Here is a 57671-nt window from a genome sequence, read left to right on the forward strand (position 1 = left end):
AGAAAAAGTCTAAAAAGTGAAGCTTAAAAAATGTTTCTACTTTATTGGAAAGGATTACTCGTCTGCTATTTAGAATTTAAAACCTCATTCATAAAATCATAGAGCTCTCGCATTCCCGGCTTTCCTTTTTTCTTTCCTATACTTCCAGCTAAATAGAGCATGAACCAGATAAATACCAATGCTACCGCTATCCCGATTTGAAGAGCTATAGGGTTTCCTAAATTATGGTTGGAATAAAGCCAGATTAAATCTACCATAAACAATATCCCTACTACCACGTGAAAAAACATAAACATAGTCCATACCGTTGGATTTGGTCCAAAGAAACCGTGAAGGGTACTAGTGTTTTCGGATTCAGAAATTTCTAAATGAAGTTGTGGAGACCAAAAATGCTGCTCGTTTTTTGGAAGTTTTATGAAAATATGATCGTCTATACAAGATATGTGAAACCTTTCTTGTGCGTTTTTTGCTTCTGAGAATTTGCCAAGTATTTGTGAGTGTGGTTGTTCTAACTCGATTTTAAACCGCGGTCTTAAAACTATTTCATTCGGAAGCATAATTCACTCTTGTACTTTTAATAATTTAATAGAAGATTCAGCATTCTATAAACCTTGTCTTAAACCTGAAAGTTTTCTGATTTTTGAGGCGTTTTTTAACTTATAAAACCCTTTTATCCTTCGTCTTAAGTGTTACAGTTTTACGTGATATTAAAATATCAAATAGTAACTATTTTTTTATAAGCGGTTAAAATAGTATTTTTTGTGCGAACTAAAACCTATTTTTGCACCCTAAATTTAAGATTATGAGCATTGTTGCCATAGTGGGGAGACCAAATGTTGGGAAATCCACTTTTTTTAACAGATTAATTCAGCGTAGAGAGGCTATAGTTGATGCTGTGAGCGGTGTTACTCGCGACCGTCATTATGGAAAGAGCGATTGGAATGGAAAAGAGTTTTCGCTAATAGACACTGGTGGTTATGTAAAAGGGAGCGATGATATTTTTGAAGCTGAAATTGATAAACAAGTAGAGTTAGCTATAGATGAAGCCGATGCAATTATCTTTATGGTAGATGTAGAAAGTGGCGTTACAGGTATGGATCAAGAAGTTGCAAAACTGCTTAGACGATCAAAAAAACCTATATTTCTAGCTATTAATAAAGTTGACGGTGCTTCACGTGTGAATGCCGCATTAGAGTTTTATTCCTTAGGATTTGAATATCAATACAACCTATCTAGTATAAATGGAAGTGGTACAGGAGATCTTTTGGATGATCTTGTAAAAGCATTACCTGATACTGATGAACCAGATGATAGTGAGTTACCGCGATTTGCTGTTGTTGGTCGCCCGAATGCCGGGAAATCATCGTTTATTAATGCACTTATTGGGGAAGATAGATATATCGTAACAGATATTGCAGGTACAACTCGTGATAGTATAGATACAAAATACAACCGTTTTGGTTTTGAGTTTAACTTAGTTGATACTGCGGGAATTCGTAAGAAGAGCAAGGTAAAAGAAGACTTAGAGTTTTATTCTGTAATGCGAAGTGTTCGTGCTATCGAGCATTGCGATGTTATTATTCTTGTATTTGATGCCACAAGAGGATTTGACGGCCAAGTTGAAAATATCTTTTGGTTAGCACAGCGAAACAATAAGGGTATTGTGATTCTTGCTAACAAATGGGATTTAGTTGAAGATAAAGACACTAGTAGTGTTAAGGATTACGAAAAGTATATCCGTCAGCAAATAGAACCTTTTGTAGATGTGCCGATTGTGTTTATTTCAGTACTTACAAAACAACGAATTTACAAGGCTATTGAAACAGCTGTTGAGGTTTACAATAACCGAAGCAAAAAAATTAAAACTAGCGAGCTAAACGAGGTTATGCTGCCGATAATTCAGAATTATCCGCCACCAGCATACAAAGCAAAATATGTAAAAATTAAGTTCTGTATGCAATTGCCTACTCCATATCCTAGTTTTGTTTTCTTCTGTAATCTGCCGCAGTATGTAAAAGATCCATACAAGCGCTTTATAGAAAATAAACTTCGAGAAAATTTCGACTTTAATGGAGTGCCAATTACTATTTACTTCAGAAAGAAATAATATTCTTTTTAAAAGAAATCAATTACAAATAAGGGTTTGCTCAAGTAGAGTGAACCTTTATTTTTTTATCTAGTTTTAATCGCAAACGACTGAAGAACTTAAGAGAAAATTGAAAAATAGGGCTTAATAGGAAGGTGTAGATAAAAGTCACCCAAAAAACAGGTCCTCCTAAGAAATACCCTATAACTAGTACAATACTTTCTACCAAGATTCTAGCTTTGCTAATAGACCATCGCAAGCGTTCAGATATTGATAGCATAAAGCCGTCTCGCGGTCCTGCGCCAACTCCGCCAGAAACATATAAACCGCCTCCTATTCCTATAAGTACAATCCCTACTAATAGAATTAAATAATCTGTCCAAGTGTTACTTGCGTTAGGTAAAATATCTAGCCATAAAAAGAAATCCATTATGGGGCCAATTAACAAGGCATTTAAAAATGTACCGATGTTTACGTATTTCTTACTGACTACGAGTGATACCCCAATTAAAGCTAAACCTACAATAATACTCCAAGTTCCAATAGTTAGCCCGAGTTGATCGTAAAGGGCTACGTTTAACACATCCCAGGGGTGTAAACCTAGGTACTGAACTTTAATTGAAAAAGCAGCACCAAGACCAAAGCATACTAAGCCGCTAAAGTAAAATACATAGCGGATGATGTTTTGTAGGGGAGTAGCTTTAGGTTGTTCTTTCATATTGAATTACTAATAGAAAAGTGTAGACTTGTAGTTTAAATTGCTGAAATAAAAAAGGGATGCATCCAAAATGGAGCCTCCCTTTTATAAAATTTCAAATTTTGATTTATAGTAAAGAAACAGTCAAACCTGCGTCTGTTTTTTCAACTTTTGCAATCTTACTTTTTGTAAGACCTTTAATGGTTTTGTCCCATTTCTTATTGCTTAAACCACTTTGTGTTTTAAGTTCTTCTAGGTCAATTGGAGAATTAGCTTTTAAAAGATTGAAAACAGCTTTTTCATCTTCGCTCATTTCAACTTTCTTTTTCTCTGGACGCATTTGCGGGAAGAAAAGAACTTCTTGAATTGAAGCATTATTTGTTAAAAACATAATCAATCGGTCCATACCAATTCCCATTCCACTTGTAGGAGGCATTCCGTATTCAAGAGCTCTTAAGAAGTCGAAGTCTATAAATGCTGTTGCTTCATCGTCACCTCTATCGGCAAGTTTTAATTGTGCTTCAAAACGTTCGCGTTGGTCAATAGGGTCGTTAAGCTCGCTATAAGCATTTGCAATTTCTTTCCCACAAACCATTAATTCAAAACGTTCAGTTAGTTCTGGATTATCGCGGTGTTCTTTACACAACGGGCTCATTTCTTTAGGGTAATCTGTAATGAAAGTTGGCTGTATAAAGTTGCCTTCACATTTTTCACCAAAAATCTCATCGATTAATTTACCTTTCCCCATAGTGTTATCTACTGGTACATCTAGGTCTATTGCAGCCTTACGAATTTCATCTTCAGTTTTTCCAGTAATATCAAACCCTGTGAATTTTTTAATAGCATCTGCCATTGTAACTCTTGGGTAAGGTGCTTTAAAGTCGATTTTATGTTCTCCGAAAGTAGCTTCAGTTGTGCCATTAACTTCCATAGCACAGTGCTCTAGCAATTGCTCACAGAAGTCCATCATCCAGTTGTAGTCTTTGTAGGAAACATAAATTTCCATTGCAGTAAACTCTGGATTATGCGTTCTGTCCATCCCTTCATTTCTGAAGTTTTTTGAGAATTCATACACTCCGTCAAAACCACCTACAATCAATCTTTTTAGGTATAATTCGTTTGCAATTCGCATATATAAAGGAATGTCAAGCGAATTGTGATGCGTTACGAAAGGTCTCGCAGCAGCACCACCTGGAATAGGTTGTAAGATTGGAGTTTCAACTTCAAAATAACCACGCTTATTAAAGAAATCACGCATAGCATTAAAAAGCTTAGTGCGTTTTATAAAAATTTCCTTCACGTGTGGGTTTACAACTAAGTCGGCGTAACGTTGGCGGTAACGTTGCTCTGGATCGGTAAAGGCATCGTGTACTTTACCATCAGCATCAATACGAGGTTGAGGTAGTGGTTTTAAAGCCTTGCTTAAAAGAGTGAAATCTTTTACCATTATGGTTTTTTCACCAACTTGAGTTTTAAAAAGCTCGCCTTCAATTCCGATAAAGTCACCTATATCTAATAATTTTTTATAAACGTCATTGTAAAGCGTTTTGTCTTCGCCTGTACAAATTTCATCTCTGTTAAAATATACTTGAATACGACCTTCGGCGTCTTGAAGCTCAGCGAAGGATGCTTTTCCTTGAATTCGTCTAGACATAAGTCTTCCAGCAACAACTACCTTCTTACCTTCTTCAAAGTTTTCCTTTATCTTTTTAGAGGTTTCGGTAACTGGATATAGTTCTGCAGGGTAAGGGTTGATTCCCATTTCTCGCAGCTGCTTTAATTTGTCTCTACGGATGATTTCTAGTTCAGAAAGTTGCATATATTTTATGTAAAAAATGAATTTGCAAAGATAGGGAAATGAAATGTGAAATAAGAGAAGAGAATTGTCAAATGAAAAGTGATATTTTGAAGGTTTTATTTGTTGTGATTATTTCTAATAAAATGAAATGTATTGGGTGAGATTTCAACGAATTTTAGGACAAACGAATTCGAATTAATGTAAATTTCATTATTAAAAAAAACGTAGATTTGTTTTATGAGTTTTTGGAGAGTCTTACTTGCAATTATTTTTCCACCACTATCAATTATAGACAAAGGATGTGGATCTGTTTTAATAGTTTTGATACTAACCCTTTTGGGTTGGATTCCAGGTGTGATAGCTGCCTTAATTATATTAAACAATCCTAATAAATAAACACTTATGAAAAAATTAATTATTCTAGGACTGTTAGCTATCTCATTTGTGAGTTGTCAATTTTCAGAAACCCTTGTTATGAACGAAGATGGTTCTGGAAATTTAAGCGTTGAAGTTAATCTTAGTGAAATGATGGCTTTTAGTGCTGGAGCAATGGGGGATTCGGTGCCTGTAAAACTTGATACTATAGTATATATAAAACAATTTTTGGAGGAGAAAAAAGATAGTATAGCTACGCTTTCAGCTTCTGAACAAAAAAAATTAAAAGCCTTAGAAAACTATAACATTGGAATTAAAATAGATTCTGATGCATCTGAAATGGTTTATAATATAGCTACTAATTTTAAAGATATAAGTGAGGCAAATAATATTCACGAGGGCTTAGGCCAGGTGGGGAATATGGCGCCAAACTTAAATTCAAATTCTTCGGAAGAAAAGAAAAAAGAATCTTCAGAAGAGAGTATTGGTGTGCTTTACACCTTTAATAATGGTGTGTTTAAGCGCGACGCCTATATTAAAGATGAAGCAAGTCATAAAAAAGAAGTAGATAGTTTAAAAAATACCGAAGCATTTTTAAGTAGTTCTAAGTACACGTTGAACTACACTTTTCCTAGGAAAATTAAAAAAGCTTCAAACCCTAAAGCAACTTTTTCAGCAGATCAAAAAACAGTGATTTTAAAAGAGTCTTTTATAGAATACTTTAAAAATCCAGACTTATTGGATTTGGAAATAGAATTGGAAAAGTAAGCCCTTAGCAATACTTCATGCTGTTTTTTTGGAAGCTGTCATATACAGCCTTAATACTTTTGTCCTTAATATTTGGTTTGGTATTTGTATATTTCAAGTATAGAAATTTTACAATAAATAAATCCATACACTAACCTTAAACTATTTAATATGAAATTACTAATATACATGCTGCCTTTATTAATGGTTGGCGCTTGTAAAACAACACAAAACAATTCGGTTATTACCAACACAAATACAATGGAAGAGACTATAAACAAGAATACTGGTTGTCCTAACGATGGTACTTGTGGTATTGAAGTATATAAGAATAAAAAGTTGACTATTCTGGACGACGGCACTGGTTCCTTATACCCTGAAATGATAGAAGGAGATGCGATGGTGGTTGAATATACGTATTTTAGAAAGGGGCCTGAGGGAACTGTAGATGGAAATTATTCTGAAACTATTCACTTTGAAATTCCGCAAACAGCTGCAAATCTTAAAAAGGAAAATGCGGCTTTAGCTGATGTAAACCTATATTATGGAAAACATTGTTTCTGTAAAGGAGAAGCGGGGTATTACCCAGTAACAGATGGAAAACTATTAGTTGATGTTAGCGAAGAAGGGCTTGTATTTGATTTGGTTTTCAATGTAAATAAAACCTCTCAGGTAGTAAGACATATTTCTGAAATGATAAAGTTCGAATAAATCTTACGTTTACTTTAATATAGAATATCTATAAAATTAAAATGGCCGTCTAAATTTAGACGGCCATTTTTTATGGTGTAAAAAGCTTAATTAAGAATTAATTTTTCATCAATTTCTTAGTAGCAGTTTTGTTTCCGTTTTTAACTACTAGGAAGTACATTCCACTATCAATATAGTTGTAGTCTAATTGCTTGTTAAATACTCCAGAAGTATTAACATCGTCATAGATAAACTGATTGATAATTCTACCTCTTAAGTCGTAAAGCGATACTTCAATGTTTTCACTAGAATCAGGAGTAAAACTTAAGTTGAATACTCCACTAGATGGGTTAGGGTATACAGAGAAGTTCTCGAATGAGAAGTCTTCAGTACCTACAGTACCTTCTACGATAATTTTAGTATCGTTAATAGAGTAGAAGATATTGTCAGAAGCCATTACCATTACTCTACCATTGTTTGTGTTTACGTTAGGTACGTTGATAGTTGCGCTTCCTGTGTTAGGTACATTAAGAGCAATAGTAATTGGGTAAGTAAAGCCACCATCAGTTGAGAATTTAATATCAACATTAGAGCAGTTTACTGGAGCCGCATCACTATTTGCAACATCCCAAGTAATAACTTCAGTACTTTGTGTAGTCCAAGTAATTGGGTTGTTAGGGTCTGACTGAGAAGTTACTTTAAATGGTCCACTATTTTCATCAACAGTAACGAAAGTGTTGTCGCTTGCTGTAGCACCACCACCTGCAGCGTTGTCTCTAACTGTATATCTAAAGTTCATATTTCTACCTACAGCAGGAACTGCTTCCCATCTGTTTGATGTTGGAGGGTTGTTTCCACCAAGGTCACCAACAAGAACAAAATTAATTCTTGGCATATATCTGTTAGGTGAATCTGAAGGCTCTTCCGATCTGAATGCTGGTCCGCCAGTAGAAGTGTTTCTTGGTGGCATAGGAGCAATTTCAGTATTCATTTGTTCCCAAGTATGAGTAAGAGCATCGCCATCAGGATCTGAAGCCGTACCCATTAATATAAATGGAGTAGATTTTGGAATTGTACGTCCAGGACCTGCATCAGCTACAGGAGGTTGGTTTCCTGTTGGTGTTTGAACACCACACTGGCCAATACCTGCAGAAATATTTATCCACATTTCTTGGATACTTCTTGCATGGAAATAATCGTCACTTCTACTTTGTACGTTAGGGTTACAAATACCAGCGTATGCCATAATTGTAGATCCACTACCTGGTTCTACAGCAGTACCGTTGTTACGGTTACCACCACAAGCGTTGTTGAAAGTATGGTTAGCACCATATTGGTGACCCATTTCGTGTGATACATAATCAACATCGTAAGCATCTCCTTTTGGGCTACTTGTACCAGTTACACCACGAGCTTTGTTAGCCGTACAAGGAGATCTTAGCTGAGCTAAACCACCAGCACCTGTACTAAAAGTATGTCCGATATCGTAATTTGCAGGACCAATTTGAGCATCAATTACAGACTGACTTTGGTTGATAAGCGTTCCTGCATTATTATTTGTAAATGGATCGCTTGCAGGATCTAAATAAATAATGTCAGTATTGTTTTGTACTAGAATCATCGTAAGAGATAAATCTCTTTCGTAAATACCATTAACACGTGTCATTGTTACGTTTATAGCAGCAAGTACAGCGGCCTTTTTAACTTCGTCTGTAGCTGAAGCAGGTACCCCTTGATCATTTAAATGAAATTGAGAGTATTCACCTGTTGTAGCAACTGCCAGTCTATAAGTTCTTAACATACCATCATTGGCATTTCTTTCGTTATAATTTGGCTCTGGCCCAACAGCCTCTTCAACTAAACACTCAAAACTTTCTGGATTAGAAGGAAGTTGGTTTAGGTTGTAAGAAATATAAAAATCTTTGTTTTGTGTATATGGGTCGATGTAAACAGTAGAATGATTACCAGAAGAAATCATACCGTGTAACCCTAAGTCTGAAACACTAAAACGTGCTATTGCAGTTGGGTCGTCGATACCTTTTGCAGTGTACGAACGAATGTTTCTGTATCTGTCTTGTAATTCAGGAGACATAACTGAAGCTTCATATACGCGGAAGCTTTGAAGTTCACCATTATTTGAAGGTAGCTTTATAATTACATTTGAATTTCCAGTATTTCTAGCTGGAGCTTGTGCCAATGCAGATCTTAGCGATGGTGTATTTAATTTGTATAAGCTGTATTCTGCAGGCATAGTTCTGCGAAATTCTTTTTGCAGAGATTCTGTGTCTGTGTTGCGAGCTTTCGTCCACAACGAATTGTTCTGGGCACTTAATCCAAAGCTAAATAAAGCAATGATTAAAACCAGTAGTGGTTTAAAAGTACTTTTTTTCATTTTTAGGTATAATTTTTATGAATGTTTAGAATTGTAAATATAAGAAACCTTTAATAGATTTAAGGAAAATTTAAGAGGTTATGTGTTGAGTTTAGTAGATAAATATTGGTATTCAGCTCAAAACGACCTTTTATTCTCTACTTAAGTAATCCGATAATTATATGATTATAGCCTTATAATGCCTTAAGCGTTAAAAATTATCAGAGAAAAAACTGTAGAACTAACGTACTAATTTTTACATCGAATACATTATTACAGAATCTGCATCCCCTTTAACCACTAGGTTTGTAGTTCGTTTTCCTTGACTTAAACTCGCTTCTGAAGTTCCATAAACAGGAAACCCATTTTGAAGTTTTCCATTTTCATCAAAAACATAAACCTTTTTCTCTTGAGTTTCGGTTATGGTGGTGTAGTAACTTCTGTTTATCTTATAAAGCTGAGGTTGTGTGTAGATTCCCAAGGGTAATTCTGCTAGCTTGCCATTTATACGCAGTAAATTATCATCCAGAGTAGCCTTTGTATTTCCAGAAATAGTAAACCAATAATTAGCGCCAACATCTAGTTTTAAAGATGAAACTTTACCGTCTTGTGAGATTCTTTCTTTAGTGTTTTCCTTTGTAATTACCACAAAAGTGTTGTCTTCTTCGGCAATTGGAATATTTGAAAAATTGAATTTTTTAGAAACTGAAACTCTAGATTTCCCAACTCGACTTAAAATATTTAAACTACCGTTTTCTTCTGCAATTACGATATAATCCTTACTTCCCATTCTAATGTGAATTGGCGATTGTACAATCGAGCTTTTCGCCTTCTTAAAACCAAAGCCTGTAACAACTTTCGCATTTTTATCGTACATAAGCACTTCCTTGTCCTGGATAACTACAAAACGATAATTTCCATTGTTGTCGTAGTCAAACACTGAAAGTGGCTGTGTCACATCATCTTTAAACTTTATAGGAAACGATTTAGAATCTTTTCCATTTCTGTCTAATAGGTAGAAAGCATTCTTAGTGGTAAACGCAATGTGTTTGTTTCCTGAAATAGAAACTTCCTCTACTTCGCCGAGAATTGCAGAATCTAGGTTTTTTGTCCAAAGAATTTTCCCGCTTTCAGAAATGAAGTAAAGCTTATTCGTAATATCTTGTACTACAATTTTGCTTTCTCCATTCTTGGTTTTAACAAGTTTAGGTGCGTTTAAAATTGTGTTTTCAAGTTTTACATTGAATTTTTCTGAAACTTTTTCTGTAGACTTTTTTACATTTCCACCTACTTCTTTGCAGCTTAATGTAACGTGAGCGAAATTACGATCGTAGCTAAATTGTAAAGCTGCTAGTGGAAATTTTTCAAATGAAATATTCTTAAAAGTATTGTCATTTTGAAAAAACATAGATAGCGACTCAGATAATTCTCCTTGTAATTTTAAAACTAACAATGAAGAAGCGGTGCTTAAATCTACAATCGTGTTTTCAAAATATGATGTGTTTTTTAATGTGTTGTTGTTTTGATAATCACTGATAATCTGTTGTGCAGAAATTTCACTTTCTGTAAAAACGAAAAAATTATCTAACTGAAAAACATAGTTAGCTTTTTCAGAATTTATAAGCGGTGAAAATGTTTCTCTAAACAACTTTGGTTCGCTAAAACTTTTAATATCAACTTCTCGAAATGAACTTTTTGAAGTAACAAAGCGGGCTAATGCATCGCTAGTTAATAAGGCGTCAATGCTTTTTATGAAAATTGCAGATTCTTGTTTAAGTTCGATTATCCCTGCCTCACTTACCGACCCGAATATACCAGTGGTTTGTATAGGTTTTGTATCACCTTTATAATGGCGAATTTTTTCTTGAATACTTTCTGCGTCGTTAAAGGTAAAGCTTAAAGCACTTTTTGCATCCGAAGGGATTAACAGCGCAACGTCATTTTGTTGTGGTATCTGACCTTCAAAAATATTAAGCAGTTGAGGAATAGTGTCTGTAGCCATGCTTATTCCAGTTGCTGTAAAATTCTCTGAAGAAAAGGTAATGTCTAAAGCACTCCAAGATGTGAAATTTATTTTTGTTGAGTCATTTATAGCCTCTTTTTTGCCGCGAAGTAATGCTGTAAAGTCGTTTGAGGAAGGTAAATTAAACACCTTTTTAAAGGTAGCATCATGCTCGGTCTTCCCATTTAAAATATCCTGAATAATTTGTTGGGACGAAGAAACTACTAATACACTATCAATAATTGTTGAGTAGGCTGTGTTTTCATCAATTGAAACCCTTTGAAATGACTTTTTATCTAACGTTAAAGTTTCAACAGATTTGTTTTTAACAGAATCTAACTGAAATAGTTTATCTGTGTGTTTTGTAATAAAAGTATAAGCAGAAACAGAATCGTTAACTTTATTTATACTTAAAAGACTCTGCGAAGTTGGGTGAAGGTTTTTAAGGATTTTATCCTTTTTAGTGAAATAAGAATAGATCTCGGTGTTTTCAAACTTAGAAAGCAGTGCGCTATTTTCCATATCTGCCTGTAAGTTTTCGAAATTTGAGATCTTAAAAACTACAGCGGCATTTTCTGGAACAAAATCCATTAGTGTTCCTGTTTTTGAAGGTGAGTTATCACAACTTGCAAAAACTCCCAAAAGGATTGGGATGAAAAGTAAAACCGCGAATAAATTTCTATTAATTTTTCCCATAAAACAAAAATAGCAATGTAATGCAATCGTTTAGCATATTGTTTAAATAGTTTATTGACGGGTTGTCAACAGTTCTCCTCCGTAATTGGTCCACCTAATAATTAAGGAGGTAAATTATAAATCTAATAAAGTTGGGTCGGGTAGGAGTTTAAAGCTTTTCCTATGAAAAATTGAACTCCCTATTTCGCGAATAGCTTCCCGGTGTTCCTTGGTTGGATATCCTTTGTTTTTCTTCCAGTTATACTGCGGAAACTTTTCGTGGATTTCAAACATAAACTCATCGCGATAGGTTTTTGCTAAAATTGATGCTGCTGCAATATGCAAATATTTTCCATCTCCTTTTACTACACACTCAAATGGCGTATCGTTAAAAGGTTTAAACTTGTTTCCGTCAACCGCAATGAATTCAGGGGGTGTAGATAGACCTGCTATCGCTCGATGCATACCTAAAATAGAAGCATTTAGGATGTTTATTTTATCAATTTCATCCATCATAATATGTACTACAGAATAGCAAATAGCTTCTTTTTCAATAATAGCTCTTAGTTCTAATCGTTTCTTTTCTGAAAGTTGCTTGCTGTCTGTTAAAAAAGGATGCTGAAAATCGTTGGGAAGAATTACAGCTGCCGCCGTTACAGGTCCAGCCAAGCAGCCGCGGCCTGCCTCATCGGTGCCGCACTCTAGAAGATTGTTGTTTATTTTTAGTTTAAGCATACTAAATACAAATCTCATTAAATTTTAAAGAATCATCAAGTAAAGAAACGCCAATTAATAAAAATAAAACTAGAATTCTAAAAAGATAGTAACACTTGACGCTTGAAGCTGATAATTTAAATCGACAATTTGGGATTACATGTTTGAAATTTAGCCATTCGTATTCAATTAAAAATAAATTACCTTTGCCCAAAAGTTATCTCGAAGATGAAAAAACTCCTATTGCTACTTCTTATATTGTTCGCTTCGGGAACTGTGTATTCGCAAAATAACACTCCCAAAAAGGAGAAACCCCCAATAGATTTTTATAAAATCATTTCGCACGATAGAGATACTACTTATGTAGATACCACACTTAGTATTTATAAGAAATACAAATTCAATTATTTGCGAAGAGATAATTTTGAATTACTACAGTTTTCAAACGTCGGTCAAACATATAATTCACTAGCCTATTCCTTTGATAAATTAAACTTAAAGCCACTCTTTGCGGCGCAAGCGAGACATTTTAACTATAAGGAAATTGAAGAGGTAAACTATTATAATGTACCTACACCGTTTACCGATTTGTATTTTAAAACGGCTTACAATCAAGGGCAGCAATTAGATGCTTTTTTCACGGTAAATACCTCACCGCAGTTTAATTTTTCTATTGGTTATAAAGGAGTGCGATCGCTTGGGAAATATCAAAATATATTAACGAGTACAGGAAACTTTCTTTTTACTTCAAATTATCGAACAAAAAACAATCGATATGTTGTACGGGCTCACGTTGCAGCACAGGATTTAATGAATCAAGAAAATGGTGGTTTAACAGATAATTCACTGCGATTATTTATGAATGGTGATCCTGAGTTTAGCGACCGAGGTAGATTGGATGTAAATTTTGAAGATGCTGAAAACAAACTAGAAGGGCTTCGTTTTTACGCAGATCATTATTATGAACTACTCAGCCAGCGCGATAGTACAAATTATTCTGTTTTAACAATCGGAAATGTGTTAAGCTATGAGGATAAGTTTTTTGAATACAAGCAAGATAAACCTTTTAAGGCTTTTGGTCCGTCGTATGAAAACGCCGATTTGTACACAAAAACAAAGCTAGAAGATTTTAATGTAAAAGCTTACGCCGATTATAACAGTTCATTATTGGGGAAAATTACTGCTTGGGCAGGTTACAACGACTTTAATTATGGGTATAATTCGGTTTTAATTCTCGATGAAAATAGAATTACAAACAGGATTAAAGGAAATATTATAGAAGCTGGAGCAGCATACGAAAAGGAATATCGCGGGTTTAAATTATCCGGAAAAGGAGCAATTAATATGGCTGGAGATTTTGATGCAAATTACCTGCAAGCCGCTGCTTCATACGATTTGAATGAAGAGTACAATGCGAAGGCATCTTTAACAACTCACTCTGTAGCTCCAAATTTCAATTTTCAATTATATCAAAGTGATTACCAAAATTACAACTGGAAAACCAATTTGAATAATGTAAAAACGCAAGAGCTAAAGTTTGAAATAAACACCAAGAGGTTTGGAAATGCCTCTGTGAGCTATACGGGTATTGACGATTACACCTATTTTGGAATTAGAGAAAACGACAGTACTCCATCGCCAATACAAGCTTCTGAGCGTGTAGATTACCTTAAAATAAAAGCGCAAAAAGAATTTACATTTGGGGTTTTTGCTTTGGAAAACACAATAATGTATCAGCAGGTTTTTAATGGAGATAATGTGTTTAACGTGCCTCAATTAATTACTAGAAACTCACTATACTATCAAGACCATTGGTTTAAACGTGCATTGTTTATGCAAACAGGGGTTACGTTCAAGTATTTCACCGAGTATAATATGAATGCTTACGATCCTGTACTTGCTGAGTTTTACGTGCAGAACGATCAGAAACTGGGAGGATATCCATTGGTAGATGTATTCTTTAACGCTAAGATTAGACAAACTCGCATTTACTTCGTTTACGAAAACCTTACTTCATTATTTGGCGGGAATAACGATCACTTTGCCGCACCAAGACAACCTTATCGCGATGCTGTGTTGCGCTTTGGATTGGTTTGGAATTTCTTTTTATAGTTTCAGGACTTCGTTGCTGTTTTTCATTTGTGTTTTTTGAACATATTGAAATCAAGCTACTAGCGAAATATAAACTTCGATTGGCTTTCGATATAATTTGAGTGTTGAGATATTGCTTTGTAAAAATCCAATTTGTCCTTTAGCGGGCAAATCTTAAAAAATTAGGACATAAAAAAACCCTTGAATTTTCAAGGGTTTTATAATATCTAAGAAAGTGTTTTGCTTAAAATAGATGTTTCAATCTAGTCTTGTAGCAATCCTCTAGAAATAACAATTTTCTGTATTTCTGAAGTACCTTCGTATATCTGTGTAATTTTTGCATCACGCATTAAACGCTCTACGTGGTATTCTTTTACGTAACCGTTTCCACCGTGAACTTGAACTGCCTCAACAGTAACGTCCATTGCAACTTGACTAGCGTAAAGTTTAGCCATTGCACCGCTCATATCGTAGCTATTTCCTTGGTCTTTATCCCAAGCAGCTTTCATCACTAAATGGCGAGCAGCTTCAATGCTGGTGTGCATATCTGCTAATTTAAATGCGATAGCTTGGTGGTTACAAATTTCTGTACCAAAAGCTTTACGTACTTTAGAATACTCACGAGCTAAATCGTAAGCACCAGATGCAATTCCTAAGGCTTGAGCAGCGATACCAATACGTCCACCAGAAAGTGTTTTCATGGCAAATTTAAAACCGAAGCCATCTTCGCCAATTCTATTTTCCTTAGGCACTTTTACATCATTAAAAATTAAAGAGTGTGTGTCACTACCTCTAATTCCTAATTTATCTTCTTTAGGACCAACTTCGAAACCTTCCCAGCCTTTTTCAACTATGAAAGCATTGATTCCTTTGTGTTTTTTCTCTTTATCTGTTTGAGCGATTACTAAATAGAAATCTGCTGACCCACCATTGGTAATCCAGTTTTTTGTTCCGTTTAATACGTAGTGGTCACCTTTATCTATTGCTGTAGTGCGCTGAGATGTAGCATCACTACCTGCTTCTGGTTCGCTTAAACAGAAAGCGCCAAGCTTTTCACCAGTAGCTAGCTTAGTTAAGTACTTTTGTTTTTGCTCTTCAGTTCCGAATTTTTCAAGACCATAACAAACTAATGAGTTATTTACTGAAACAATAACAGAGCAAGAAGCGTCAATTTTGCTCAACTCTTCCATAACAAGAACGTATGAAACAGTATCCATTCCGCCTCCACCGTATTTTGGATCTACCATCATTCCTAGGAAACCGAGTTCGCCCATTTTTTTAACTTGCTCGGCAGGGAATTTTTGTTGGTTATCACGTTCTATTACACCTGGTAAAAGTTCGGTGCGTGCAAAATCACGAGCTGCGTCGCGAATCATTAAATGTTCTTCGGATAGACTGAAATCCATAGGGCTTATTATAAGTGAAAATTGTGTTTTTATAAGAAAGGGCAAAGATACTTATAAAATGTAAATACCAAAAAGACAATTCCCAATTTATAAAGAAACATCAAGCGCTACTTTTCAATAGATTAGGACGAAATTCTGTCGGTTTTTATGTTATCTGAAATTTATTTAGAATTTGGTTCCCTTAATATGAAATTTTTAGTATCATCATTGGTATATTTAAATTTAAAATATTCTTCAAATTTTGACAAAAGAAACTTATCGTATTATTGGTGTAATGAGCGGCACATCCTTGGATGGGATAGATTTGGTGGAATTAGAATTAAAAGTCTCAATAAATAAAGATATTCCTACTTCGCTTCAGAATTTAAATCAATCTCAGGGTGATGTTGAAGGCAACTCTTGGAGTTTTCATATTCGTGCAGCTGAAACAGTACCGTATTCTATAGGTTGGAAAAACGATTTACAAGAAGCAATAAATTATTCTGAAGATAAACTTGAAAATTTAAACCTAAAGTACACCGAAAAGCTTGCTGAAGAGATTACAAAATTTATTGAAAAACACAATATTCAAGATATTGATGCGGTGTGTAGTCACGGGCATACTATCCTGCATCAACGCGATAAAGGGATAACATTACAAATCGGAAACCTGCCGCATATTTCAAAATTACTTGGATTGACAGTGGTTTGCGATTTTCGGGTGGAGGATGTAAAACTTGGCGGACAAGGCGCGCCTTTGGTTCCTATAGGCGATAGGTTGTTGTTTTCAGCTTATGACTATTGTTTGAATCTTGGAGGCTTTGCTAACTGTTCTTTTGAAGAAAACAATAAAAGAATTGCTTTTGATATCTGCCCAGCGAATATCGTATTAAATAAATATGCAGAAAAGCTTGGTAAAGCGTATGACGAAGGAGGGAAAATCGCTGAATCAGGTGAGTTAAATCAGACTTTGCTTCAGCAGTTAAATTCACTGTCATTTTATTCTGAAAAGCCTCCAAAATCTTTAGGACTTGAGTGGGTGAAAGAAAATGTCTTCCCTTTAATAGATTCGTTTAACATTTCAACCGAAGATGTTTTACGAACTTTTACCGAACATATAGCTATTCAACTCGAGGCTCAATTCAACGACAATGCTTCCGTTTTAATAACTGGTGGTGGAGCTTACAATTCATTTTTGATTAAAAGATTAAAGCAGATTTCAACTGTTAATGTTATAATTCCCCCTTCGGAAATTGTGGAATATAAAGAAGCGTTGATATTTGGGCTTTTGGGAGTCTTGAAGTTACGTGGCGAAGTTAATTGTTTAGCTAGTGTTACTGGGGCTTCGAAGGACCATTCTTCAGGAAAAATCTATCTTCTATAATTTTTCTTAAAATTCACTTATAAACTCTTACAAGTTTTATATTTGCTTTTGCCGAAATGGTATAAATGAATAAATAGTCAATGCTCTCCTAAGCAATCGCAAAGGAGAATTTTAATGCTAAATATAATAATGAAAGAACTGCTTAAAAAGTACGAAGAAAAAGATCCTGAAATTGTATTCCATTGGAAAGACCCTGAAACAGAAGCCGAAGGCTGGACAGTAATCAACTCATTGCGAGGTGGAGCTGCTGGTGGTGGAACTAGAATGAGAAAAGGACTTGATATGAATGAAGTACTTTCTCTTGCTAAAACTATGGAAGTAAAATTTTCAGTTTCGGGACCTGCAATTGGAGGTGCCAAATCTGGAATTAATTTTGATCCTGCCGATCCTCGTAAAAAAGGAGTTTTAGAAAGATGGTTTAAAGCTGTTTCCCCATTATTGAAAGGATACTATGGTACTGGTGGTGATATGAATGTTGATCAGAAAACTGAAGTAATACCATTTACAGAACAAAACGGTTTATGGCATCCACAGGAAGGGGTGTTTAATGGTCATTTTGCACCTTCAGAAGCCGAAAAAATTAACCGAATTGGTCAATTGAGAAATGGTGTAAGCAAAACATTGGAGAGTGCAGAATACTGCCCAGATGTATCAAGAGATTATAAAGTAGCCGATATGGTTACTGGTTTTGGCGTTGCTGAAGCTGTTAAGCACTACTACGGAATTTATGGTGGTGATGTAAAAGGAAAACGTGCAATAGTTCAAGGTTTTGGAAATGTAGGTTCTGCTGCAGCGTATTACTTAGCGCAAATGGGTGCTAAAATTGTGGGAATTATCGACCGCGATGGTGGAATCATCAATAAAGACGGTTATTCTCTAGAAGAGGTAAGACAGCTTTTCCTTAATAAAGATGGAAACACCTTGGTTGCAGATAATATGCTTTCTTTTGATGAAATAAATGAAAAAATCTGGAATCTCGATGCCGAAATTTTTGCGCCTTGTGCTGCATCAAGGTTGATTACTAAAGAGCAAGTTTCTCAAATGATTGATAGCGGTCTTGAAGTAATTAGCTGTGGAGCAAACGTTCCTTTTGCTGATAAAGAAATTTTCTTTGGTTCAATTATGGAATACACAGATGAGCGTATCAGTTTAATTCCAGATTTCATTAGTAACTGTGGAATGGCACGTGCATTCGCATATTTTATGGAAGGCAAAGTTGAAATGACTGATGAAGCTATATTTAATGATATTTCAAATACTATTAAAAAAGCAATTCAGAATACATTCGACAAAAATAACTCAAAGACGAATATTAGTAAAACAGCTTTCGAAATTGCTTTAAAAGAGTTACTATAATTTAATAAGTAGAGATAGGAAGAAGTTTTCTGTTTAGAAATTAATTGGTGCAATTGGGCTATATTTTTTTCGCATTAAACTTCTTTTTATTTTGAAAAATTATATTTCGTTACTTATAACAATTTCTATAATCAATTTCCGTTATTCACTAAAACAAAACTTTATTTATGTTAAACTTCTTTATTCAAGAGGGTGCTGATATAGCACAAGATACCGATTCTATCGCTGAAGGCTTACCAGTCGAGGCTCAAGAGAAAACTTTATCAATAATGGATCTGTTATTAAACGGAGGCGTTGCAGGGCAAATAATTATAGGTGTACTGTTTATCCTTCTTTTTGTGGCAGTTTATATTTATTTTGAACGTCTTTTTGCGATTAAAGCGGCTTCTAAAATGGATAACAACTTTATGAATCAGATTAAAGATAATGTTAGCTCTGGTAATATTCAAGCTGCAAAAGTATTATGTGCTCAAAATAATACACCGGTTTCACACCTAACTGAAAAAGGAATTTCTAGAATTGGTAGTCCTTTGGAAGACATAAACACGGCAATTGAAAATGCTGGACGTTTAGAAGTTTACAAATTAGAGAAAAACGTAAGTGTTTTAGCAACTATTGCTGGTGCTGCACCTATGATTGGTTTCTTAGGAACTGTAATTGGTATGGTTTTAGCTTTCCACCAACTTGCAACAAGTAGTGGTCAAGCAGAAATGGGAGCTTTGGCTGAAGGTATTTATACAGCGATGACAACTACAGTAGCAGGATTAATAGTTGGTATTATTGCCTATATGGGTTACAACCATTTAGTAGTGCGTACAGATAAAGTGGTTCACCAAATGGAAGCCACTGCAGTAGATTTTCTAGACATGTTAAACGAACCTGCATAATGAATTTAAGAGGAAGAAATAAAGTTAGTGCCGAATTTAGCATGAGCTCAATGACAGATATAGTATTTCTGTTGTTAGTTTTTTTCTTGCTTACTTCGCCTGCTATTACACCAGATGCTTTAGATTTAATTTTACCTAAGGCAAAAGGAAAAACTTCTAATGTGCAAAAAGCTTCTGTAAGTATTACAAAAGATGGAGCTTATTATGTAGATAAGGAGCGTGTAAGCGAGTATAGTATTGAAAAAGAACTTAAAAAAGTTCTTGCAGGTCAAGATGAACCAACAATTATCTTACGAGCCGAAGAAGGTGTGCCTATTGAAGACGCTGTATTTGTAATGGATATTGCAAATAGAAATAAGTTTAAGGTAGTCCTAGCTGTAAGACCTAATTAAAAGTGAACATTGTCCTATTGGAGTAAGCAGTCTGCATACTATTAAAATAATTTTTACTACAAACCCTAATCTCGGTTACTAAGCGAAATCGAAGCATGAAACTTTTAGATACAGAACATAAACGTAAAAGTATGATCATCACGGTAATCGTGCATGTGATTATTTTAATTCTATTGTTTTATGTGGGTATGAAGTATCTCGACCCACCACTAGAGCAAGGAATTGCAATTAATTTTGGAACAACTGAAACTGGAAGTGGGGAAGTACAGCCTGTAGATAGAATTCAATCTGCACCAAAAAATACTACTCCCGAACCCGTTTCTCAGCCTAAAGCTGAAATACGAGAAGAGGTAGTTACGCAAGACACGGAAGACGCTCCAATTATTAAAAAGGAGAAGCCGAAGAAAGAACAAACCCAGACTCCAGTAAAAGAAGAACCTAAAAAAGAAGTAAAAAAACCAGATCCAAAACCAGACAAGTCAACTACTGATGCACTATCAAGCATCTTAAATGGACCTAAAAGTGATGGAACTGCACAAGGTGGCGAAGGGAACGATGGAAAGCCTGGAGATAAAGGTAGCCCAGACGGTGATCCTAATGCAAGTTCTTATTACGGAACAGGTAAAGGTCTAGATGGGGATGGAAATTATATGTTAGGAGGAAGAAAAGCACTTAACAAAGAAAAATTTGTACAGGACTGTAACGAGGCTGGAACGGTAGTAGTTAGCATAGAGGTAGATAGAAGTGGAAAAGTAATAAACGCTACTCCTGGAGTACGTGGAACAACCAACAACTCTCGCTGTCTTATAGAGCCTGCTAGACGTGCTGCACTAGCTACAAAGTTTAATGCAGACGATAAAGCACCTGCAAAACAAGTAGGGAAAATCATTTACAGATTTAGTCTGTCTGAATAGATCATTTAGATTCAAAAAAAACTTCATTTATAGTTATCTTTAAGCCTTTATTAGTGCAATAAAAATGCATTTATAAAGGCTTAATTTTTTTATTCATTTTTAAATCTCTGTCTTATCAATTATTCTGAAACCATAGCATGGCTTTTTAACCAACTGCCAATGTATCAAAGAGTAGGGCAGTCTGCGTATAAAGCAGATTTGTCTGCTACAATTACCCTTGCCAATTATTTAAACAATCCAGAAAAGAGCTTTAAAAGCGTACATGTGGCTGGAACGAATGGAAAAGGCAGTACGAGTCATATGATTGCTTCCGTATTTCAGGAGGCTGGTTATAAAACGGGATTATATACTTCGCCTCACTTAAAGGATTTTAGGGAGCGAATTAAGATTAACGGTAATATGATACCTGAAGAATATGTTTCAGGATTTATAGAAAAGCATAAACCTTTTTTCGAAAGCAATCAACTGTCTTTCTTTGAAATGACGGTAGGTTTGGCTTTTGACTATTTTAGAGAGGAGGAGGTCGATATAGCCATTATTGAAGTGGGAATGGGAGGTAGGCTAGATAGTACAAATATTATTTCTCCAGAGGTTTCTGTGATAACAAATATTGGTTTAGACCACACAAAGTTCTTAGGTGATACTCTAGAAAAAGTCGCTTTTGAAAAGGCAGGAATTATAAAAGAAAATATTCCAGTAGTAATTGGTGAGGCCGTTTCAGAAACTGAAAATGTTTTTAGAAGAATTGCTATAGAGAAAAATTCTGCAATTGAATTTGCCGAAGCAATAGATTCGTCTAACTATTCTTCAGACTTAAAGGGAATTTATCAGCAGAAAAACATTAAAACTGTTTTAGCTGCTTTGAAGGTTCTACAAAACAAAGGTTGGGAGATTTCAGAAGAAAATATTCAAAACGGACTTTTAAATACTGTCAAAAATACTGGCCTAATGGGGCGCTGGCAAATTTTGAATAAAAGCCCAAAAGTAATTTGTGATACAGGTCACAACAAGGAAGGTTTAAAATTAGTTCTTAAACAATTGCAAAACGAAGATTATCAGAATCTTCATATAGTTTTGGGAGTGGTTAACGATAAAGATTTGGCATCTGTGCTTCCACTATTTCCTGTAAATGCTACTTATTATTTCTGCAAACCAAATATTCCACGTGGTTTAGATGCCTCATTACTTTTATCACAAGCAAGAGGTTTTGGACTAAAAGGAGATGACTACTTTTCTGTTAATAGCGCTTATGAAGCAGCGGTAATTGCAGCTTCAAAAGACGATTTGATTTTTATAGGAGGAAGTACTTTTGTAGTTGCGGAAGTAGTATAAAAAAACCCTTTCATCTTAAAGAGAAAGGGTTTTGCAACTATAATTATAATCACTAATTATTTATTTTTATTCCATTTAGCGTATTGCTCCTCGGTTAAGGTTTTCTTCATAATATCATCTAATGAAGAATCAAATTTTTTCTTATTTGCGATTACATTTGCGTCTGTTGCATCTTTACCTTCAATATGCTTTTGGTAATTTATTTCTTTAGCAACAAGAGCTCTGAAAATCGTTCTACTTTGCTCCCCGTTTAGGTTTAAAGTTTCAGTTAATTCAGCAGTTTCTGCTTTTGCAATTACTTCAGGTCTGTTTTTGTCAACAGATAAAGACTGTGCTGATATGTTTTGAATACCAAAAAGCATAGTAGCTGCAAACGCAATTATTGTAAATAAATTTTTCATCTTTTTTATTTTTAATTTTAAAGTTACTAAAATAGTATATTCTATTTATAATAGAACAATTATTACGCCAAAATTAACTAATACTTTTTATTTTTCTTTACTTATAGTGTTTCATGCTAAATAAGCCAACTTATAAAAACTTGGAAATGCAGTGAAATCTCTAAGTTTCTATAAGCTTTAAAAGTGATTTTCTTTAGGGCCTATTCTCGTTGCTTAATGAGCTCAATTATTTACAGATAAGTGTGATAGTGATAGGTACAATATTCTTTATTCCCTTTTCATATATAAATATAAATTACGCTTATCTTTAAGGAAAGCAAGTATTAACTAATAAGAGATTGTTATTATGCCTTATATAAGTAATTCTTCTTATGAAACGGACTTCATTTTCCAAAATGGGCATATATCTACTATTTATTCTGGAATCATTAGAAAATTAGAATCGCCAGAATATCAGCGAAAACGATTATTATTGGCAGATGGTGACTTTCTACTTTTAGATTATGTGATGCAAACTTCTAAAAAAGCAATTATACTGTGTCACGGGTTAGAAGGCGATTCAAAGAAAAACTACAATAACGCCTGTGCTAACTTTTTTATAGAAAAAGGATACTCAGTCTATGCTTGGAATAATCGCAGTTGTGGAGGAGAAATGAATTTACTTCCCAACTTATACCATCATGGGTCTATAGGAGATTTGGAAGCAGTAATAAATTACGTTTTAGCTCAGAATATTGAAGAAGTTTTTCTAGTGGGCTTTTCATTAGGAGGCGATCAGATACTGAATTATCTCGGTAGAAAGGAAGTTTCTGAGAAAATAAAAGCTGCCGTGGCTATTTCTGCACCTTTTCAATTAAAATCTAGCGCTGAGAAAATTCAGGGAGGAATAAGTAAAATTTATTTAGGTCGATTTATTCGAAAGATAAGAGGAAAAATTCAGCAGAAATCAATTCAATTTCCAGGTTTGATTTCAAAAGAAGTGTCTAAAAACATTAAAAGTTTTGAAGATATAATCGATAGGTTTATCGTTCCTGTACACGGTGGATATGCAGATCTTGCCGACTATTATAAAAAAGCCTCTCCTGCATATTCTATCGATGGCATAAATATACCGGTGTTAGTGATAAACGCTTGGGACGATCCTATCTTAGGCAAGGAAGATCATCCTATTGCGATAGCTGAGCAGCATAAATATCTATATCTAGAAACTCCTCATCACGGAGGGCATTGTGCTTTCCCTTTAAAAATTTCCAAACATCCCTATTCTGTAGTTCGCGCCTTTGAGTTCTTTAAGAACAATACATAATACGATCGGTACGATTCGATTTAGATAGAAATTTCTGCTCTTAATTTGGGTGAATGAATTTTTGAGATTACCAACCTCCGCTAGCGCCACCACCGCCAAAGCCACCGCCACCGAAGCCGCCGCCAAAGCCGCCTCCGCCACCGAAACTTCCGCCGCCTCCAAAGCTACCACCGCCACCGCCAAAACCTCCGCGGCCAAGACTACTTAGTACGATAATATCTAATAGGGTTCCACGTCCGCCACCTCGACCCCCACGACCACCTTTGTTCATAAGGGCGATGATAATGATGATAAATAGGAAGATTAGAAAAAACGGAATGGGTGCAGCATCCTTTTTGCCAAAATCACGGCCTTCTTTAAACTCACCTTTTAAAGCTGCAAAAATTGCATCACTACCTTGATCAAGACCAGCGTAGTAATCACCAGCTTTAAAATTTGGGATGATAATTCGATTAATGATTCGCTCAGCCATTAAATCGGTTACACGATATTCTATTCCATAACCGGTGTTAATATCTACTCTTCGATCGTCTTTGGCTAGCGTTATTAAAATTCCATTGTCCTCACCCTTTTGACCGATACCCCATTTTTGTCCCCATTCGGCACCAAGCATAGAAATATCCTCACCATTTGTAGAACCAATAATAATACAAACAATTTGGGTAGAAGTTGAGTCGGCATAACGAATTAATTTATCTTCTAACGCCGATTTTTGGGATGGCGTTAGAAGATTTATATAATCGTAAACCGAGGTTTCAACTGCAGGCTTAGGCGGAATTTCGTATTGCGCCAATACATTTCCAGAGATAAGCCAAGCAATGAAAAATATGAGAATTGTGGAATATTTCTGAATTCTAATCATTAATATTTTTTTTACAAACTATCCTACAGAGATGTCGTCTGGAAGTTCGTTTTTATCATCTTTTTTATAAGGGAAATGTTTTTTCAGCTGTTGTCCAGCTTTTAAAATTCCATCTACTAAACCTTGTTTCATATCACCATTTTTAAAGTGATTAATGATTACGTCTTTAGTGCCTTCCCAAAAGTTTTGACTAACAACGTCATTGATACCTTTGTCGCCAATAATAACTAATGTGCGGTCTTCTACAGCTACGTAAATTAACACTCCATTACTTTCTTTAGTGTTGTGCATGTTAAGCATTTCAAACACTTCAGTAGCTCTATCAAAAGCATCAATGTGTTCATGGGGTTCTTCAGAAGAAATTGATTTTGCTTCAAGGTGAACCCTGATTTCACCTGATGTATTTTTTTCTGCTATGCGAATAGCTTCAACAATTGCAGATTCTTCTTCTGAAGTAAGAAAGTCTTCTACTCTAGACATATATTGTTTAGTTTAAATTATCTGAAAAATTTTCAGCAAATAGTGATTAATAGCAATCTATATTGCTGAACCAAGCTGAAGTACTTTCAGAAAAAAGATTTTTATTTGTCCGATCCGAAGTCAAAATTTACCTCAGGAGCGCTTTCGGTTCCATCGTCTGCTTTAAAGTAGGCTTTTTCATTGAAACCTAAGATGCCAGCAAAGAATTTTGTTGGGAATTGTTTTACCTCTGTATTGAAAACTCTAGCTTCTTCGTTAAATCTATTACGCTCTACGTTAATTCTGTTTTCTGTACGTTCCAATTCGTTGATTAACTCCTTAAAGTTTTCGTTAGCCTTTAAGTCTGGATAGCGTTCAAAAACGGCTAATAAACGTGAAAGTGCAGATGTAAGTCCTTGTTGAGCTTGTTGGAATTGTGCTAATTGCTCAGGTGTAACGTTTGAGGGGTCGATGTTTATAGAAGTTGCCTTACTTCTTGCTTCTGTTACTTTAATTAAAGTTTCCTGTTCAAATTCAGCATATCCTTTAGCCGTGTTTACAATGTTAGGAATAAGGTCTGCTCTTCGTTGGTATGAGCTCTCTACGTTAGACCATTGTGCAGTAGCTTTTTCGTCTAATACTACTAGTTTGTTATTTACTTTCGCTAAGTATAATCCAATCAATAGGATTCCACCAAGGATTATAATTATTGGTAACCATTTTTTCATAATGAGGTTGATTTTTAGAGTTGTTCTTTAATTTTAATTAGTTCTGCTTTTACCGATTCCAATTTGCGAATAATTTCAAATTGATCTAGTGTTTTCTTTTTATTTTCTTTTAAATGAATTTTTGCACCCTCCAAGGTAAATCCACGCTCTTTAACCAAATGATAGATAAGCTCTAGATTCTTGATGTCTTCTTGTGTGAACTTTCTGTTTCCTTTAGCGTTTTTTTTCGGTTTTAAAACGTCAAATTCCTTTTCCCAAAACCGTATTAATGATGTGTTCACATCAAAAGCTTTGGCAACTTCGCCAATGCCGTAATACATTTTTTCTGGGAGGTCTATGTGCATTATTTAATTTAAGAGTTAATAATGTTTTTAAGTTATATAATGGGTTAGATTAATCGAGAGATTGGTTTTCTTCTTGTGATTTTCTCAAGATGTCGGCAAATTCTTCCGCCGTTAAACTTCCATAATAGAAATTTATTGGGTTAATGCGTTCGCCATCTTTAAACACTTCATAATGGCAGTGTGGCGCCTGACTTCTACCAGTACTTCCTACAAATCCTATGATATCACCACGCTGCACTTTTTGCCCAACTTTCACATTGTATTTGTATAAGTGCGCATAAAGGCTTTCATATCCGTAGCCGTGGTCTATTACTATGTGATTTCCGTACCCGCTTGCTGTGTTATCGGCGCGTGCTATTCTTCCATTTCCTGTTGCGTAAATTGGAGTTCCCCTTGGTGCGGTGAAATCCATTCCATAATGAAATTTACGTGCTTTTGTAAATGGGTCTGTTCTATAGCCATATCCAGAAGCCATTCTAGTCAAATCTTTGTTTTTAACCGGCTGAATTGCTGGAATTGCCTCTAATAACTTTTCTTTTTCTTCTGCTAGTTTTACGATTTCATCTAACGATCTAGATTGAATAACAATTTGCTTTGTTAATATATCAAGATTTCTCGACGAATTTGTAATTAGCTTAGAATTATCAAAACCTTCTAAATCTTTATATCGGTTTATCCCTCCAAAACCTGCTTTACGCTGTTCCTCTGGGATAGGGTTTGCTTCAAAATATATACGGTACAAATTGTTGTCTCTTTCTTCAATTTCAGATAAAACAGCTTGTGCTTGCTCCATTTTTCTGTTTAAAAGCTCGAACTGTAATTGCATATTATGAAGCTCGCGCTGTAAGGACAACTCTTTAGGAGTTTGAACCGAGGGAAGGTTTAGGTAAATGATGAGAAGTATAAAACCACTCAAGAACATCCCTAGAATACTTAAAGCGAAGATTTTTATTTTTCTCCCTTTTTTCTTCTCTATTTTTTTATACGAAAGTGTTTCGCTATCGTAATAATATTTAACCTTAGACATGCGTTAAAAAATTGCTATTTTTGCGCGTTGATTGTCAGCGCGAAGTAAAGGTAACGTTTTTACAAATATAGAAATTGTTTGCTAGTGCGCCTAACCAATAATTTTAGCATAATTTTATAATAAATTGAAACATCTTATCTGAAATCTTAAGATAATTAGAAAGTTTAGGCCAAAGATGAGACAAGACCTTCAGAATTAAATAAAAACAAAACATGAAGTCAAAGGAAATACGTTCCAAATTTTTAGAGTTTTTCAAGTCGAAAGAACACCTTGTAGTTCCATCGGCACCAATGGTTGTGAAAAACGATCCAACGTTAATGTTCATTAATAGTGGGATGGCCCCGTTTAAAGAATATTTTTTAGGCAATGGTAAGCCAAAGAGTAACCGTATTTCCGATACACAAAAATGTCTTCGCGTAAGTGGAAAACACAACGATCTTGAAGAGGTGGGGATGGATACTTACCACCATACTATGTTCGAGATGTTAGGGAACTGGAGTTTTGGAGATTACTTTAAAAAAGAAGCAATCGAATGGGCCTGGGAACTTTTAACCGAAGTTTATAAAATAGATAAAGACATTCTTTACGTAACGATTTTTGAAGGTGATGAAAGCGAAGGCTTAGAGCGCGATACTGAAGCTTATAATCTTTGGAAACAATTTGTTCCCGAAGATCGAATTCTAAACGGAAACAAAAAAGATAACTTCTGGGAAATGGGAGATCAAGGACCTTGCGGACCTTGTAGTGAGATTCACGTAGATATTCGATCTGCCGAAGAAAAGGCAAAAATTTCAGGAAAAGACTTAGTAAACCAAGACCATCCACAAGTTGTTGAGGTTTGGAATTTGGTTTTTATGCAATTCAATAGAAAAGCAAACGGAAGTCTTGAAAAATTAGCTGCTCAACACGTTGATACTGGAATGGGCTTCGAGCGTTTATGTACGGTTTTACAAAATAAAACTAGTAATTACGACACAGATGTATTTACTCCGCTAATTCGTGAAATTGAAGCTATAACTGAAACTAAGTACGGAAAAGACGAGAAAAAAGATATCGCAATTCGCGTAATTGCAGACCACGTTCGCGCAGTTGCATTTTCTATTGCAGATGGTCAGTTGCCAAGTAATACTGGAGCTGGTTATGTAATACGAAGAATTTTAAGAAGAGCAATCCGTTATGGTTTTACCTTCCTAGACAAAAAAGAACCGTTTATTTATAAGTTGGTGGCTACACTAACAAACCAAATGGGAGAAGCTTTCCCAGAACTTGTTTCTGAAAAGAACTTAATGACAAATGTTATCCGCGAGGAAGAACAATCGTTTTTAAGAACATTAGACCAAGGACTAGTTTTACTTGAAAATATAATTGAATCGGCAGATTCTAAGGAGATTTCTGGTAAAAAGGCTTTCGAACTTTATGATACTTTCGGATTCCCGATAGATTTAACCGCTCTGATTTTACGTGAAAGAGGATATTCTTTAAATGAAGAAGAATTTAATGCTGAGCTACAACAACAAAAAGATCGTTCTCGTGCTGCAACTAAAGTTGAAACTGGCGATTGGATTGTCTTAGAAGAAGATGAAGTTGAAGAGTTTGTAGGGTACGATACTTTAAAAACTCGAGTTAGAATTACGAAATATCGCAAAGTAGAAAGCAAGAAAGATGGTGAAATGTATCAACTTGTTTTCAACCTAACACCATTTTATCCTGAAGGTGGAGGTCAAGTGGGTGATAAAGGATATTTAGAAGCTGCAGATGGTGGTGTAACTTATATTGTTGATACGAAAAAGGAGAACAATTTAATTATACATTTCTCAAAAACACTTCCGCGTAACATAGAAGATCCATTTATGGCTGTTGTGGATGAGAAACAACGCTTTAGAACTGCTTCAAATCACACGGCAACACACTTACTTCACCAAGGCTTAAGAAATATATTAGGCGACCATATCGCTCAAAAAGGTAGTATGGTTCACAGCCGAAACTTGCGATTTGACTTTTCACATTTTGCAAAAGTGACAGATGAAGAGTTAAAGCAAGTAGAAGACTTTGTGAATGCTAGAATTCGCGAAGGAATTGCTTTAGAAGAAAGAAGAAATATTCCTTACCAACAAGCTATAGACGAAGGTGCAATTGCACTTTTTGGAGAGAAATACGGCGATGCTGTTCGCGCAATTAAGTTTGGAAAATCGATGGAGCTTTGTGGAGGTACTCACGTTAGCAACACCAACGATATTTGGCATTTTATTATTACTTCAGAAGGGGCTGTTGCATCTGGAATTAGAAGGATAGAAGCTATTACTGGCGATGCTGCAAAACAATATTTTATTGATAGAAGTGAATCGTTTGCATCACTTCAAAAAGCGCTGAACAACGCTAAAGATCCGGTGAAGGCGGTAGAGAACTTACAAGAAGAAAACAGCAATCTGCAAAAACAGATTCAGCAGTTGTTAAAGGACAAGGCTAAGAATTTAAAAGGCGATTTAAAATCCGAAATAAAAGAAGTAAACGGCATCAACTTCCTTGCGAAAAAGATAGATTTGGATGCAGGGGGAATGAAAGATTTGGCTTTTGAAATGGGCGGAGAATCTGAAAATTTGTTTTTAGTATTCGGTGCAGAAAATGACGGTAAAGCCTTGCTGGCATGTTATATTTCAAAGGAACTAGCTGCAGAAAAAGATTTGAATGCTGGTAAGATTGTTCGCGAACTAGGAAAATTCATCCAAGGAGGCGGGGGTGGTCAAGCATTCTTTGCTACCGCAGGAGGTAAAAATCCAGCCGGAATTGATGAGGCTTTAGAAAAAGCTAAAGATTTTCTGAAGTAATATAATCACTTTGTGTGCTCTGCGTCTCTGCGGTAAATTTTATACTGCAAAGACGCAATGTATGCGGAGAAGTTTTTAAAATATCATGAAACTTCAAACCGAAATACCCTTAACGCCTGAAGAAAATCAGATAGATTATTCTTCAAAAATTCTTCTGTTAGGAAGCTGTTTTTCGGAAAACATTGGAGCGAAGTTCGACTATTTTAAATTTCAAAATATTCAAAATCCATTTGGAATAATATTCAATGTCGTTTCACTTGAGAAATTGGTGATGCGTGCCATTGAAAACAATCTTTTTTCAGAAGAAGATATTTTTCACCACAATGGAATTTGGAAATGTTTTGAAACACATTCAGAATTGAATTCACTAAGTAAAGATGAGTATTTAAAGAGTCTAAATGCAGCGCTTCAGAACTTAAGAAGTGCGGTTTTAAATTCAACTCATATTATTATTACTTTAGGTACGTCTTGGGTTTATAAGTATGTGGGAGATTCGTCCTCTAATATTAACCCAGATTCAGATGCGGTTGCTACACACCAAATTGTAGCTAACTGTCATAAACTTCCACAGAAAAACTTTAAAAAAGAACTTCTTTCAGTTGAAGAGACTACAGGAAGTATTCAAAATATACTAAATAAGATCTCGGAAGTAAATCCTAAAGCCATTGCGTTGTTTACTGTATCTCCGGTAAGGCATATTAAAGATGGTTTTGTTGAAAATACGATTAGTAAAGCACATTTAATTTCGGCAATTCACCAATCCTTGTCATCTCGAATGGAGTCGAGAAGCTTCTACTTTCCATCTTTTGAAATTATGATGGACGAACTCCGTGACTACAGGTTTTACGCTGAAGATATGCTTCATCCTAATAAAACCGCCATTGAAATTATTTGGCAGAAGTTTTCAAAAGTTTGGATTTCTTCAGAAACACAATCCTTGCAAAAGGAAATAGCAGCGATACAAAGTGGACTACTTCACAAACCTTTCAACGCTGAAAGTGAGGAGCATCTTCAATTTTTGGAAAAGCTAAATAATAAAGTTGCAACCCTTCAAAAAAGGCTTCCACATATTCAATTCTAATTAGGATTGACTTGTTTAATTTCGATTTTAACACTTGCTATTCTTAGATAGACTGTAGTGTTTCTGCGGTTTCGCTTCAAAACTTTTCTTAATCTGAAATAAATTGTAGTTTTAGCATTTACATTTAAAATTTGACACTGAACACAAACCCCTCATTATGAAAAAACTATTGACCCTTGCCTTTTTGATGTCGGCAACCTTTACAATTTCTGCACAAGAAAAAGATCCTGTAATTGATAACATTTTAAAGGAGGCTTACGAAAATTCACAACTAGAAACTCTTGGTCACGAATTAATGGACGACATTGGTCCGCGATTGGTGGGAACCCCACAAATGCAAAAAGCACACGATTGGGCGGTTGCAAAATATAAATCTTGGGGTATTTCTGCTGAGAATCAACAGTATGGTGAATGGAAAGCTTGGGAGCGAGGTATTACTCATATAGATATGGTTCACCCTAGAGTACAATCTTTAAACGGAACTCAACTAGCTTGGAATCCTGGAACATCAAAAAAAGGTGTTACTGCTGAATGTATTATTCTTCCAGAAGTAAAAGATTCTATATCATTTCAAAAATGGCTTCCTAATGTAAAAGGTAAGTTTGTGATGATTGCTATGAAACAGACCACAGGAAGACCTGATTATAACTGGGAAGAATGGGCAACTCCAGAGTCTTTTGAAAAAATGAAAAATGAAAGAGAAGCTCAAACTAAGGCTTGGAATGAAAATATTAGTAGAACAGGTTACAACCGAAGAAGTATTATTTCTGCATTAGAAGATGCAGGTGCAGCTGGAATTATTGATAGCTATTGGTCTAAAGGTTTTGGTGCTAATAAAATTTTTGGAGCGCGTACTAAGAAAATACCAACTGTAGATATTCAATTGGAGGATTACACTATGTTATATAGAATGGTTGAGCATGGTGATAAACCTAGAATAAATATAATAGCACAATCTAAAGACTTAGGTGTAGCTCCTGCTTTCAACACTATTGCTGAAATTAAAGGAACTGAAAAACCAGACGAATATGTAATTCTTTCTGCTCATTTTGATTCATGGGACGGAGGAACAGGTGCTACAGACAACGGTACAGGAACTCTTGTGATGATGGAAGCAATGCGTATTTTGAAAAAAGTGTACCCAAATCCTAAACGTACAATTCTAGCTGGGCATTGGGGAAGTGAAGAGCAAGGACTAAACGGATCTTCTGCCTTTGTTGCCGACAATCCAGAAATCGTAAAAAATATGCAAGCAGCTTTTAACCAAGATAATGGTACAGGAAGAGCTGTTAAAATTAACGGGGCAGGATTCTTACACTCTTACGATTATATTTCTCGTTGGTTAGCTGCAGTGCCAGATACTATTAGCAAACATATTGAAACAACTTTTCCAGGATGGCCGTCAAGTGGAGGTTCAGACAATGCTAGTTTTGTAGCTGCGGGTGCACCTGCTTTTAATTTGAGCTCTTTAAGCTGGAGTTATTGGAACTATACTTGGCACACCAACTTAGATACCTATGATAAAATTGTTTTTGACGATGTGCAACACAATGCTATTCTAGCTGCAATCATGGCTTATAAAGCTTCGGAAGATCCAGAGTTTACCTCTAGAGAGCAAATAAATCTTCCAATTAATAAAAGAACTGGCGAGCAACAAAAGTGGCCTACGCCAAGAACTCCAGAGAGAAAAGGAGGAATGTAAACATTAAATGCACCAAATAAAAAATCCCAAATTCCAAAAGATGAACCTTTAGAATTTGGGATTTATAATTTTTGTCAGTTCAAGCGCAGTCGAGAACTACGAATTGTGTATGATTCCGACCTGACGGGTGTTAGATCCGTTTGTCCTGACATTGTAATTTAAATTCCAAAAGCTTCCTTCACTTCATCAACATACTCCAAATTCTCCCAAGTGAAAAGCTCAACTTCTTTTTCTACTTTCCCATTGTATGGGCTTTCGAAAGTTTTAGTGATTTTCTGTGGAGTTCTTCCCATATGTCCATAAGCAGCCGTTTCAGAATAAATAGGTTCTCTAAGTTTTAATCTTTTTTCAATTGCAGCTGGACGCATGTCGAAAATCTTTGCAACTTTTTCAGCAATCTCACCATCAGTAAGATCTACGTTTTTAGAGTTGTAAGTGTTTACTAAAATTGAAGTAGGTTCTACTACACCAATAGCATAACTTACCTGTACCAAAATCTCATCAGCTACACCTGCAGCAACAAGGTTTTTAGCAATATGTCTAGCCGCATAGGCTGCACTTCTATCAACTTTACTCGGGTCTTTTCCGCTGAAAGCACCACCACCGTGAGCACCTTTTCCACCGTAGGTATCAACGATTATTTTTCTTCCTGTTAAGCCTGTATCTCCGTGTGGTCCACCAATAACAAATTTTCCAGTTGGATTAATATGATAAGTAATATCATCATTAAATAATTTTTGAACGTGCTCAGGGAATTGCTTTTTAACGCGAGGAATAAGAATTTTCTTTACGTCATTTTCAATTTTTTTGAGCATAACCTTGTCGTCCTCATCAAAGTCGTCGTGCTGTGTAGAAACAACAATTGTAACAATTTTTTGAGGAATATTGTCATCGCTATATTCAATTGTAACCTGGCTTTTTGAATCGGGACGCAAATATTTTATTTCGTCCTCTTCTCTCCTAAGCGCTGCCAATTCATACATTATTTTGTGTGAGATATCTAATGCCAATGGCATATAATTTTCTGTTTCTTTAGTAGCATAGCCAAACATCATTCCTTGGTCTCCTGCACCTTGTTCCTCTTTATTTTCGCGATCTACACCTTGGTTAATATCTTGGGATTGTTCGTGAATTAAAGAAATAACCCCACAAGAATCTCCACTGAATTTATAAGCGCCTTTTGTGTAACCAATCTTATTAATTACATCACGAGCAATAGTTTGTACATCTAGGTAAGTATTGCTTTTTACTTCACCAGCAAGAACAACCTGTCCGGTGGTAACTAAGGTTTCACAAGCAACTTTACTTTCGGGGTCGAAAGCTAAAAAATTATCTAAAAGCGCATCACTAATTTGATCTGCAACTTTGTCTGGATGTCCTTCAGAAACACTTTCTGATGTAAATAAATAAGCCATAATCTATATTTGAATTTTTAAAAAAATATTAAAAACGACCTGGAATAAAATATTTTAAGACTTGCCTGATGGCGTACGACTAATAATTATGTGAATAGCCTAAAGTCCTATATTTTATAGTCTTAAGTCATTTTTATTTAAAAAGAAGATTTGACGGGTCGCGACCTTGGGAAGTTCTCACTGCCTTTAGCATTTTTTAGGGAGGTTGCAATCAGTCAAATCTTTCCTCTTAAATTATCTGCTGCAAAAGTATAGAATTAAAATGAACTGAAGATTTGTTTTAAAAATTTTTGACAAAAAATTAGGTTATTAATTTTTTCCGCCCCTATATTTGCACACACAAAGTTCAAACTTTTATTGAAATGTTATCAAGAAAGGCCGAGGGAATAGACCCTATGACGCCTTAGCAACCCTTTCTCCGGAATGAAGGTGCTACATTCTACAACGATCCCGAATTATTAGGATTGAAGATAGATAACGACAAGTCAGTTTCTTTTCTGAAGCTGCTTTTCATTTATTCTTTTTAACATTTTTCTATTGTCCCGAATTTATTTCGGGATTGGTTTAATCTATTTATTAACTCAAAAAATTAGAAAAATGAGTGCAAAACACAATTTCGCAACAAACTTGTTGCACGCAGGACATGATGTAATTGCAAACGGTGGAACTAGAGCAGTCCCAATTTACCAAACTACCAGCTACGTTTTTAGAGATACAGACCATGCGGCAAATCTTTTTAATCTCTCTGAGACAGGATATATTTATTCTCGTCTAAACAACCCAACTTGCGATGTCTTGGAAAAACGATTAGCAGCTTTGGAAGGCGGTATTGGTGCAGTTACAACAGCTTCTGGTGCAGCTGCTGTTTCTACAGCATTGTTGACGCTGCTTCGTGCTGGCGATCATATAGTGGCTTCCAGTAGTTTGTATGGTGGAACCTTTAATTTGCTGAATGTAACCTTACCGCGGTTAGGAATTACAACAACTTTTGTAGATGCATCAAATCCTGAGAATTTTGGAAATGCCGTTAAGGAAAATACGAGAGTAATATTTATCGAATCTGTAGGAAATCCAAAGTTGGATGTATTAGATATCGAAGTTATTGCTGCTGAAGCTAGAGAGCATAAAATCCCGCTGATTGTTGATAATACCGTTGCTTCCCCAGCCTTATTGCGACCGATTGAATACGGAGCAAACATTGTAATCCATTCACTTACGAAATACATAAACGGAAACGGGACAACTCTTGGAGGGGTTATAATCGACGCTGGTAACTTTGATTGGACCAATGGTAAATTTCCAGAATTTACTGAGCCATCTGCAGGATACCACGGATTGATTTACGCTGATGTTTTAAAAGAAGCTGCTTTTATTGCTAAAGTTAGACTAGAAGGTCTTCGCGATTTTGGTGCAGCGTTGAGTCCGTTTAGTGCTTTTCAAATTTTACAAGGGTTAGAAACCTTAGAAATCAGAATAAAAAAGCACAGTGAAAATGCACTGAATTTTGCTAAATGGTTACAAAATAGAAAGGAAGTAGCTTGGGTAAATTACCCAGGTTTGGAAGATAACAAGTATTATAATTTAGCTCAAAAGTATCTTCCAGTAGGGCAAAGCGGACTTGTAACTTTTGGTGTAAAAGGCGGATATGAAAGTGCTAAAAAAGTAGTTGATAGCGTAAAAGTTTTTTCACTTTTAGCAAATATTGGCGATACAAAATCTTTAATTATACATCCTGCAAGTACCACTCACCAACAATTAAATGAAGTAGATCAAGCCTCATCTGGCGTGTCTCAAGATTTAATTAGACTTTCCGTGGGATTGGAAAATATAGAAGATCTAAAAGCTGATTTAGAACAAGCGTTTCAGGAAGTTTTTAAAGAGCAATTGGTTTAAATAATCTTCTTATAGCTAAGATAATGTCTCAACTCACACAGCTAAAAATAAAAGAATACACTACACAAAGTGGTTTGTGCTTAAAAAACCTTCCCTTAACCTATCAGGTTTTTGGGAAGGAATTAGGCTCAGCTCCAATTGTTTTGGTAACTCACGCGCTAACTGGAAACAGCAATGTATGTGGTGAAAACGGTTGGTGGAAAGCTTTAATTGGTCCTGAAAAATGTATAAATACTAATAAATACACCATTCTTTCATTCAATATTCCAGGGAATGGATACGATGGTTTTCTCATTAAAAATTATGAAGACATCACAACCTACGATGTTGCTAATTGGTTTATAAACGGATTAGAACAACTTAAAATTTCATCAGTATTTGCTGGAATCGGGGGTTCATTAGGAGGAAGTATTTTATGGCAAATGGCAGTTTTAAAACCTGCATTATTTCAGAAGTTAATTCCTATTGCTACCGATTGGAAAGCTACCGATTGGGTAATTGCACAATGCAGAGTGCAAAAGCAACTATTAAATAATTCAGAAAATCCTGTTCACGATGCACGCATTCACGCGATGACATTTTACAGAACACCACAGTCTCTTAAACAAAAATTTAATAGAAGTTTAAATGAAATTGCTCCACTTTATAATGTAGAAAGTTGGTTGCTTCATCACGGTAATACGTTGCAAAACCGCTTTCATTTACAAGCCTATAAGTTGATGAATCATTTATTGATGACTGCCGGTTTAGAATCTGAAGATGAGTTTTTACAATTAGCTTCAACAATTGAAGGAGATATTCATTTGGTCGGAATAGATAGCGACGGATTTTATTTAAATGAAGAAATAAAACAGACGTATTCTTTATTAAAAACTAAAAAAAGTAAAGTGCATTTTTCTGAAATAAATTCTATTCACGGACACGATGCATTTTTAATAGAATACGAACAATTGGCGGAAATTCTGAACCCCATTTTTAATTCAGAAGACTTGCTGTAAAACAGGCAAGAAATTAATAAAACAATAAAATATGAGCACTCAAGTATTAGATAATGAGGTGTCGAACCTTATAGATTTAAATAATATAAAAAAGAAGAAAATAAATATTGCCATTTTCGGTCATGGGAATGTTGGTCGCCATTTAATAGACCAAATTATATCCTCTAAGGAAGAAATATCTAGAAGGCGCGATTTAGATTTGAATATTTTCGCAGTTGCAAATTCAAAAACGGTTTTGATTAAACAAAAGGGTTTAAAGGAAAACTGGTTGGATGAAAAACAGGAATTTGGACAAAAATTTAGCGTAGAGGATGTTATTTCCTTTGCTAAAAATAACAATCTTCAAAATCTGATTTTAGTGGATAACACGGCTGATGCTGAATTTGTACATAATTATGAAACCTTTGTTGAAAATGGTTTTCAATTGGTATCTTCAAATAAGATTGCCAATACTTTAAACTTGAAATTTTACCAAGACCTTCGAAAAAAGTTAGCTGCTAAAAAGCGTCATTATTTATATGAAACAAATGTTGGAGCTGGACTTCCATTGATAGATACCATCAAACTATTGCATCTTTCAGGAGAAAATATCACTCGTATTCGAGGTGTGTTTTCTGGTTCCCTAAGTTATATATTCAACACATTTTCAGAGTCTGATAGAACTTTTAGTTCAGTATTAAGATCGGCAATTGATAAAGGATATACAGAGCCAGACCCGAGGGAAGACCTTTGTGGTAACGACGTTGGAAGGAAATTGCTTATCTTGGCGCGTGAATTGGATTTGCACAATGAATTGAAAGATATTACAATTCAAAATTTAATTCCTAAGGACTTACGAAACGTTTCAAAAGAAGAGTTTTTGGAGCGACTGAGAGAGTTGGATGTTCCTTTTCAAATTAAAAAGAAAAATCAGCCAAAGGACTTTGTTTTTCGATATGTAGCAGATTTGCACGGCGATTTGTCTAAGGAAACGGGAGCTCTTTTAAATGTAAGTTTAGTAAGTGTTTCTAAAAATAGCATGTTAGGCGCTTTAAAAGGAAGTGATTCAATTTTTGAAATATATACAGAGAGTTACGGTGATAATCCAATTGTAATTCAAGGCGCCGGAGCTGGTGCAGCTGTTACTGCTCGTGGTGTTTTTGGAGATATTTTGAGAATAAGTGATAAAGATTAAAAAAAATATTTAAGACGGCTGCGTTGTAAGAAGTTAGACCTAAAACTAAAAATACGAAAATAGTACTAGGCGTTATTTCTTGCCGTTTTAAGCATTAGTAATAAAAGAAAACTTATAAATATGAAAGTAAATTTAGAGCGTAAAAACGATAAGTTTTTATTTGAAGCAAAAGGAAATTCTGGAGTTCCGGTTTATATAGATAACAAATCAGATGAAGCTTCCAAAGGAGCTAGTCCTATGGAACTTTTGTTAATGGGTGTTGGGGGATGTAGTGCCATTGATGTTATTTCAATATTAAAAAAACAAAGGCAAGAAATTACTTCTTATAAAATGGAAGTAGAAGGTCAACGCGAAGAAGTTCGTGAGGCAAAACCATTTAAAGCTATTCACGTAACACTTTATTTGGAAGGTGATATTGATGAAGCTAAAGCGGTTCGCGCAGCAAAATTAAGCTTCGAGAAATATTGTTCAGTTTCAATAACTATGGAAGCTTCTGTAAAAGTGACATATAGCATTGAGTTAAATGGAAAGAATTTAAATATTCTAGAGGCTTAAGCTAATCTTGTATTAGCTTATATCTAATTTCGATTTAAATGATTCCATCCCAGCGTGAAGTAGAAGAGGCTTATGAACGTGTGAAGCCATACGTTCACAATACACCTGTGCTAAAATCTTCTTTTTTAAATGAACTTTCAGGTGCTGAAATATATTTCAAATGTGAAAATTTTCAGCGAATGGGAGCATTTAAAATGCGTGGTGCCGTAAACGCTATACTTCAACTTTCTGAAGCTCAGAAAAGGGCAGGAGTTGTAACGCATTCTTCAGGGAATTTTGCACAAGCTTTGTCCTTAGCTGCGAAAAACTTAGGGGTTAAAGCATATATTGTAATGCCTAAAAACGCACCCCAAGTAAAAAAGGAGGCCGTTAAAGGTTATGGCGGAATCATCACAGAATCTGAATCAACACCAATTGCAAGAGAGCAGGAAGCGGAGAGGATTCAAAATGAAACTGCGGCAACTTTTATCCACCCTTCAAACGATAAAAATGTAATCCTCGGTAATGCGATATCAGCTTTAGAATTGTTAAAAACGCATCAGAATTTAGATTATCTGTTTGCGCCAGTTGGGGGTGGAGGATTAATTGCAGGTACTTCTGTTGCAGTAAAATATTTCGGAAAGAATTGTAACACAATTGGTGGAGAACCTTTTGAAGTAGATGATGCTTTCCGAAGTCTTCAAACAGGAAAAATAGAGTTTAACGAAACCACAAACACCATTGCCGACGGACTTAAAACATCTCTTGGGGATGTTAATTTTCCTATTATTAAAAATTTAGTTTCAGAAATAATCAGAGTTGAAGAAACCGAAATAATTTCAGCAATGAAACTCATTTGGGAGCGTTTAAAAATTGTTGTAGAACCTTCTAGTGCTGTGGCTTTAGCTGCTCTGCTTCGCGAGAGAGAAAGATTTCAGAAAAAGAAAATTGGAATTATCATTTCAGGAGGAAATGTGGATTTAAAAAACTTGCCATTCTAAATTTTATTTCAAATTAAAATTCTGTAAAAACCTGGGTGTTAACGATAAAGGTAGAAGCGAGAAAAAGAAAAGAAATGCTCTAATTCAATGTTTATAGTTTAGTTTATCTTTATCGCCGATAAAAAAAATATGAAGCATTTTCTTTTAAAATTTACTGTTCTCTTAATAAGTCTTCCGTTTTTTTCTCAAGAAAAAGAGTTGAAGCCTGTTTCCTTAGAAGCGGATTTTTTCTACGGAACTATTTTAGAACACAATTCCGATATTCAGCATGTAATTACGGGTCATCCCACGGGCTTTATACTTTCGTTTAATCGAAAAACTTATGGTTTTAATGAATGGGAGCGTAGATATAACTATCCAGACTGGGGATTTACGTTAGCGCATCAAAATCTTCACAACGAATTTTTAGGCAAAGCTGTAGGTGTTTACGGCCATTTTAATTGGTATTTTTTAAACAGACATTTAATGTTACGTGTTGGACAAGGAGTTGCTTATGCCTCAGATCCTTTTAACCCCGATACAAACTATAACAACAGTGCCTACGGAAGCCATTTGCTAAGTTCAACTTTTTTGAAAGGAAATTTTGTGCGTGAAAATATTTGGAAAGGCTTAGGTTTCCACGCTGGATTCACTCTTATTCACTACAGTAATGCAAATTTAAAAGCACCTAATAATAGCACCAACACCTTTGCTTTAAACGCAGGTTTGAGCTATCAATTAGATTACAAAGAATTTCCTGAGTATATCAAAAAAGAAGATTCCCTTAGTAGAACTTACGCCGAAAAATTCAAATATAACCTTGCTTTTAGAACAGGTATAAACGAAAGTGATGTAATAGGTTTAGGTCAGGAGCCTTTCTATGTAATTTCAGCGTTCGTAGATAAAAGGATTAATTACAAAAGCACCTTTACAGCAGGTGTTGATATTTACTTTTCAATGTTTTTAAAAGAATTGATTAAATATCGTTCAATAGCCTATCCTGAAGACGGCCTGTCTGGGGATGAAGATTATAAGCGTGTTGGGGCTTTTATAGGTCACGAATGGCGTTTTAATAAAGTTGCTTTTGTGAGTCAGTTAGGGTATTATGTTTACTGGCCTTATGAGTTTGAGAATAGAGTTTATAATCGATTAGGGTTGAAACGATATTTCTTTGACGATAAGGTGTTTGCGGCAATAACATTGCACGCACATTGGGCAAAGGCCGAAGCTGTTGAATTTGGAATTGGGTATAGGCTTTAAGTACGAAAAAAATGAAGAAAATAGCATATCTATTAATAGTGTTACTAACGGTTAGCTGCAATTCAGATTCTGGTTGGGACTGTATGCAAACCGCTGGAGATATTATCCAAACTGAAGTTGATGTTCCCGAGTTTACCAAAGTTCTAGTTGCTCAGCGAGCAAAACTTATCGTTCAGCAAGGGGAAGAGCAAAAAGTTGTGGTGGAAACAGGTGAAAACTTGTTAAGCGATGTTGAGGTTTCAGTTGTGGATGGTGTGCTCAAAATTTATAATCACAATTCCTGTAATCTAGTTCGAGATTACGGACTGACAAAAATATTTGTAACCTCTCCAAATCTTACTGAAATTCGTAGTAGTACAGGATATTTAACTGAAAGTATTGGTGTTTTGAGATATCCCAAATTGAGTTTGCTTTCGGAAGATTTTGGGATGGAAGATGAGTATCATACAAATGGCGATTTTAAAATTAATCTGGAGGTAGAAAACCTAACAGTTTCGGCAAATGGACTTTCTAAGTTTTACTTAAGTGGAAAAGCTGCAAATGCTAGTTTTGGATTGTTTGCTAGCGATTGTAGAATTTATTCAGAAGACTTAGTAGTTCAAAATTTAAATGTATATCACCGAAGTACGGGACCAATGGTGGTAAACCCTCAACAATCAATTAAAGGAAAAATTGTCGGTTTAGGCGATATTATTTCAAAAAACAGACCTCCTGTAGTGGAAGTTGAAGAGTTATATCGTGGTAGACTTATTTTTGAGTAGTAAGTTCGGTAAACAGCTTTTCTAAGGTTGTGTTTTTCTGATGCAGTTGAAGGATTTTTAAGCCATTGTCGTGCGCAAAATCAAAAACTTTCCCTCGCATATCTTGTTCAGTATTGAAGTATAGCTGATATACAAAACCTATAGAGTTCTCAACCTTATCAATTTTTGGAAGTTGTTGTAAGGCAACATCTTCAACACGATAGTCGAATTCTACTTCAATAATTTGTTGCTTGTTCTTTTTAAGGTCGGCGAGTTTTTTGTCTAAAACGATTTCTCCTTTATTTATAATAATCACACGGTCACAAATAGCTTCCACTTCCTGCATAATATGAGTAGAAAGCAGCACTGTTTTATGTTCTCCAACGTTCTTAATTAGCTGACGTATTTCAATCAACTGGTTAGGGTCTAAACCGGTTGTAGGTTCGTCAAGTATTAAAACGTCTGGATCGTGAAGAAGTGCATTTGCTAATCCAACACGTTGTCTGTATCCTTTTGAAAGCTGTCCGATTTTTTTATTTGCTTCAGGAGTAAGTCCCGTTTTTTCAATAACACTTTCAACCTCAGATTTTGGAATATTATATATACCTGCATTAAAAAGAAGGTATTCTCGAACGTACATATCTAAATAAAGAGGGTTGTGCTCAGGCAAGTATCCTACACTTCTTTTAACCGAAATATCGTCTTTAGATACTTCAAAATCATTTACAATTGCAACACCTTCCGAAGCAGGAATATAGGTTGTTAAAATCTTCATCATTGTAGATTTTCCAGCACCATTGGGGCCAAGAAAACCAACAATTTCACCTTTTTCTACTGAAAATGAAACATTGTTCAGCGCTTTTTGTTCGCCGTAGGTTTTGGTTATATTTTCTACTTTAATAGACATATTGAAATAAGTTGAGCAAAGTTACACAATGAACGCATTTAAACTTTTTAGATTGTAGAAATTTTCAAAGAGTTTAATAAAATGGCAAATTAAGTCTTTTTAACAATACATAAATGTTTACCTTAGCACTATATTATCACAATATGAACACGATTTTTAACTTCAATAACCTTTGGCACTTCTATTTAATAAAATAGGAGCGGGATGGTTGTGTAGTTAATTGTATTATAAAACATTTAAAGTCCCGGAAAATTTCTGGGACTTTTTTTGTTTAAAATTAATAATAACAGTTTAAAAATCAAGATAACTAATATTATAGTTGGCTAATTATCTTTAAAACATTGTAATGTGTTTACTTTGCAAATGTTTTGTTTGAAGGTACAAAACCCTATTAGAATTTAAAGTTTAGTAAATGGAAAACACTAAATCATTGCGCAATTGGTTGAGCGCTATGGAGCTCTCTCATCCTTTGGTGATTGCAGGACCTTGTAGTGCAGAAACAGAAGAACAAGTTTTGAAAATAGCGCATCAGTTAAAACAAACTGACGCCACAGTATTACGTGCAGGAATTTGGAAGCCTCGTACGAGACCTGGAAACTTTGAAGGTGTTGGCGCTTTAGGATTAAAGTGGCTTCAAAAAGCAAAACAAGAAACAGGTTTAATGATTGCCACTGAAGTAGCAAACGCCAATCACGTAGATTTAGCGTTAAAGCACGATGTAGATATACTTTGGGTAGGAGCAAGAACAACTGTTTCACCTTTTATTGTTCAGGAAATTGCTGATGCTCTAAAAGGAACCGATAAAATTGTTTTGGTAAAGAATCCCGTTAACCCAGACTTAGCCTTATGGTTAGGCGCTGTTGAGCGATTTTACGCATCAGACGTAAAGAAACTTGGAGTAATTCATCGTGGGTTTTCAACTTATGAGAAAACTCGCTATAGAAACAATCCCGAATGGCAAATTCCAATCGACCTTCAAAATAAATTTCCAGATTTACCCTTAATATTAGATCCTTCGCATATTGCAGGACGAAGAGATATCATTTTTGAACTTTGCCAAACAGCTTTAGATTTAAACTACGATGGCTTAATGGTTGAAACGCATTACGACCCTGATAATGCTTGGAGTGATGCTGCACAACAGATTACGCCAACAACCTTAGATAAGATGACGGTCGATCTTAGAATTCGAAAACAAGAAGGTGATGCCGTTGAGTTTAACAACAAGCTAGCGACACTGCGTACACAAATAGATGTAATAGACCGTCAATTAATCGACTCTCTAGGGAATCGTATGAGAATTGCCGATAAAATAGGCTTGTTGAAAAAGAAAAACAATGTAGCTATTCTGCAAACAAAGCGATGGAATGAGATTTTAGGAAAAATGATTTTAGAAGGAGAAGAAAACAACCTAAGTGAAGAATTTATTTTAAAAATATATAAAGCTATTCATCAAGAATCTATTAACCATCAGAAAAAGGTGATTAATGAATAGAGTCGTAAAAATTATTGAGTATTTTCGTAAATCTTGAATAGTAAACGTTGAATCAATGAATTATAATGAAAGGCATAGTTTATAAATCTACCGGAAGTTGGTATTCTGTTAAGGCAGAAGACGGAACTTTTTATGATTGTCGTATTAAAGGGAAATTTCGCATTGGCGGAATAAAAAGCACAAACCCTGTAGCGGTAGGCGATCACGTATTGTTTGATGTGGATAAAAAAGGAGATGAAACGGTAGGAGTGATTAAGCATATTGAAGAGCGTGAAAACTATATCATTCGTAAATCGGTTAACCTTTCAAAGCAAACACACATTATTGCATCAAATATCGATGTTGCTTTTTTATTAATTACCCTTAACAATCCTCCAACGTTTACCACTTTTATAGATCGATTTTTAGTTACGGCAGAAGCTTATCATATTAACGCTGTACTTCTTTTTAATAAAGTTGATACGTACAATGAAGACGAATTGTTAGAAATAAAATACCTAGCAGCAGTATATCGAAATATTGGTTACGAATGTATTGGTATTTCAGCCACTACAGGCAAGAATATCGATAAGGTAAAAGCCATAATGAAGGACAAGGTAACAATGTTTTCAGGGCATAGTGGCGTAGGGAAGTCTACTTTGGTAAATGCAATTGAGCCTGGATTAGATTTAAAAACTTCAAAAATTTCTGAACAGCATTTACAAGGGCAGCATACTACAACTTTTGCTGAAATGTTCGACCTTTCTTTTGGCGGACAGATTATTGATACCCCTGGAATTAAAGGGTTTGGTGTGGTAGAAATTGATAAAGAAGAATTAGGAGACTACTTCCCCGAGTTTTTCGAATTAAAAGAGCATTGCAAGTTTAACAACTGTCTTCACGTAGAAGAACCGCATTGTGCTGTAAAAGAAGCATTAGAAACAGAAGAAATAGCCTGGTCTCGATATAAAAGTTATCTGCAAATTTTAGAAGGCGAAGAAGAACACTTCAGAAAAGATATTTATAACAACGAAAAGTAAATATTCAATTACAAAAATTATTAAATCATAATGCGTGCATTAATTCAAAGGGTTAAAAAAGCATCAGTTACTATTGAAGGAAAAATTTACTCTGAAATCAATCAAGGCTTGCTTATTTTACTTGGAATAGAAGCTGAAGATACTCAAGAAGACATAGATTGGTTGGCAGGTAAAATAGCTAAAATGAGAATTTTTTCGGATGAAAACGACGCTATGAATCTCTCTGTGCAAGATGTTGATGGTGAGTGTTTAGTAGTAAGCCAATTTACACTTCACGCAAGTACAAAAAAAGGAAACCGCCCATCGTTTATAAAAGCTGCTAGGCCCGAAATTGCAATTCCGCTTTATGAAGAATTTATTCTACAGTTAGAAAACATCACCAATAAGAAAGTTAAAACAGGAAGTTTCGGTGCGATGATGGATGTTGGTTTAATAAACGACGGACCTGTTACAATTTGGATTGATTCAAAAAACAGAGAATAATTCCTTTAACCTTTTTTTAACTTTTATAAGTTTCATATATTGGTCAGCTGTAAAGCCGATTATGAAAAAAATTACCTGCCTTGTATTACTTCTATGCACGGTTATAACCTTCTCCCAAAACGATTTTTCAATAGCGTCTATTAATAAAGAGTTGTTGGAATACACTAATAGTGTATTAATAGACGAGAGTGTTGCCTTAGATGTTACCGATTTTAATACTGTAAAAACAAGTAAGCGCCGTGTTATTGCCGTTTTAAATAAAATGGGCAATGGCGATACCAACCTTTATGAATACTACGACGACAATTCTAAGGTAAAAAACATTAGAGTTTGGATTTACAATGCTTTTGGAAAAGAAATTGCCAGTTTTAAAAAGAAAGATTTTAACGATGTAAGTCGAACTGGGATAAGTATTTATAGTGACGACCGTTTGCTTTATTTAAATTACACGCCTACTACCTATCCTTATATCGTAGTTTATGAAAGTGAAACTGAAAGTGGAGACTCTGCTTTTATACAGCCTTGGCAACCCTTAGGTGGATATGCTGAAAGCACTCAAAAGAGTGTGTTTAAGATAAAATACAATCCATTAAATAAACCAAACTATAGCGCAAGAAATATTGAAGATTTTGATATTTCAATTTCAGATACCGACAACGAACTAACTTTTACAGCTCTAAACCTAAAGGCAGTTCGCCTGGAAGAGCACAGTCCGTCGAGTAGAAGCATATTGCCTCACGTTATGGTGGCGTTGGAAAATTTCAAATTAAAAGGTACATCCGGAACAAGTGAGAACTGGCAAAAATTTGGTAGTTGGTTGGATAATAAGCTCCTTGCCGATGTAAGTGATCTTCCCGAAGGAACAAAAGCAAAGGTTCGAAGTTTAGTAGCAAACGAAACTACAAACGAAGGAAAAGCAAGAAAAATATACCAATTTGTTCAAGATAAAGTTCGTTATGTAAGCATTCAAATAGGTATTGGTGGATGGAAGCCTATGCCTGCCTCGGATGTAGATAAGTTAAGTTATGGCGATTGTAAGGCGTTGACGATGTATACGAAATCCCTTCTTGAAGTGGTAGGTGTACCTTCATATTATACCTTGGTAAATGCAGGGGAGAACATAATGGAGATTGAAGAAAACTTTGCCACGCCTTGGTTTAATCATGCTATACTCGCCATTCCTGAAGATGATGGTTATACTTGGTTGGAATGTACAAGTCAAGATACACCTTATGGTTATTTAGGAGATTTTACAGATAATCGAGACGTATTAATAATGACTCCTGAAGGAGGAAAAGTTACCCGTACCAAAACGTATACAACTCAAGAAAACTTACAGACCAACTTCACTAATCTTACAGTAGATGCTCAAGGAAATGTTACTGCGCATTTTAAAGGTGTTTCTGAAGGGATTCAATACGACAGCAAGTATCTTCTTCCAAAGCAAAAACAAGAAGATATAGATAGGTTTTATAAAAAGAGATGGAGTTATGTAAATGGCTTTACTGTAGATGACATTAAATTTATAAATGATAGAGAAGAAGTGATTTTTACTGAAAATATTGAAGTTTCAGTTCCAAATTATGCCAACCCAGTTGGAGAAGACTTTCTTTTTTGTCCAAATATTTTCAATCAAAATAAATACATACCTCCACGAATTGATGATAGGAAACAAAACCTATTTATCCGTCACGGATTTGTTGATGTAGATACTGTTGAAGTTGCTCTTCCAGAAAATTTCGGCATTGACGGCCTGCCAGAAGATTTGGTTTTGGAAACAAAATTTGGGAAATACGAAGTTAGCTTTAATGAAACCGATGAAAATAAATTAATATACAGTCGAAAGCTTCGTATTGAAGAAGGAGAGTATCCTCCAAATGAATATGAAGAATATCGTGATTTTTTAAGATCTATTGCGAGGCTTGATAAAACCAAAATTCTTTTAAAACAAAACGTTCAATAACTAACTACCACTTATGAAAACCAATCTACTTTCAGTAATAATTACTATGTGCTTTTTGAATATTTCAGTAGCGCAAGACTATAGATTTGGAAAGGTTTCTAAAGAAGAATTACTTCAAAAAGAACACCCGACAGATCCTTCTGCAAACGCTGCAGTGTTGTATCGAGAAGTAAAAACCGAATTTCAATACAATCAAGATTCAGGGTGGTATATGGTTACCGATTACTTCGAAAGAGTAAAGATTTACAACAAAGAAGGTTTTGATTGGGCAAACGCCGAAATTAATTTGTACAAAGGTGAAGGGGAAGACAAGCTCCTAGGACTGAGAGGAAACACTTATTACTTGGACGAAAATGGAAAGGTACAAGACGAAAAGCTTCGAAAAGATGGAATTTTTGAAGAAGAAACTTCTAAGTATCTCACACAGACAAAAATTACAATGCCAGCTGTTCGCGAAGGTGCTGTAATAGAGTATAAATACACAATTAATTCACCTTTTATCTTTAATATAGATGAGTTTAAATTTCAGGAAACAATTCCGATAGACAAGGTGAATATGGTTTTCAAAACTCCAGAATATTTCATTTATAAAACACACCAAAGAGGGTGGGTGCCATATAAAGTAGATAAAGTTACTAGAGAAAGATCTATCACATTCCGTCAAACAACTAGAGATTTAAGACCATTAAGTGGTAGTGGAATTCCTGAGACTACCACTCGTGAGGTAAAGTTTAAAGAAGATACATACAGTGTAGATATCGATAATGTACCTGCTTTAAAAGAAGAAGCATTTGTAGGTAATTTAAACAATTACACCACAGCCCTACAATTTGAGATGAGTTACATAGACTTTCCTGGTTCGCCGTTAAAAACCTATGCTACTAATTGGGAAGATGTTTCAAAAAGTATATATAGAGTAGATTTATTTGGAGCTGAATTAGAACGTAAAAACTATTTTGAAAAAGATTTAAATAACATTCTTCAAGGGGTTAGTTCTTCTGAAGAAAAAATTGGGCGTATTTTTTCTTTCGTTTTAAATAAAATGACTTGGAACGGCTACAATGGTTATTATACTAATGAAGGCGTTAGAAATGCGTATAAAAAAGGTTCAGGAAATGTAGCCGATATTAATCTAATGTTGGTGGCTATGCTTCGCCACGCGAATTTAGAAGCCAATCCAGTATTGGTTAGTACAAAATCTCATGGAATTCCACTTTTCCCTACGCGTAATGGTTTTAACTATGTAATTGCGGGAATAGAACTTCCTCAAGGAACATTGCTTTTAGATGCGACAAATAAAGATGCTGAAATAGGTGTTTTAAAGTCTAGTGTTCAAAATTGGAAAGGTCGTGTAATAAAGAAAGATGGAACTTCGAGTTGGGTGTCGTTAAGCTCGATGATTCCTGCTGTAAAAAGCACTATGATAGCTGCTGAAATTACTCCAGATTTAATGCTTACTGGAAAGAATCAAAGTAGGTTTACTGGAAATTATGCATTTAAATACCGCTCAGATTTTAAAAGTTTAAATGAAGATGCACAGCGAAAAAAAATAGAAAAAGATTTAACTCCAGCAGAATTAGCTAACTTAGAGTTCGAAAACTTAGCTTCCCCTGGGGCTCCGGTATCTTTGAAATACGATTTTGAAGCTATGGATTTAATAGAAGATGTTGCAGGAAAACTTTACTTTTCGCCTATGGTATTTTTAGCTACAGAAGAAACTCCTTTTAAAACTGAAACTCGTTTGTATCCAATAGATTTTGGATATCCGATGAAGGATAGATATATTGTTACTATATCGCTGCCAGAAGGTTATAATGTTGAGTCGCTACCTGAAAATGTGGTTTATAATTTAGGTGAAAATCAAGGAAGTTATCGTTATTTAATTTCACAGGCAGGAAACAAACTTCAGCTATCGGTTGAATTTGCAATAAACCAATCGTATATCGCTGCGGAAGAATATGGGAACTTAAAAAAATTCTTTGAACTTTTAATAGCAAAAGAAAACGAAAAAGTAGTACTTTCAAAAGCATAATGGATATAAAAAACGCACAAAAAGCAGTAGATGCTTGGATAAAAGAACATGGTGTTCGTTATTTTAACGAACTTACTAATATGGCTCAGCTTACTGAAGAAGTAGGGGAAGTAGCTAGAATTATTGCCCGTCGATACGGGGAGCAAAGCGAAAAAGAAAGCGATAAAAATAAAGATTTGGGCGAAGAGCTAGCAGATGTTATTTTTGTAGTGCTTTGTCTTGCAAATCAAACAGGCGTAGATCTTGAAGAAGCTTTTAATAAAAAACTAGATATTAAGACAAAGCGTGATCACGATAGGCACCACAACAACGAAAAATTAAAGTAAATGTTTAAGAAAGTAATAAACACCAAAGGTTTTTGGAAATCGGTAATATCATTAGCAGTGTCCTTTGCTATTTTGTTTGCTTTAATTAAGTGGGCAATAGAAGGTTTTGACATGGCTTATTTTACCGAAAGAAATCCATTGGTGTTTATGCTTACACTTCTCGGTGCGGGCTTTGTTTATGGTTTCTTTGTAACCTTTGGAAAATTTAGAGCTAAGATTAAAGAGAAAGAACAAAGATAATGAAGGCTGTCCTAGAATCAGGAAGTTTTCACACTCGAGCCTTACAACCGAGTAATAATTCTGTTGAAATTAATATTAGTGGCTCTAAAAGCGAATCGAATAGATTGTTGATTCTTCAAGCGCAGTTTCCTAATATTTCAATTGAAAATCTCTCAGATAGTGACGATACTGAGGTACTTAAAAAAGGACTTCAAGTTGCTAATGGAGAAGTAGATGTACATCATGCAGGTACGGCAATGAGATTTCTTACAGCTTATTTTGCAGTAAAAGAAGGTTCAGAAATCACACTCAACGGAAGTAAGCGAATGCAAGAACGCCCTATAGCAATTCTTGTAGATGCGCTTAGAAGCTTAGGAGCTGAGATAGAATATCTTAAAAATGATGGTTATCCACCTTTAAAGATTAAAGGAAGAAATCTTCAGAAAACAAATGTATCAATTCAGTCTAACGTTAGTAGTCAGTATATATCGGCATTAATGCTGGTGGCGCCAATGCTTCAAAATGGATTGAATGTTACATTAGAAGGAAAAACCACTTCACTTCCTTATATCGAAATGACACTTTCATTGTTAACAAGAATAGGTGTAAAGGCCCAATTCAACAAAAATGAAATAACTATTTCTTCAACAAAAAACATTCAAGATATATCTCTAGTTGTAGAATCTGATTGGAGTTCTGCTTCATATTTTTATAGCTTAATTGCGCTTTCGGGTGAAAATGCCACAAAAAAGGTAGTTTTAAAGAGTTATATAAAAGATAGTTTACAAGGCGATGCAGCTTTGGATGAAATTTATAGGGCATTGGGCGTAAAAACTGTATTTAATGATGCAGAGAAATCTATTACAATTTCGAAAATTGAAACCCGATTACCAGTTTCTTTAAGCCTCGATTTATCAAACACCCCAGATCTAGCTCAAACGATTTCGGTAACCTGTTTTGGATTGGGAATTGCTTGTAAACTAAAAGGACTACACACCCTAAAAATCAAAGAAACAGATAGACTTTTAGCCTTAAAAACTGAGCTAGAAAAGTTAGGTGCTACAGTAGAAGTAGATGAAAACTCATTAACTCTAAAGCGTGCTACTTCAATAAAAACGAATGCTGTAATAGAAACCTATCAAGACCACAGAATGGCGATGGCGTTTGCACCATTATTTTTAAAGACTAATCTCACAATTAATAATGCAGAGGTTGTATCAAAATCTTACCCAAATTTTTGGAATGACTTACAAAAATTCGGAATTGATTTAGCTTTAATTCCATAAATGGCATTTGAAGTATTCTTGCTAAATAAAAATTTTAGATTTTTTAGCACCCATAATATTGGCAATCATTTAACAAATAAACGTTTTTACGACTCTCTGCAAGCCCAGCAAACATAGGGTGTAATCAAAATAAAGTGCTAATTACTTGACAACGCCTATCTTGAGGTTGTATATTTGCAACCTTTTAAAAACCTTAAGACAAGATGCATTATGGGAATGAAACTATCACATTACAATTTTGAACTTCCACCAGAATTATTAGCAGAATATCCTGCAGAAAACCGTGACGAATCTAGATTGATGGTACTCGACAGAAAAACGAGAACTATTGAGCATAAATTATTTAAAGATTTAATCGATTATTTTGAGGAAGACGATGTGTTGGTAACAAATAACACTAAAGTATTCCCAGCAAGATTATTCGGAAATAAAGAAAAAACAGGAGCGCGTATTGAAGTTTTTCTTCTTAGAGAATTAAATTCAGAAACGCGTCTTTGGGATGTTTTAGTAGATCCAGCTAGAAAGATTAGAATTGGAAATAAACTTTATTTCGGTGATGATGAAACTCTTGTAGCTGAAGTTATTGATAATACTACAAGTCGCGGAAGAACACTTCGTTTCCTTTTTGACGGATCTTATGAAGAATTCAGAAATAAATTAACTGAATTAGGAGAAACGCCACTTCCAAAATACATAAAGAGAGACGTTGAGCCAGAAGATGCTGAGCGTTACCAAACGATATTCGCAAAAGTTGAAGGTGCTGTTGCTGCTCCAACTGCAGGATTACACTTTTCAAAACACCTTTTAAAGCGTTTAGAAATTAAAGGTGTGAATATGGCTGAGGTTACTTTACACGTTGGTTTAGGTACATTTAGTTCTGTTGAGGTTGAAGACCTTTCTAAGCACAAAATGGACTCAGAAGAAATGAGTATTAGTCAAGAAACTGCAGATATAGTTAATGCTGGTCTAGAGCGTAAAAAGCGTGTTTGTGCTGTAGGTACTACTGCTATGCGAGCTTTAGAAAGTTCTGTTTCATCAAACTTCCGCTTAAATCCATATACTGGATGGACAAATAAGTTTATTTTTCCTCCTTATGATTTCAGTATAGCAAATGCGATGATTACGAATTTCCACACTCCGAAATCTACTTTAATGATGATGGCTGCAGCTTTTGCTGGTCACGATTTCCTTAAAGAAGCTTATGCGGAAGCAATTAAAGAAAAATATAACTTCTACTCTTATGGTGATGCAATGTTAATCATCTAATAACTGTTTAAGATATCAGAAAAATCCCGACCTAAAATCGGGATTTTTTTATTCCTAATTTTTAAATAATATCCTAATCCTATCATCATTATAGCGGGGTATTTTGAATATTTCACAAATAATTAAAGTTAGTACAGTGTATTTGTAAGTCTTTGGTTTTCAAATGTGGAAATAAAAAATTACCTTAGTCTCTTCTATTTAAGACTAACCGGATATTTGAATGAAAAAAACTACTCTTTTCTTCATTTTATGCTTCACCTTTCTTTACGCCTTTTCACAAGGGGATGGAGAACCGCTACCTGTTAGTTGGGGATTGAATATGGAGTCCACACCCAGTATAGTCGAGTTACCTACTATAGATTTAGAAACTATAAATAGAGAAGACAAGGTAAACGATCAAGATAAAAGCATGCCTTGGCGGTATGGTATTGAAATTCCTGTTAGATTAGATATGCAACATAATGGTCTTTGGACTGTATTACCTAATGGAGGTAAAATATGGCAGGCAACGATTCAGTCTTCAGAAGCGGTAAATTTGAGCGTGAATTTCGATAAGTTTTATTTGCCTGCAGGTTCTAGATTGCAACTTTTTAATAATGAACATACCGATATAACTTCAACGTTTACTAGTCATCAAAATCGAGATGATGGCCGGATAGGTACTTGGTTTGTTGAAGGAGATATTCTTTGGATAGAATATTACCAACCCCCAAACGTAGAAGGAGAACCAGAACTTCAATTAAGGAGTGTGATTCACGGATACAGAATGACTGCAATAAATACTATGCTCAATAATTCTAGAGGAATAAATGAGTCTGGCGATTGTAATTACGATGTTAATTGTTCAGTTGGTAATGACTTCGATCAGAAAAAAGATTTATTGAAAAAATCTGTTGCTTTACTAAACCTCGGGAATGGATTGTTATGTTCTTCTGCATTAATCAATAACACCCGAAACGATAAAACACCTTATTTGCTTACTGCTAACCATTGTCTTGATAATAGCGACCCTTCCTTTTGGACTGTGCGTTTTAATTGGGTAAGTCCAAACCCTGTTTGTGGAACAGGAGAAGACAGTAGTGATATACAAACAAACTTTACCATAAGTGGTGCAGAATTAAAAGCCAACAATAGCTTAAGCGATTTTGCTCTTGTGAAATTATACGATGACATTCCAAATTCTTGGGACGTTGCTTTTGCAGGTTGGGATAATTTAGATACCGACCCATTGTTTGAAGTAGGGATACACCATCCTCAAGGAGATATTATGAAAGTGTGTAGAGACGATTCTGGGGCTCAAAAAATTGATGCCAACGGAACTAAAGCATGGATAATTGGAGGCGGGTCTCAAGGATCTGGAAATGGTTGGGAAATAGGAACTACGGAAAGCGGCTCTTCAGGTTCACCATTATTTAATGAGAACGGTAAAATTATAGGTCAGCTATACGCTGGGGAATCGGCTTGTTTAGGATTAGAAACAAATAACGGCTACGATTTATATGGTAGATTTGGTGTGTCTTGGAATTCCGGTACAACTCCTGAAACTAGATTGGTTGATTGGTTAGACCCAATTGAATCTGGACAAACAAGTATAGAAACTCTGCAAAACAATCTTAATGTGCCTGATTTTGAAGATTTGGGGAAATTATTAATCTACCCAAATCCTGCCAGTACTACGTTAACAGTTTTAAACAATCGCTATCCTAATTTAAGGTATCAGTTGTTTAATGTGATAGGGCAAGAAATAAACTCAGGATCATTATCAAATACGATGAATACAATAATAGTAGATAATATATCGGAAGGTATTTATTTTCTTTACCTTGTAAACCAGGACAACAACGATTCAATGACAAAAAAAATTATAATAAAACACTAACCCCCTCTAATTTCTATATTGTTTAAAAGTCTCTATTCCAAATTGGAAAAGAGGCTTTTTTGTTTGTAGGTTGGTTTCTCTGATAGAGAATTTAAAAGGATGTTGAAAAACTTAAATACTAATACTTAGGTCTATTGCTCTTTAATACAACGAACTGATGCTCCAAATGCACGATAGTCACCAGCGTCTGTAAATACAGAGGTATTGGATAAATACACTTTACTAGATAATTTAGGAAACCCGGTTATTATGGTGCTTGACCAATAATTACCTCTTTCTCCAACTCCAAGTAACGATCCAGATGAAGTATAGCGTTCTCCACCTATTGTAAGTTTAAGTGGGAAATTAAATGCGCCATTGGCATTTGACGAACTCCAACTTGCTACTTCAGTTTGCCATTCATCAACTGTAGGTAGTCGAAATCCATTTGGACACGGATTATTAATACCGTTAAGCCCTTGCCAAAGTGCATCATTTTGAGGATTTCTCCAGTCGTTAAATGACTGACTTGCTATAAATTTATTGTGACCAGGAATATCATTATTACTTCTTACACTTGTAACACTAGAAGTTCTAGTTTGATGCCCATCATCCAATCGCCCCCATTGAAATAAATCACCATAGGAGTTTGAATCTGTTTTGCTATTAGCCACTCTCGAAGCACCAAGATTACGGTCCAACCAACATCTCCCATTAGCACCTTCTACTGTGCCGTAGGTTACTGATGTTCCTTTATAAGTAAAAGTCACAGGGTCGCCACATTGGAAAGTGGTAGCGGAATCACCACAGAGGCTTATCCATTCACTAGCATTCCAAAAGTTTATGCAGTTTTCCTCTAAGTTATAAATCATTAACCCGGCAACAGGATTAGTTATAGCATTTCTCTGAGAGGTTGTCATTCGTGGGGGTAAAAAACCGCTATTGTTAGATGATACATCAAGGGCGGCAGATGAATGAGGATTTGTGGTTCCAATCCCTACTTGTGCATTTGCATTTAGGAATATTAGATTTGAAAAAAGTAATAAAACTATGAGGTTTTTTAATTTCATCACACTTTTTTAAGAATTAATAAAGCTTACTTAATATGTTAAATTGAAGAGTAAATCTATAGATTAAAAACAAAAAAATCTACTTAAAAATCGACTTCTTGAAACCAAAAATTAAAATTAAATTAATTTTAATTTACTTCTTTATTTAACAGTCTCTATTCCAAATTGGAAAAGAGGCTTTTTTGTTTTAAAAAACCTAATTTTGCAACATGATAGAACAGAAGAAAGATATACGAGCCTTATCTAAAGAAGAACTTAGAGATTTCTTTGTTAGCATTGGCGACAAGGCCTTCCGTGGGACGCAGGTTTATGAATGGTTATGGAGTAAAGGGAGTCATAGTTTTGACGATATGACTAATCTTTCAAAAGAATTGCGAGCGCATCTTAACGAGAACTTCGTTATTAATCACATTAAAGTTGATCACTTTCAAAAAAGTAGTGATGGAACTATAAAAAATGCCGTAAAGTTGTTTGATGACTTTGTGGTCGAATCGGTGTTGATTCCAACTAAAAACAGAACTACTGCGTGTGTTTCTTCGCAAGTTGGGTGTAGTTTAGATTGTTCATTTTGTGCAACCGCTAGGTTAAAGCGAATGCGAAATCTAAACCCAGATGAAATTTATGATCAAGTGGTTACTATAGATAGAGAAAGTAGGTTGTATCATAACAAACCGCTTTCCAACATTGTTTTTATGGGAATGGGTGAACCGTTGATGAACTATAAAAACGTACTAGAGTCTATTGAAAAGATCACTAGTGACGAAGGTTTGGGAATGTCGCCTAAACGGATCACCGTTTCAACTTCTGGGGTTCCAAAAATGATTAAGAAACTTGCTGATGATGAAGTGAAATTCAACCTTGCTGTTTCTTTGCATTCTGCAGTTCAAGAAACTAGAGAGCAAATCATGCCATTTGCTAAAAGCTTCACCTTAGAAGACCTTAGAGAATCACTGGAGTATTGGTACAGTAAAACCAATCGTAAAATTACATACGAATACATTGTTTGGAAGGATATAAATGATAAATGGGAAGATATACAGGCGCTTGTGGCTTTCTGCAAATATGTGCCGTGTAAAGTAAATATTATTGAATACAACCCGATTGACGATGGAAATTTCCAACAGGCTTCATCAACCGTTATCGACGGTTATATTGAGGCTTTAGAGCACAACCATATCCCTGTTACGGTAAGACGAAGTAGAGGAAAAGATATTGATGCTGCCTGCGGACAGTTGGCGAACAAACAGTAAATAAAAAGAGCGGCTATAGGCCGCTCTTTTCAATTTATGCTAAAATGTAAATTAGTTCTTTACAATTTTAAATGACTTGCTAGCTCCATCGATAGAAACAGTAGCGATGTAAACACCTGATTGTAATTCAGAAATATTTACAGACTCATTAGTGTTGTTTAATTTTTGAGAAACAACTTGCTGTCCTAACATATTGTATAGAGCAACATTTTCCATAGCGAAGTTTGATGAAAGGTTTAATTGACTGTTTGTAACAAAATAGTTGAAATCATTAAACTCATTGCTTCCTACAGCTAAAACATCTGTAAGGCTTACATCATCAAAATTAATGATAAATTGATCCGTAGAATCGTGATGTCTGAATGCAATATACAGAGTGGTAGCTCCAGCTAGAGATGAAAGATCAAGGCTTCTTGGTACAAACGTTCCTCTTGCCCAAGGATCTTCACCAATGTTTTCAGAAAAACTAACCGTAACTGAAGGGTCAGTATTCATAAAATCTGCCACGGTGTTTCCAGTTGAAACATATACGGTGTAAGTTTCATTATAATAGGAAGTATCTTGCGTACCAACTAAATATCCTAGTATGGGTGATACATTTCCTGTTACATCAATTGCTGGGGAAATCGCATAATTGTCAGGTGTTAACGGAGTGCCATCAAAAGATTGTGATGATAAATAAATTTCATCACCATTTTGATTAACAGTCGGATCAAAAGGAATAAAATAATATCCGTCACCGTCCTCATCTAATAGGGTCCAATCAGAAATATCTTTATCCTGGAAATCATCAAAGAAATAATTAGATTGTGCTGTCATAGCAAAGCAAGAAACTATTGCTGCTAATAAAGTAATTTTTTTCATGTTGTAAA

51 protein-coding genes and 1 riboswitch (1 of these 52 cut by a window edge) are annotated in these 57671 nt (G+C 35.1%); of the genes, 34 read left to right on the plus strand and 17 right to left on the minus strand.

Annotated elements, in window-relative coordinates; all coding sequences use genetic code 11:
• Positions 1 to 20, plus strand: partial view of a M90 family metallopeptidase gene (locus tag G3A46_RS09570; protein ID WP_165149272.1) — the 3' portion only. The gene continues 769 nt to the left of window position 1, outside the view; the window shows 20 of its 789 coding nt (coding positions 770-789); its start codon lies beyond the left edge, outside the window; its stop codon occupies positions 18 to 20.
• Between the two features lie 45 nt (positions 21 to 65).
• On the opposite strand, the gene G3A46_RS09575 is transcribed toward G3A46_RS09570, so the two are convergent.
• On the minus strand, positions 66 to 557 hold the full coding sequence (locus G3A46_RS09575) for a GTP-binding protein (RefSeq protein WP_165149274.1): 492 nt from the start codon (positions 555 to 557) through the stop codon (positions 66 to 68).
• Between the two features lie 242 nt (positions 558 to 799).
• On the opposite strand from G3A46_RS09575, the gene der reads away from it, so the two are divergent.
• Positions 800 to 2107, plus strand: a complete 1308-nt coding sequence (gene der, locus G3A46_RS09580) for a ribosome biogenesis GTPase Der (RefSeq protein ID WP_139856008.1) — start codon at positions 800 to 802, stop codon at positions 2105 to 2107.
• Between the two features lie 40 nt (positions 2108 to 2147).
• On the opposite strand, the gene G3A46_RS09585 is transcribed toward der, so the two are convergent.
• Positions 2148 to 2804, minus strand: a complete 657-nt coding sequence (locus G3A46_RS09585) for a hypothetical protein (RefSeq protein ID WP_165149276.1) — start codon at positions 2802 to 2804, stop codon at positions 2148 to 2150.
• 106 nt (positions 2805 to 2910) lie between these two features.
• Positions 2911 to 4602, minus strand: coding sequence for a lysine--tRNA ligase (lysS, locus tag G3A46_RS09590; RefSeq protein ID WP_165149277.1), 1692 nt, complete (start codon positions 4600 to 4602; stop codon positions 2911 to 2913).
• Positions 4603 to 4818: 216 nt separating this feature from the next.
• On the opposite strand from lysS, the gene G3A46_RS09595 reads away from it, so the two are divergent.
• From G3A46_RS09595 to G3A46_RS09605, 3 genes are all read left to right on the plus strand, one after another.
• Positions 4819 to 4977 carry a YqaE/Pmp3 family membrane protein gene (locus G3A46_RS09595; protein WP_165149278.1) on the plus strand — a complete coding sequence of 53 codons (159 nt, stop codon included), beginning with the start codon at positions 4819 to 4821 and terminating at the stop codon, positions 4975 to 4977.
• A 6-nt stretch (positions 4978 to 4983) separates the two neighbouring features.
• The gene (locus G3A46_RS09600) at positions 4984 to 5724 is read left to right on the plus strand and encodes a hypothetical protein (protein WP_165149279.1); all 741 of its coding nucleotides are present in this window, start codon (positions 4984 to 4986) and stop codon (positions 5722 to 5724) included.
• 150 nt (positions 5725 to 5874) lie between these two features.
• Positions 5875 to 6414, plus strand: a complete 540-nt coding sequence (locus G3A46_RS09605) for a hypothetical protein (RefSeq protein ID WP_165149281.1) — start codon at positions 5875 to 5877, stop codon at positions 6412 to 6414.
• Positions 6415 to 6511: 97 nt separating this feature from the next.
• Here G3A46_RS09605 and G3A46_RS09610 read toward each other — a convergent pair whose 3' ends face one another.
• The 3 genes from G3A46_RS09610 to G3A46_RS09620 form a co-directional block, all read right to left on the minus strand.
• Entirely contained in the window at positions 6512 to 8785 is a 2274-nt protein-coding gene (locus tag G3A46_RS09610) for a reprolysin-like metallopeptidase (protein WP_165149283.1), read from the minus strand.
• Positions 8786 to 9020: 235 nt separating this feature from the next.
• A complete protein-coding gene (locus G3A46_RS09615; RefSeq protein WP_165149285.1) occupies positions 9021 to 11462 on the minus strand; it encodes a hypothetical protein in 2442 nt (813 codons plus the stop codon).
• 114 nt (positions 11463 to 11576) lie between these two features.
• A complete protein-coding gene (locus G3A46_RS09620) occupies positions 11577 to 12176 on the minus strand; it encodes a ribonuclease HII (protein WP_165149505.1) in 600 nt (199 codons plus the stop codon).
• Positions 12177 to 12383: 207 nt separating this feature from the next.
• On the opposite strand from G3A46_RS09620, the gene G3A46_RS09625 reads away from it, so the two are divergent.
• Positions 12384 to 14267, plus strand: a complete 1884-nt coding sequence (locus G3A46_RS09625) for a putative porin (RefSeq protein WP_165149287.1) — start codon at positions 12384 to 12386, stop codon at positions 14265 to 14267.
• A 242-nt stretch (positions 14268 to 14509) separates the two neighbouring features.
• Here the strand turns inward: G3A46_RS09625 and G3A46_RS09630 are convergent, their stop codons facing one another.
• A complete protein-coding gene (locus G3A46_RS09630; protein WP_165149289.1) occupies positions 14510 to 15652 on the minus strand; it encodes an acyl-CoA dehydrogenase in 1143 nt (380 codons plus the stop codon).
• Positions 15653 to 15893: 241 nt separating this feature from the next.
• Between G3A46_RS09630 and G3A46_RS09635 the strand changes: the two genes are divergently transcribed.
• The 6 genes from G3A46_RS09635 to G3A46_RS09660 all read left to right on the plus strand — a co-directional run bounded on the left by G3A46_RS09635 (position 15894) and on the right by G3A46_RS09660 (position 21896).
• Positions 15894 to 17015 (plus strand): anhydro-N-acetylmuramic acid kinase, encoded by a 1122-nt coding sequence (locus G3A46_RS09635; RefSeq protein WP_165149291.1) that lies wholly within the window; start codon positions 15894 to 15896, stop codon positions 17013 to 17015.
• A 129-nt stretch (positions 17016 to 17144) separates the two neighbouring features.
• Positions 17145 to 18371: a Glu/Leu/Phe/Val dehydrogenase gene (locus G3A46_RS09640; RefSeq protein WP_165149293.1), complete on the plus strand. Its 1227-nt coding sequence runs from the start codon at positions 17145 to 17147 to the stop codon at positions 18369 to 18371.
• 167 nt (positions 18372 to 18538) lie between these two features.
• Positions 18539 to 19258 (plus strand): MotA/TolQ/ExbB proton channel family protein, encoded by a 720-nt coding sequence (locus G3A46_RS09645; RefSeq protein ID WP_165149295.1) that lies wholly within the window; start codon positions 18539 to 18541, stop codon positions 19256 to 19258.
• A complete protein-coding gene (locus tag G3A46_RS09650) occupies positions 19258 to 19650 on the plus strand; it encodes a biopolymer transporter ExbD (RefSeq protein WP_165149297.1) in 393 nt (130 codons plus the stop codon). Before G3A46_RS09645 ends, G3A46_RS09650 begins: the two co-directional genes overlap by 1 nt.
• Positions 19651 to 19745: 95 nt before the next feature.
• The gene (locus G3A46_RS09655) at positions 19746 to 20564 is read left to right on the plus strand and encodes an energy transducer TonB (protein ID WP_165149299.1); all 819 of its coding nucleotides are present in this window, start codon (positions 19746 to 19748) and stop codon (positions 20562 to 20564) included.
• Positions 20565 to 20678: 114 nt separating this feature from the next.
• Positions 20679 to 21896, plus strand: a complete 1218-nt coding sequence (locus G3A46_RS09660) for a folylpolyglutamate synthase/dihydrofolate synthase family protein (RefSeq protein WP_165149507.1) — start codon at positions 20679 to 20681, stop codon at positions 21894 to 21896.
• Positions 21897 to 21952: 56 nt separating this feature from the next.
• Here the strand turns inward: G3A46_RS09660 and G3A46_RS09665 are convergent, their stop codons facing one another.
• Complete coding sequence (locus G3A46_RS09665; RefSeq protein ID WP_139855943.1) at positions 21953 to 22297, minus strand: hypothetical protein; 345 nt, start codon at positions 22295 to 22297, stop codon at positions 21953 to 21955.
• A 346-nt stretch (positions 22298 to 22643) separates the two neighbouring features.
• On the opposite strand from G3A46_RS09665, the gene G3A46_RS09670 reads away from it, so the two are divergent.
• Entirely contained in the window at positions 22644 to 23603 is a 960-nt protein-coding gene (locus tag G3A46_RS09670) for an alpha/beta fold hydrolase (RefSeq protein ID WP_165149301.1), read from the plus strand.
• Between the two features lie 67 nt (positions 23604 to 23670).
• Here the strand turns inward: G3A46_RS09670 and G3A46_RS09675 are convergent, their stop codons facing one another.
• From G3A46_RS09675 to G3A46_RS09695, 5 genes are all read right to left on the minus strand, one after another.
• On the minus strand, positions 23671 to 24465 hold the full coding sequence (locus G3A46_RS09675) for a TPM domain-containing protein (protein WP_165149303.1): 795 nt from the start codon (positions 24463 to 24465) through the stop codon (positions 23671 to 23673).
• Positions 24466 to 24483: 18 nt separating this feature from the next.
• On the minus strand, positions 24484 to 24945 hold the full coding sequence (locus tag G3A46_RS09680) for a TPM domain-containing protein (protein WP_165149305.1): 462 nt from the start codon (positions 24943 to 24945) through the stop codon (positions 24484 to 24486).
• Positions 24946 to 25046: 101 nt separating this feature from the next.
• Positions 25047 to 25652, minus strand: coding sequence for a LemA family protein (locus G3A46_RS09685; RefSeq protein WP_165149307.1), 606 nt, complete (start codon positions 25650 to 25652; stop codon positions 25047 to 25049).
• 14 nt (positions 25653 to 25666) lie between these two features.
• Positions 25667 to 25996 (minus strand): MerR family transcriptional regulator, encoded by a 330-nt coding sequence (locus G3A46_RS09690; RefSeq protein ID WP_139855948.1) that lies wholly within the window; start codon positions 25994 to 25996, stop codon positions 25667 to 25669.
• Between the two features lie 49 nt (positions 25997 to 26045).
• Complete coding sequence (locus G3A46_RS09695) at positions 26046 to 27023, minus strand: M23 family metallopeptidase (RefSeq protein ID WP_165149309.1); 978 nt, start codon at positions 27021 to 27023, stop codon at positions 26046 to 26048.
• A 212-nt stretch (positions 27024 to 27235) separates the two neighbouring features.
• On the opposite strand from G3A46_RS09695, the gene alaS reads away from it, so the two are divergent.
• The 3 genes from alaS (at position 27236) to G3A46_RS09710 (ending at position 32631) form a co-directional block, all read left to right on the plus strand.
• Entirely contained in the window at positions 27236 to 29848 is a 2613-nt protein-coding gene (gene alaS, locus G3A46_RS09700) for an alanine--tRNA ligase (protein WP_165149311.1), read from the plus strand.
• Positions 29849 to 29933: 85 nt separating this feature from the next.
• Positions 29934 to 30929, plus strand: a complete 996-nt coding sequence (locus G3A46_RS09705) for a GSCFA domain-containing protein (protein ID WP_165149313.1) — start codon at positions 29934 to 29936, stop codon at positions 30927 to 30929.
• Positions 30930 to 31086: 157 nt separating this feature from the next.
• Entirely contained in the window at positions 31087 to 32631 is a 1545-nt protein-coding gene (locus G3A46_RS09710; protein WP_165149315.1) for a M20/M25/M40 family metallo-hydrolase, read from the plus strand.
• A gap of 158 nt (positions 32632 to 32789) precedes the next feature.
• Here G3A46_RS09710 and metK read toward each other — a convergent pair whose 3' ends face one another.
• Positions 32790 to 34046 (minus strand): methionine adenosyltransferase, encoded by a 1257-nt coding sequence (gene metK / locus G3A46_RS09715; RefSeq protein WP_165149317.1) that lies wholly within the window; start codon positions 34044 to 34046, stop codon positions 32790 to 32792.
• 362 nt (positions 34047 to 34408) lie between these two features.
• Positions 34409 to 34527: riboswitch (SAM riboswitch) on the plus strand.
• Positions 34528 to 34643: 116 nt separating this feature from the next.
• On the opposite strand from metK, the gene G3A46_RS09720 reads away from it, so the two are divergent.
• From G3A46_RS09720 to G3A46_RS09750, 7 genes are all read left to right on the plus strand, one after another.
• Positions 34644 to 35939 carry an O-acetylhomoserine aminocarboxypropyltransferase/cysteine synthase family protein gene (locus G3A46_RS09720; protein ID WP_165149319.1) on the plus strand — a complete coding sequence of 432 codons (1296 nt, stop codon included), beginning with the start codon at positions 34644 to 34646 and terminating at the stop codon, positions 35937 to 35939.
• Between the two features lie 23 nt (positions 35940 to 35962).
• Positions 35963 to 36937, plus strand: a complete 975-nt coding sequence (locus G3A46_RS09725) for an alpha/beta fold hydrolase (protein WP_165149321.1) — start codon at positions 35963 to 35965, stop codon at positions 36935 to 36937.
• A 31-nt stretch (positions 36938 to 36968) separates the two neighbouring features.
• The gene (locus G3A46_RS09730) at positions 36969 to 38111 is read left to right on the plus strand and encodes an aspartate kinase (protein WP_165149323.1); all 1143 of its coding nucleotides are present in this window, start codon (positions 36969 to 36971) and stop codon (positions 38109 to 38111) included.
• Positions 38112 to 38231: 120 nt separating this feature from the next.
• Entirely contained in the window at positions 38232 to 38666 is a 435-nt protein-coding gene (locus tag G3A46_RS09735) for an OsmC family protein (protein WP_165149325.1), read from the plus strand.
• A gap of 38 nt (positions 38667 to 38704) precedes the next feature.
• Positions 38705 to 39646, plus strand: a complete 942-nt coding sequence (locus G3A46_RS09740; RefSeq protein ID WP_165149327.1) for a pyridoxal-phosphate dependent enzyme — start codon at positions 38705 to 38707, stop codon at positions 39644 to 39646.
• Between the two features lie 129 nt (positions 39647 to 39775).
• Entirely contained in the window at positions 39776 to 40885 is a 1110-nt protein-coding gene (locus G3A46_RS09745; RefSeq protein WP_165149329.1) for an acyloxyacyl hydrolase, read from the plus strand.
• Between the two features lie 11 nt (positions 40886 to 40896).
• Positions 40897 to 41646 (plus strand): head GIN domain-containing protein, encoded by a 750-nt coding sequence (locus G3A46_RS09750; RefSeq protein WP_165149331.1) that lies wholly within the window; start codon positions 40897 to 40899, stop codon positions 41644 to 41646.
• On the opposite strand, the gene gldA is transcribed toward G3A46_RS09750, so the two are convergent.
• On the minus strand, positions 41633 to 42532 hold the full coding sequence (gene gldA / locus G3A46_RS09755; RefSeq protein WP_165149333.1) for a gliding motility-associated ABC transporter ATP-binding subunit GldA: 900 nt from the start codon (positions 42530 to 42532) through the stop codon (positions 41633 to 41635). The genes G3A46_RS09750 and gldA overlap by 14 nt on opposite strands.
• Before the next feature lie 412 nt (positions 42533 to 42944).
• On the opposite strand from gldA, the gene G3A46_RS09760 reads away from it, so the two are divergent.
• The 10 genes from G3A46_RS09760 to G3A46_RS09805 all read left to right on the plus strand — a co-directional run bounded on the left by G3A46_RS09760 (position 42945) and on the right by G3A46_RS09805 (position 54500).
• On the plus strand, positions 42945 to 44027 hold the full coding sequence (locus G3A46_RS09760; protein WP_165149335.1) for a bifunctional 3-deoxy-7-phosphoheptulonate synthase/chorismate mutase type II: 1083 nt from the start codon (positions 42945 to 42947) through the stop codon (positions 44025 to 44027).
• Between the two features lie 65 nt (positions 44028 to 44092).
• On the plus strand, positions 44093 to 45046 hold the full coding sequence (rsgA, locus tag G3A46_RS09765; protein WP_165149337.1) for a ribosome small subunit-dependent GTPase A: 954 nt from the start codon (positions 44093 to 44095) through the stop codon (positions 45044 to 45046).
• A gap of 30 nt (positions 45047 to 45076) precedes the next feature.
• Positions 45077 to 45529, plus strand: coding sequence for a D-aminoacyl-tRNA deacylase (gene dtd, locus G3A46_RS09770; protein WP_165149339.1), 453 nt, complete (start codon positions 45077 to 45079; stop codon positions 45527 to 45529).
• Positions 45530 to 45590: 61 nt separating this feature from the next.
• On the plus strand, positions 45591 to 47492 hold the full coding sequence (locus G3A46_RS09775) for a DUF3857 domain-containing protein (RefSeq protein WP_165149341.1): 1902 nt from the start codon (positions 45591 to 45593) through the stop codon (positions 47490 to 47492).
• Between the two features lie 13 nt (positions 47493 to 47505).
• On the plus strand, positions 47506 to 49524 hold the full coding sequence (locus tag G3A46_RS09780) for a transglutaminase domain-containing protein (RefSeq protein ID WP_165149343.1): 2019 nt from the start codon (positions 47506 to 47508) through the stop codon (positions 49522 to 49524).
• Positions 49524 to 49850 carry a nucleotide pyrophosphohydrolase gene (locus G3A46_RS09785; protein WP_165149345.1) on the plus strand — a complete coding sequence of 109 codons (327 nt, stop codon included), beginning with the start codon at positions 49524 to 49526 and terminating at the stop codon, positions 49848 to 49850. Before G3A46_RS09780 ends, G3A46_RS09785 begins: the two co-directional genes overlap by 1 nt.
• A complete protein-coding gene (locus G3A46_RS09790) occupies positions 49851 to 50090 on the plus strand; it encodes a hypothetical protein (RefSeq protein ID WP_139855973.1) in 240 nt (79 codons plus the stop codon).
• The gene (locus G3A46_RS09795) at positions 50090 to 51355 is read left to right on the plus strand and encodes a 3-phosphoshikimate 1-carboxyvinyltransferase (RefSeq protein ID WP_165149347.1); all 1266 of its coding nucleotides are present in this window, start codon (positions 50090 to 50092) and stop codon (positions 51353 to 51355) included. Before G3A46_RS09790 ends, G3A46_RS09795 begins: the two co-directional genes overlap by 1 nt.
• A 216-nt stretch (positions 51356 to 51571) precedes the next feature.
• A complete protein-coding gene (queA, locus tag G3A46_RS09800) occupies positions 51572 to 52621 on the plus strand; it encodes a tRNA preQ1(34) S-adenosylmethionine ribosyltransferase-isomerase QueA (RefSeq protein WP_165149349.1) in 1050 nt (349 codons plus the stop codon).
• A 220-nt stretch (positions 52622 to 52841) separates the two neighbouring features.
• A complete protein-coding gene (locus tag G3A46_RS09805; protein WP_165149351.1) occupies positions 52842 to 54500 on the plus strand; it encodes a T9SS type A sorting domain-containing protein in 1659 nt (552 codons plus the stop codon).
• Positions 54501 to 54631: 131 nt separating this feature from the next.
• Here G3A46_RS09805 and G3A46_RS09810 read toward each other — a convergent pair whose 3' ends face one another.
• Complete coding sequence (locus tag G3A46_RS09810; protein WP_165149353.1) at positions 54632 to 55549, minus strand: FISUMP domain-containing protein; 918 nt, start codon at positions 55547 to 55549, stop codon at positions 54632 to 54634.
• Between the two features lie 209 nt (positions 55550 to 55758).
• Between G3A46_RS09810 and rlmN the strand changes: the two genes are divergently transcribed.
• Complete coding sequence (rlmN, locus tag G3A46_RS09815) at positions 55759 to 56799, plus strand: 23S rRNA (adenine(2503)-C(2))-methyltransferase RlmN (RefSeq protein WP_165149355.1); 1041 nt, start codon at positions 55759 to 55761, stop codon at positions 56797 to 56799.
• Positions 56800 to 56850: 51 nt separating this feature from the next.
• Here rlmN and G3A46_RS09820 read toward each other — a convergent pair whose 3' ends face one another.
• Positions 56851 to 57663 carry a choice-of-anchor J domain-containing protein gene (locus tag G3A46_RS09820; protein WP_165149357.1) on the minus strand — a complete coding sequence of 271 codons (813 nt, stop codon included), beginning with the start codon at positions 57661 to 57663 and terminating at the stop codon, positions 56851 to 56853.
• Positions 57664 to 57671: the final 8 nt, after the last annotated feature.

This window comes from Aequorivita sp. KMM 9714, from assembly GCF_011065475.1.
GTDB classification, from domain to species: Bacteria; Bacteroidota; Bacteroidia; order Flavobacteriales; family Flavobacteriaceae; genus Aequorivita; species Aequorivita sinensis.

Coding starts and splice junctions, on each gene's coding strand:
- G3A46_RS09575 (WP_165149274.1), bottom strand. CDS start 557: ATGCTTCCGAATGAAATAGTTTTAAGACCGCGGTTTAAAATCGAGTTA.
- G3A46_RS09585 (WP_165149276.1), bottom strand. CDS start 2,804: ATGAAAGAACAACCTAAAGCTACTCCCCTACAAAACATCATCCGCTAT.
- lysS (WP_165149277.1), bottom strand. CDS start 4,602: ATGCAACTTTCTGAACTAGAAATCATCCGTAGAGACAAATTAAAGCAG.
- G3A46_RS09595 (WP_165149278.1), top strand. CDS start 4,819: ATGAGTTTTTGGAGAGTCTTACTTGCAATTATTTTTCCACCACTATCA.
- G3A46_RS09600 (WP_165149279.1), top strand. CDS start 4,984: ATGAAAAAATTAATTATTCTAGGACTGTTAGCTATCTCATTTGTGAGT.
- G3A46_RS09605 (WP_165149281.1), top strand. CDS start 5,875: ATGAAATTACTAATATACATGCTGCCTTTATTAATGGTTGGCGCTTGT.
- G3A46_RS09610 (WP_165149283.1), bottom strand. CDS start 8,785: ATGAAAAAAAGTACTTTTAAACCACTACTGGTTTTAATCATTGCTTTA.
- G3A46_RS09615 (WP_165149285.1), bottom strand. CDS start 11,462: ATGGGAAAAATTAATAGAAATTTATTCGCGGTTTTACTTTTCATCCCA.
- G3A46_RS09620 (WP_165149505.1), bottom strand. CDS start 12,176: ATGCTTAAACTAAAAATAAACAACAATCTTCTAGAGTGCGGCACCGAT.
- G3A46_RS09625 (WP_165149287.1), top strand. CDS start 12,384: ATGAAAAAACTCCTATTGCTACTTCTTATATTGTTCGCTTCGGGAACT.
- G3A46_RS09630 (WP_165149289.1), bottom strand. CDS start 15,652: ATGGATTTCAGTCTATCCGAAGAACATTTAATGATTCGCGACGCAGCT.
- G3A46_RS09640 (WP_165149293.1), top strand. CDS start 17,145: ATGAAAGAACTGCTTAAAAAGTACGAAGAAAAAGATCCTGAAATTGTA.
- G3A46_RS09645 (WP_165149295.1), top strand. CDS start 18,539: ATGTTAAACTTCTTTATTCAAGAGGGTGCTGATATAGCACAAGATACC.
- G3A46_RS09650 (WP_165149297.1), top strand. CDS start 19,258: ATGAATTTAAGAGGAAGAAATAAAGTTAGTGCCGAATTTAGCATGAGC.
- G3A46_RS09655 (WP_165149299.1), top strand. CDS start 19,746: ATGAAACTTTTAGATACAGAACATAAACGTAAAAGTATGATCATCACG.
- G3A46_RS09665 (WP_139855943.1), bottom strand. CDS start 22,297: ATGAAAAATTTATTTACAATAATTGCGTTTGCAGCTACTATGCTTTTT.
- G3A46_RS09670 (WP_165149301.1), top strand. CDS start 22,644: ATGCCTTATATAAGTAATTCTTCTTATGAAACGGACTTCATTTTCCAA.
- G3A46_RS09675 (WP_165149303.1), bottom strand. CDS start 24,465: ATGATTAGAATTCAGAAATATTCCACAATTCTCATATTTTTCATTGCT.
- G3A46_RS09680 (WP_165149305.1), bottom strand. CDS start 24,945: ATGTCTAGAGTAGAAGACTTTCTTACTTCAGAAGAAGAATCTGCAATT.
- G3A46_RS09685 (WP_165149307.1), bottom strand. CDS start 25,652: ATGAAAAAATGGTTACCAATAATTATAATCCTTGGTGGAATCCTATTG.
- G3A46_RS09690 (WP_139855948.1), bottom strand. CDS start 25,996: ATGCACATAGACCTCCCAGAAAAAATGTATTACGGCATTGGCGAAGTT.
- G3A46_RS09695 (WP_165149309.1), bottom strand. CDS start 27,023: ATGTCTAAGGTTAAATATTATTACGATAGCGAAACACTTTCGTATAAA.
- alaS (WP_165149311.1), top strand. CDS start 27,236: ATGAAGTCAAAGGAAATACGTTCCAAATTTTTAGAGTTTTTCAAGTCG.
- G3A46_RS09705 (WP_165149313.1), top strand. CDS start 29,934: ATGAAACTTCAAACCGAAATACCCTTAACGCCTGAAGAAAATCAGATA.
- G3A46_RS09710 (WP_165149315.1), top strand. CDS start 31,087: ATGAAAAAACTATTGACCCTTGCCTTTTTGATGTCGGCAACCTTTACA.
- metK (WP_165149317.1), bottom strand. CDS start 34,046: ATGGCTTATTTATTTACATCAGAAAGTGTTTCTGAAGGACATCCAGAC.
- G3A46_RS09720 (WP_165149319.1), top strand. CDS start 34,644: ATGAGTGCAAAACACAATTTCGCAACAAACTTGTTGCACGCAGGACAT.
- G3A46_RS09725 (WP_165149321.1), top strand. CDS start 35,963: ATGTCTCAACTCACACAGCTAAAAATAAAAGAATACACTACACAAAGT.
- G3A46_RS09730 (WP_165149323.1), top strand. CDS start 36,969: ATGAGCACTCAAGTATTAGATAATGAGGTGTCGAACCTTATAGATTTA.
- G3A46_RS09735 (WP_165149325.1), top strand. CDS start 38,232: ATGAAAGTAAATTTAGAGCGTAAAAACGATAAGTTTTTATTTGAAGCA.
- G3A46_RS09740 (WP_165149327.1), top strand. CDS start 38,705: ATGATTCCATCCCAGCGTGAAGTAGAAGAGGCTTATGAACGTGTGAAG.
- G3A46_RS09745 (WP_165149329.1), top strand. CDS start 39,776: ATGAAGCATTTTCTTTTAAAATTTACTGTTCTCTTAATAAGTCTTCCG.
- G3A46_RS09750 (WP_165149331.1), top strand. CDS start 40,897: ATGAAGAAAATAGCATATCTATTAATAGTGTTACTAACGGTTAGCTGC.
- gldA (WP_165149333.1), bottom strand. CDS start 42,532: ATGTCTATTAAAGTAGAAAATATAACCAAAACCTACGGCGAACAAAAA.
- G3A46_RS09760 (WP_165149335.1), top strand. CDS start 42,945: ATGGAAAACACTAAATCATTGCGCAATTGGTTGAGCGCTATGGAGCTC.
- rsgA (WP_165149337.1), top strand. CDS start 44,093: ATGAAAGGCATAGTTTATAAATCTACCGGAAGTTGGTATTCTGTTAAG.
- dtd (WP_165149339.1), top strand. CDS start 45,077: ATGCGTGCATTAATTCAAAGGGTTAAAAAAGCATCAGTTACTATTGAA.
- G3A46_RS09775 (WP_165149341.1), top strand. CDS start 45,591: ATGAAAAAAATTACCTGCCTTGTATTACTTCTATGCACGGTTATAACC.
- G3A46_RS09780 (WP_165149343.1), top strand. CDS start 47,506: ATGAAAACCAATCTACTTTCAGTAATAATTACTATGTGCTTTTTGAAT.
- G3A46_RS09785 (WP_165149345.1), top strand. CDS start 49,524: ATGGATATAAAAAACGCACAAAAAGCAGTAGATGCTTGGATAAAAGAA.
- G3A46_RS09790 (WP_139855973.1), top strand. CDS start 49,851: ATGTTTAAGAAAGTAATAAACACCAAAGGTTTTTGGAAATCGGTAATA.
- G3A46_RS09795 (WP_165149347.1), top strand. CDS start 50,090: ATGAAGGCTGTCCTAGAATCAGGAAGTTTTCACACTCGAGCCTTACAA.
- queA (WP_165149349.1), top strand. CDS start 51,572: ATGAAACTATCACATTACAATTTTGAACTTCCACCAGAATTATTAGCA.
- G3A46_RS09805 (WP_165149351.1), top strand. CDS start 52,842: ATGAAAAAAACTACTCTTTTCTTCATTTTATGCTTCACCTTTCTTTAC.
- G3A46_RS09810 (WP_165149353.1), bottom strand. CDS start 55,549: ATGAAATTAAAAAACCTCATAGTTTTATTACTTTTTTCAAATCTAATA.
- rlmN (WP_165149355.1), top strand. CDS start 55,759: ATGATAGAACAGAAGAAAGATATACGAGCCTTATCTAAAGAAGAACTT.
- G3A46_RS09820 (WP_165149357.1), bottom strand. CDS start 57,663: ATGAAAAAAATTACTTTATTAGCAGCAATAGTTTCTTGCTTTGCTATG.